The sequence below is a fragment of the Mycobacterium sp. 5-140-3-2 genome, assembly GCF_035666375.1.
Taxonomy (GTDB): domain Bacteria; phylum Actinomycetota; class Actinomycetes; order Mycobacteriales; family Mycobacteriaceae; genus Mycobacterium; species Mycobacterium intracellulare.
This window is the reverse complement of record NZ_CP142025.1, coordinates 676,619-733,771: the sequence shown is the minus strand read 5'-3', so window position 1 is coordinate 733,771 and position 57,153 is coordinate 676,619. Positions and strand designations below refer to the sequence as shown.

Below are 57,153 nucleotides of genomic sequence, written 5' to 3'. Positions count from 1 at the left end.
AGCCGGCGGCGATGGTCTTCGCGATGCGCGACGGTGCCGTGGCGTTGGACACCGATGAGCTGAGCGGGCTGCCCGAATTGGCGCTCGGCGGGCTCGAACCGGGCGACGCCCGCGCGTTGCTGGATTCGGTCATCCTCGGCCGGCTGGACGACCAGGTGCGCGATCGCATCGTGGCGGAAACGCGGGGCAATCCGTTGGCTCTGCTGGAGCTGCCCCGGGGCCTGACCGGCGCGGAGCTGGCGGGCGGCTTCCAGCGCCCGGACGTGCGACCGCTGACGGGACAGATCGAGCAGACATTCCTGCGGCGGATCCGCTCGCTTCCCGACCACACCCAGCGCCTGTTGACGACCGCCGCCGCGGAACCGGTGGGCGACGCCGCGCTATTGCTGCGCGCCGCCGAGCATTTGGGCCTTCCGCCGGACGCGGCGGCCGATGCGGAAGCGGCCGGGTTGATCGACGTGGGGACCCGGGTGCGGTTCCGGCATCCCCTGGTGCGCTCGGCCGCATACCGCACGGCGGACCTGATCGAGCGCCGACGGATCCATCGCGCGCTGGCCGAGGCGACCGACAGGCGAAGTGATCCCGACCGCCGCGCATGGCATCTGGCCATCGCGGCCCACGGCCCGGACGAATCCGTTGCCGCCGCGCTGGAGCGCTCCGCCGACCGCGCCCAGGCCCGGGGCGGCGTCGCCGCCGCGGCCGCCTTCTTGGAACGGGCGACCCAATTGAGCGCCGAGCCGTCCCGCCGGGGAACGCGGGCGCTCGCGGCCGCTCAGGCCAAACGCGACGCGGCAGCCTTCGACGCGGCGGACGAGCTGATCACGGTCGCCGAGGGCGCGTCGCTGGATGAGTTGCAGCAGGCCCGTGCCGCCCGGTTGCGCGCGCAGATCGTCTTCGCCCGAAGCCGCAGCGGTGCCGCCGACGCGCCAACGGTCTCCGACGCCGCCATCGGTTTGCTCGATGCCGCCCGCGGGCTGGAGAGACTTGACGACGCGCATTCCCGCGAAACGTACCTAGAAGCCTTGGGGGCGGCGATGTTCGGCGGCCGGCTCTGCCCGCACGGCGGCATTCACCTGGTCGCCGAAGCGGCCCGCGCCGCGCCGCCCGGACCGCAACCCGCGCGTCCGGTCGACCTTCTGCTGGACGGCATCGCGTTGCGGGCCACGGCCGGGCAAGTCCCGAGCGTGACGGCGCTGCGCGACGCGCTAGCCCGCATCCAGGACGAAGCCGAGCGGGGCGACGATGTGCTGCACTGGTTCTGGCAAGCCTTCCCCGTCGTCCAGGAATCCGCCGTCCACGAGCTGTGGGACGACGAGGTATGGCACCGTCTGGCCACCCACGCCGTTCGGCTCGCGCGCGGCGCGGGCGCACTCGCCGTGTTACCGCACGCCCTGGTCTACCGCGCCGGAGTGCACGTGCAGGCGGGCGAATTCGCGACGGCGTCTCAACTCATCGAGGAGGCCAAGGCGATCTCGGCCGCCACCGGTTATGTCCCGGTCAAATACCACTCGGTCCTGTTGGCCGCGTGGCGCGGCAACGAGGACGTCGCGACCGCCCTGATCGAGCAGGCCGCCGCGGACGGGATGGCAAGGGGCGAAGGGCGAGTCGTCGGATTGACCGGGTATTGCGGCGCCGTCCTCTACAACGGCCTGTGCCGCTATGACGACGCCTTCGCGGCGGCCCGCAGGGCATGCGAATACGAGGACCTGGGCCTGTTCGGATGGTGCCTGATCGAACTCGTCGAAGCCGCCGCGCGAAGCGGCCAAAAGGACGCGGCCCGCGACGCCCTGCGCCAACTGGAAGTCCGGGCGCTCAGCGCCCGAACAGATTGGGCCGACGGCGTTTACCTTCGGTCCAAGGCGCTGCTGGCCTCCGACCGCGACGCGGAGGCCTGCCACCTCGAGGCGATCGACAAGCTCGCGCGGACGCGCATCGCCGTCCAGCTGGCCCGCGCGCACCTGTCCTACGGGGAGTGGCTGCGCCGTTGCAACCGCCGGATCGACGCGCGCTCCCAGTTGGGTACCGCCCACGAGATGTTCACCCGGATGGGTGCCGACGCGTTCGCCGCGCGAGCCCACCGCGAGCTGCTGGCCACCGGCGAGAAAGTGAACAAGCGGTCCGGGAAAACGGGAAACGCCTCCGGCGGCGAGCTGACGGCGCAGGAGGCCCAGATCGCCCGGCTGGCCGGTGAGGGCCTGACCAACCCCGAGATCGCCGCGCAGTTGTTCATCAGCAGCCACACCGTCGAATGGCACCTGCGCAAGGTGTTCGCCAAGCTCGGCATCACCTCCCGCCGGCAACTGCGCGGCTTGGCCAAGGAGTTCGGCCCCCTGAGTTCGGCATGACTACGGACTTTCCAGGGTTCCCCCGGACCGGCGCGCGGGCCATGCTGAAGAGGCCAGTTCGTCGGGAAGCGTGAAAGGCGTGGTCATGAAGGTTTTGGTAATCGGTGGCAGTGGGTTGATCGGATCACAGGTTGTCACCCTGCTCACCGAGCAGGGACACGAAGCCGTCCCGGCGTCACCGAGCACGGGCGTCAACACCGTGACCGGTGAGGGGGTCGCCGAGGCCGTCGCCGGTGTCCAGGCGGTGGTGGACGTCTCCAACTCGCCGTCGTGGGCAGATGACGACGTGCTGAACTTCTTCACCACCTCCACCCGCAACCTCCTCGAGGCGGAGCGGGCCGCGGGCGTGCAGCACCACGTCGCGCTCTCGATCGTGGGAGCCGACCGCGCGGCCGCAAGCGGCTACATGCGGGCCAAGATCGCTCAGGAAAAGGTGATCGTGGAATCCGGAGCCCCCTACACCATCGTGCGGGCCACTCAGTTCTTCGAATTCGTTGCGGGCATTGCGGATTCGATGACCGAGGGTGACACGGTCCGGGCGCCGCATGGGGCGTTCCAGCCGATCGCCGCCGCGGATGTGGCCACGGCCGTCGCCCGCGCCGCGATCGGTGAGCCGGTCAACGGGGTGACCAACATCGCCGGACCCGAAAAGCAGGGCATGGACGACTTCATCCGGACCCGGTTCGCCGCGACCGGCGATGCCCGCCGCGTGGTGACCGACCCGAATGCGCAGTATTACGGCGCGGTCCTCGACGAGCGCATGATCGTTCCCGTCGAGGGCGAAGAAGTGACCATCTACCCCACCCGGTTCGGCGACTGGCTGGCCTCGCAGGCGCCCAGCAACGCCGAGTAACGGCTGGAGGAGGCGGTCCGATGGAGCTGATGGACCACACCGCGGTGATCACCGGCGGGACGGCGGGCATTGGACTGGAATCGGCTCGGCTGTTCGCCAGCGAAGGCGCCACCGTCATCGTCTCGGGCCGCGATCCGGCCAGGGGAGCGCACGCGGTGGAGGTCATCGGCCCGAAGGCACGGTTCATCCAGACCGACATGGCCGATATCGATTCGGTGAATTCGCTTGTGCAGCAGTGCGGTGAGGTCGACATCATCGTCAACAACGCCGGCAGCTTTCCGTCGGCATTGACGGTGGAGCAGGGGATGTCGGCGTTCGAGACGATGTTCGACACCAACGTGCGCGGCGCGTACTTTCTGGTTGCCGGCCTGGTCCCGGGAATGCTCAACCGCGGCCGCGGCAGCATCGTCAACATCACGACCATGGCCGCCTTCAAGGGAATTCCCGGTGCGTCGGGCTACAGCGCCTCCAAGGCCGCGGTGGAATCGCTCACCCGCACCTGGGCCGCCGAATTCGGAGGGGCCGGGGTGCGGGTGAACAGCGTGGCGCCGGGGCCCACCCGCACCCCCGGGGTGGCGGCGGAATGGGGCGACGTCAACGAGGAGCTCGGGCGGGCCCTGCCACTGGGGCGCACCGCCTTCCCGTCCGAGATCGCCGAAGCGGTGCTCTTCCTGAGCTCCCCTCGCTCCAGCTTCATCACCGGCTCGACCCTGCACGTCGACGGCGGCGGCGCCGCGGTTTGACCGCCGCGGCGGTCAACGTCGAGTTGTTGCGGACTTTTCGCCGGCGTTCGCTCTACGGTGGGTAGTTGCGCAACGACGAGGAGCATTCATTGCCCGGGCAACCCACCAGCGACGTAACCTTCGACCGAACCCGGCTCACCAGGCGCGGTTTCATGGCCGCGGGCATCGCCGGCGGGTTGGCGCTGACGGCGTGCAGCCAAACCAAACCCGAGCCGTCGGGCAGTGCCAGGATGGCCGCCGCCGTCGATGCGGCCGAGGCCGCCCGGCCGCACAGCGGCCGGACCGTCACCGCCACCCTGACGTCCCAGCAGGTGCAGATCGACCTGGGCGGACCGGTCGTCCGCACGCTGGCCTTCGGCGATTCCATCCCCGGTCCGGTGCTCCGCGCCAGCATCGGTGACCAAGTCGTGGTGACGGTGAAAAACCGGCTCGATCATCCGACGTCGGTGCATTGGCACGGTATCGCCGTGCGCAACGACATGGACGGCGCCGAGCCCGCCACGCCCAACATCGCGGCCGGCCACGACTTCACTTACCGGTTCTCCGTGCCCAACTCGGGCACCTACTGGGCACATCCGCACACCGGCCTGGACGAGGACACCGGGCTGTACCTGCCGGTCATCGTCGACGACCCGACCGAGGGCAACTACGACGCCGAATGGATTGTCGTCCTCGACGATTGGACCGACGGCGTCGGCAAGAGCCCCCAGCAGCTCTACGGCGATCTGAGCAACCCGAACAAGTCGCCCATGCCCGCCACATCCGAGACGACCCCGACCACCACGCCGGCGAGCGAAGCGAGTACGAGCGAGACCAGCCCGACGACTTCGACGAGCCCGGCGCCCGGCGGGCCCGGGCCCACGGCGGGAAGTGCCGGCAGCAGCGACCTCCTCGGTGGTGGCGCCGGAGACATCACCTACCCCCACTACCTGATCAACGGCCGAATTCCCGCCTCCCCCATGACGTTCAACGCGAAGGCTGGCCAGCGGATACGGATCCGCTTCATCAACGCCGCCTCCGACACCACCTTCCGGGTCGCGCTGGCCGGCCATTCGATGACGGTGACCCACACCGACGGCTACCCCGTGGTGCCCGCTGCGGTCGACGCCCTGCTCATCGGCATGGCCGAACGCTACGACGTCCTGGTGACCGCCGCGGACGGTGTCTTCCCACTGGTCGCCGTCGCGGAGGGCAAAAACGGCCTGGCGCGGGCATTGCTGGCCACGGGGGCGGGCAGCGCGCCCGACCCGCAACTGCAGCCCGGCGAACTCACCAAGCGCGTGGGCACCGTCGAAATGTTCACCGCCACAACACCGGTCAACCTTGGGCGCCCCGACCCGAACCTCAATCTCCCGGTCGTGCTGGGCGGCAACATGATGCAGTACAACTGGACGATCAACGGGCAGCCCTTCGGCAAGACGAGCCCGCTGCGCGTGCAACAGGGCCAGCGGCCCACCATCACCTTCGACAACACCACGACGATGTATCACCCGATTCACCTGCACGGGCACACGTTCCAGGTGATCAAGCCCGACGGCAGCCCGGGCGCCCGCAAGGACACCGTCATCGTGCTGCCCAAACAGAAGCTCGCCGCCGTTCTCGTTGCCGATAACCCCGGCACGTGGCTGATGCACTGCCACAACACCTATCACCAGGTCGCCGGGATGGAGACGCGCCTGGACTACGTCTTCTGACGATTCAGAGGCTGCCCAAGAATTCGGTCAGCAACCGGTTGACCACCGACGATTGCTCGATCTGCGGGCAGTGCCCGGCGTCGTCGACCACCACCGAACGGGCTCCGTCGATCTGCTTGGCGATCTGGGCCGCCCAGCCGCTGGGCAGGAGCTTGTCGTCGCCGCCCTCGACGACAAGCGTTGGCACGCCGATGCGTTCGTAGGCCCGCGCGCTGGACGGGGCGGAGGACGGCGTGGCGCCGGGGCGGCGGAACCTGGCCGCGGCGATGGCCTCCCATGCCCCCGGCGCGGTGCTCGACTCGTGACGGCGCCGCACGTAGTCCTCGTCGTCGGCATAGGCGGGGTCGGAAAACAGGGCTTCGACGATGCGGCGCATGGCCGGCAACGTGGCGTCATAGTTCTGCAGCGCCTCGAAATGCTGGTTCTGCTGGATTTCGCCGCCGCCGCAGATGATCACCAGGCTCCGGACCGGCAGCAGCGGCGTCTCCGACGTGCTGTCGGTGAGCAGGTTGATGGCGCCCATCGAATTGCCGACGAAGTGCGCCGAGCCGACGCCGAGCAATTCGCAAAACCGGGCGACGTGCCGGATCCGCATGCCGCGCCCGTCGACGAAGTCGATCACCTTGGCCGAACTTCCGTACCCCAGCATGTCCGGGGCCAGCACCCGGTAGCGTGCGGCGAGCGCGGAAATGTTGCGTTCCCAACCGAGTTCGGCACTCGCGCCGAACTCACCGCCGTGCAGGAGCACCACCGGCTCGCCCTCGCCGGCTTCCAGGTAACCGGTGGAAAGGCCGTCCACCGACAAGGTTTTGCGCTGAACGTCCATCATTTGATCGCGATCGGGTTGACCGGCGATCCCACTGCCCCAACGACTCTCAGCGGCGGGGCGATGAGCTGGAATTCGTAGACGCCATCGGCTGCGCAGTCCTCGGCCAGCGCGGTGAGATCCCAGTACTCGCCGAACATCATTCCCATGTCGCGCAGGCAGAGCAGATGCAGGGGCAGGAACACGCCCTCTACTCCCGAGACCAGGTCCTCGACCTGGAGGTTGTCGGCCGCGACCGCGGCGGCCTCGTGGTCGTGCAGCCACGAGGCGCAACTCCAGTCCAGTCCGGAGAAGGGTTCGGTCTTGTCCCCGGTCTGCGCGAACCTCGTCCACCAGCCGGTCCGGATCAGCACGATGTCACCGCGTTCGATCCGCACGCCCTGCGCGCGAGCGGCATCGTCTAATTCTTCGGGTGTGATCGGATTCCCCTGCTCGAGAAAGACTTCCGCATTCCGGTGGCGGACCATATCCAGCAGCACGCCTCGCGAAGTAATGCCCTTGCCGTCGACCTTGTCGATTCCGCAATGCACGGCGCCCATGCTGGTCACCGAATCCGCTCGGAAGCCGTTGTAGAGCTGCTCGTCGTAGTAGACGTGCGACAGCGCGTCCCACTGACTTGCCGCCTGTAGCGGCATGATGATCAGGTCGTCGTTGAAGCGGAACGGATTGTCATCACCCAGGTAACTGCTGAGCTGTTGGGCTATTGGGTTGCTCGCCCACCCCGGTCCGTACCGGGCAAGCGTCTTCGCGTCTCCGCCATCGATGGTCATGATATGGACCGGGTTGTGCCGATATTCGAAGGCGCCCTGCGGGCCCGACGCACCGAAGTCCACCCCGAGAGGAAAGACCCTGCCGCGCCGGACCAGGCTTGCGGCCTGGGCGATCTTTTCCTCGGTGATGAAGTTCAGCGTGCCAAGCTCGTCATCGTCACCCCAGCGGCCCCAGTTGCTGACATCGCGCGCAGCCCGGCGAAAGTCGGTCACACTGGCCACGAAGCACGCCCTTCCTCGAGTTCACGAGCTATCGCGGCGCCCACGTTTCCGCCGTCTACCCACACAACCTGACCCGAAATATAACTGGCCGCACGGCTATTCAGGAAGAGCAGCACCGCCGCCTGCTCCGCCGGTTCGGACACGCGTCCCAGCGGCTTGGGGATGTCGTCGAGGAAGCCCTGCCCGTATGCCGTACGAAGCTGGTCCAGGATCGGTGTCTCGGTGACCCCCGGCCCGGTGCAGTTGATACGGATCCCCCTGCCGCCCAGCGGCGTGGCGCTGCGCATGGTGTACAGGATGATGGCTTCCTTGGACAGTTGGTAGCCGTTGCCCAGCGCTTCGCGATGTCGATCGCACCAGTCGATCCCCTCCTGCATGGTCGCCGTGTCGAGCAACGGCGCCACCTCGCGCAGGTGCTCACGATAGGCGGCCGCCGCGAGCGAGGACACGCTGACGATGGACGATCCCGCGGTCATCTTCGGGATGAGCGCCTCGGTGAGATGGCGTAACCCCAAGAAGTTGATCGTGACGATCAACGGCGGGTTGCCCACACCCGAGGAGACCCCGGCGATGTTGAACAGCGCGTCGACCGGCCCGTCGATGGATGCCACCGCGCGATCGATCGACGCGGGATCGGCCAGGTCGATCTCGTGGAAACCGCCGATCCCGAAGTCGGGCCGGCGCTTATCCAGCCCGACGACGTCGGCCCCCAGATCGGTGAGCTGACGCACCACGTATTCCCCGATGCCCGAGGCGCATCCGGTCACCACCGCCCGGCGGCCGTCGTAGCGCCACAGCTCGTCGATTGCTCCCAAGGCTCGCCCCGACATCTTGGTATTGCTCAGGCTCTACTTCTTCTGCTGGTCCTTCGCCCGCTGCGCCGCCTGCACCCGGCCTTCGTTGATCTCCGCCATGGCTTCGGGGATCTCGCTGGCGGTGAACTTACCGCCGCGGCCGGTGGGCAGTCCACCGAACGAGTAATCCTCATCGAACTGCGGTGCGGTCGATTTCGGCCGACGCGCCTCCACCTTTTCGATGACGGGCTCGAGCCGCTTCGCCTTTTCCGCCACGGCCTTCGCGTCGCGCTCGATGAATTCCGGGAGCACCTCCTTGCCCATCAACTCGATGGATTCCATGGTGCCCTCGTGGCTGCGCGGGTTCAGCAGCAGGATGATTTCGTCGACGCCGCTTTCTTCGTAGCCGCGCAGGAATTCGCGCACCGTGGCGGGGGACCCGATCGCGCCGCGGCCCGGCCCGTACGCCAGCGTCGGATCCTTGTCGACCTCTTCGAGATACCGCTGCCACACTCCGGTCCGCCCGGGTGTGTGCACCCCGGTCATGTAGTAGTGCATGATGCCGAACGAGAAGAACCCGCCGCCCTGCCCGAGCCGCTGCAGCGCCTGCTCGTCGGTCTTGGCCACCATCATCGACAGGTCACCGCCGATGGCGAGGATGTTCGGGTTGATCCGCGGGGTGACCGGGACGCCGTTCTCTTCGAACTCCTTGTAGTAGCCGTTGACCCGCTCGGTCAGCGGGCCGGGCCCGGTGTAGGCGAAACTCAAGGCGCCGATGGCCTTTTGGGCCGCCATCTGCACGCTGGCGGGGCGTGTGCAGGCGACCCAGACCGGCGGATGCGGCTTTTGCAGCGGCTTGGGCACGACGTTGCGCGCCGGCATCTGGACGTGCTCGCCGTGGAAGCCGGTGAACGGCTCCTCGATCATGCACCGGATCGAGACCTCGAGGGCCTCCTCCCACTGAGCGCGCTTGTCGGCGGGGTCGATGTTGAATCCTCCGAGTTCGCCGACCGACGACGATTCCCCGGTGCCGAACTCGACGCGGCCGTTGGAGAGCAGGTCGAGGGTGGCGATGCGTTCGGCGACCCGGGCGGGGTGGTTGACCACGGGCGGCAGGTGCATGATGCCGAAGCCGAGGCGAATGTTCCTGGTGCGCTGGCTGGCCGCGGCCAAGAAGATCTCCGGCGCCGTCGAGTGGCAGTACTCCTCGAGGAAGTGGTGCTCGGTCAGCCACACGGTGGAGAAGCCCGCCTTGTCGGCGGCCTCGACCTCGTCGAGGCAGTCCTGCATCATGATGTGCTCGTCGTCGGGCGCCCACGGCCGCGGCAGGGCGAATTCGTAGAACAGCGAGATTTTCATTGCTACCTCCTATGAGTATTAACGGCTCGATTGGCTGCTTGTGCCGCAACGTGTTTCGCCGCGACATAGCCGAAGGTCATCGCGGGGCCGATGGTCGCGCCGGCGCCGGCATAGCTGCGGCCCATCACCGGCGCGGAGGTGTTGCCCACCGCGTAGAGCCCGGGCACCACGCTGTCATCGGCCCGCAGGACGCGGGCGTGCTCGTCGGTGCGCAGGCCGCCGGAAGTCCCTAGGTCCCCGAGTACGATCCGGAACGCGTAGTACGGCGGATCGCCCAGCGGATGCAAGTTCGGGTTGGGCAACGTGTGATCGCCGTAGTAGTTGTCGTACACGCTGTCGCCGCGGTTGAAGTCGTCGTCGTGGCCGTTGCGTGCGAGTTCGTTGAAGCGCCCGGCGGTTTCGGCGAGCTGGACCGCGGGCACGCCGATCTTGGCCGCCATTTCTTCCCACGTCATGGCCTGCTTCACCACACCCGATTCCAGCCAGGCCGGAGGAATCTTGCGCCCGGTCGGTACGGGGGCGAATGGGATCTTCGGTATCGGTAGGTGTCCGCCGACGACGTAGCGGTTGAACGACCGGTGGTCGGTGATGAGCCAGCACGGGATGTGGGTGACGCCGGATCTCTGGCCCTCGATCATGGCGTGGCCGAAATCCATGTACGGGGCCGCTTCGTTGATGAACCGTTTGCCGGCGCCGTTGACGATGAACTGCGCGGGCATCATCCGTTCGTTGAGCATGAATTGCATGCGGCCGTCCGGCCATTGGATCGCAGGGAACCACCAGGCTTCGTCGAGCAGGTCCGTGGCGGCGCCGACCTTTTGCGCCGCGCGGATACCGTCGCCCATCGCCGCCGGGTTGCCGAAGCTCCAGTCCCGGTCCACCTCGGGCAGCAGCTCCTTGCGCCAGCCGAGGTCGTGGTCGAACCCACCCGACGCCAGGATCACACCCAGCCGCGCGCCGATCCGCTTTGACTTGCCGCCGGTTTCCACCACCGCGCCGGTCACCGCTCCGTCGGCGTCGATGAGCAGCTCGACCATCGGGGAGTCCAGCCACAGGGGGATGCCGCGTTCCCTCAGCGCCAGCCGGAGCCGGGCCGCCAGTGACTGCCCGATCGCGGCCATCCGCTCGCCGAACACCCTGGCCCTCACCATCCTCGCGATCAGCTTGAGCAACACGGCTTTGCCGGCCCAGGATTGGCGGATCCTGTAAAAGGTGCGCAACTCCTTGGGGCCCAACCAGATTCCTCTGGGCGCCAGCGCCAGCGGCTGGAGCAGCCGCTGCTCGTCGTCGCCCAGCTTGCGCAGGTCGATCGGCGGCACGTTGATGGTGCTGCCGAGTTCGGAGCCGCCCGGGAGCTCGGGGTAGTAGTCGGCATACCCGGGCTTCCAGACGAATTCGAACCAGCCGGACAGCCGCTCCAGGAATTGGAGCATCTGCGGTGCCGTCTCGACGTATTGGCGAATGCGCGCCTCGCTGACCAGGCCGTCGGTGATCAGCTTGAGATACCCCACCACGCCCTCGGGCTCGGGCGCGTAGCCCTCCCGGCGCTGGGCGGGCGCGCCCGGAACCCAGATGCCGCCGCCGGACAACGCGGTCGAACCCCCGAAGTGCGAGGACTTTTCGACCACCAGGGTGTCGAGTCCGGAGGCCTCGGCGGTCAGGGCCGCCGTCATGCCTCCCCCGCCCGACCCGACGATGAGTACGTCGACAACGTGATCGAAATCGTCCACTGCGTCCGTCATTTCGGAAGTGCCGTTCTGATGGCGAAACCGGCGATCAGCTCGGGGGCGGGCTTGTAAAAGCGTCCCGTGGTTTCGTAGGGTCCCGCGGCCTCCAGCGCCGCGAAAGCCGCTACCCAGGTGCGGATTTCCTGCGCGGAGCTGCCGCCCTCATGGGCCACGAACGCGTTCGACCACTGATCCAGTTCGCTGAGCCATCCGCCGTCGATGATCTCCAGGAATCGGTGGTCCCACGCCGGGTTGAGGGGTTGCAGGTCACTGTCGCCGGCGGCGAAGCTCTTGGCCGCATCGACGACGGCCGCCTGCCGTGCCTGGCGCTGCTCGGAGGTCATCGGTCGCCCGTGCACGATGCGCTCCAGCACGGGTGGGCCCGCGGTGGCCAGCGTCGGCACGGGCGGACTGTGGGAGAGCCCACCCGAGCCCAGCACCAGGACGCGCTTGTCCAGGGTGGCGAGATAGCCACCGACGGCGGCGCCGAGCGCTCGGCAACGGTGCATCGGGCCCAGCGGCACCCCGATCGCGTTGACGAAGATCGGGATCACGGGACGCGAGATGGCGTCGCCGAACAGCTTTTCGAGCGGCTGGACCGTGCCGTGATCCACGTCCATGCTGGCCGACACCGCGATGTCGACACCCGCGTCGAGGATGGCCCGTGCGCAGTCGCCGGCGAGGTCCTCCGGCACGTCCAGTGGGCCGGCGTGGGTGCCGTAGTCCCCGACTCCGGTGGCGCTCATGCCAATACAGAACGGCGGCATCACCTTGTAGAAGAACCCGTTGTAGTGATCCGGCGAAAAGGTGACGACGAGTTCGGGATCGAAATCCTCGACAAATCCTCGCGCCTCGGCGATCGCGCCCTCGATGTCGTCAAGCAGGTCCCGCGACGGCCCCGGAAGACTCAGGAGCGGGCTGTGCGACATACAGCACAGAGCCAGTGCCACTTTGCAAATCACCCCCTTGCGGCGTCAGGGTCAGCGCGTCAAGGAGCGCGGCGCTCAGGTCGGGAGTGCGCTGAGCGATGCAGGCGCCCGCGATGCATCGGTCGGGGCGCAGGAACAACACCGAATCGGAATGGGTGTCGAACCACGCTTTGAGGTCACCACGCCGATCGCCGACGATCACGACGTCGGGGTCATCGTGCCCGGTCCAGTGCAACTGCGTCACCGGCCGCAGCGCAAAGAAGCGCGCGCCCAGCGCTTTCCAGCTTGCGAAGGCGGCTTCGCCGAGGAGTGTGCGGGGGTTGTTGTTCCAGCACAGCACCGCGAACCAGGTGCCCAGCACGTCGTCGAGCAGCACGTCCTGCCGGTCTCGGGTGTCGACTCGCGGCTGGATGAACAGCGTCCCGACCGGCGATTCACTGCGGCCAGACTCGGCGTGCACGACGGCGCCGTGCTCGTAGCGCGGCATGGGCTTGAACCGCATTTCCAGCACATATCGCTTGAGCGACGGCACGATTGACGCCGACCGCACGAGCAGGTCGCGCGCGCCGGCCACCCGTCGGTTGGTCGGCGAGATCACGCGGCCCACCATGGTGGACAGGTCGATCATCGCGCGCGCATGCTTGCGGCGCTCCACGTCGTAGGTGTCCAGCAGCTTGTCGTCAGCGCGGCCGCTCACCACCGCCGCGAGCTTCCAGCCCAGGTTGGCGGCGTCGCGAATCCCGCTGTTGTAGCCCTGCCCCTGCCACACCGGCATCAAGTGCGCGGCGTCGCCGGCCAGCAGCAGCCGGCCCCGGCGGAAAGCGCCGGCGATCCGCGAGTGGTGCGTGTAGACGCGGCGCCGGATCACGTCGACCCGGTCGGGGTGGGGCACCATCCGGGCCAGCATCTGTTGCAGGAAGGCCGGGTCTTCCGCCTGTTCGTCGGTCTCGTCGGCGTGAATCATGAACTCGAAGCGGCGAATACCGTGGGCGATCGAGATCGAGGCGTACGGGCGCTCGGGGTCGGCGCCGACCTCGCTGTTGGGGTGCCCGAGCGGGTCGTTGGCGATGTCGACCACCAGCCACCGCGTCGAGGACGTCGTCCCGTCGAACGACACCCCCATCACGCGGCGGGTCATGCTGCGACCGCCGTCGCACCCGACGACGTACCGTGCCCGCAGTCTCGTTGTGTCGCCGTTGTTCTCGACGCCGCCGCCGAGCTCGACGGTGACCCCGTCGGCGTCTTCCCGGCAGCCCGCCATCGGGCTGCCCCACCGGACCTGGACGTGGTCGAATCGGTCCAGGCCGGCCAGCAGCTCGGCATCGACGAGCGGTTGCACGAACCCATTTCGCTTCGGCCAACCGAAACGCGCGTCGGGCGGGGCCATTTCGGCAAGCACGCGGCGCTTGGCGTCCATGAAGCGCAGGATCTGGTTGGGCACCGTGTGCGGCAGCACCCGGTCGGCAAGGCCGATCGACTGGAAGGTGCGCAGCGCCTCGTCGTCGAGACCGACCCCGCGCGGGTAGTCGATGAGGGTGTCCCGCTCTTCGACCACCACCGCGCGGATCCCTTGCAGGCCAAGGATGTTGGCCAGAGTCAGCCCGACCGGGCCCGCCCCGACGACGAGGACGTCGGTCTCGGTGTCAGGTGTCTCTTGCCCCGGAGTCGCCATCAGCGACCCAGCAGGAAATCGAGATGCAGGCGGTTGAAGGTCTTGGCGTCCTCGTACTGCGGCCAGTGACCGCATCCGGGCATCACCTCGAAGCGCGCGCCGGGGATCATCGACGCGATGCGCCGGCCTTCGCTGACGTCGGCGGTAGGGTCGTCGCTGGTCCACAGCACCAGCGTCGGGGCGATGATCGAGCCGTACTCGGCCGGACCGAGGATGTTGCGTGCCCGAATCTCGGGATCCTGCAACGCCATGATGTCGCGCATGGCGGAGACGAATCCCGGTTGGCGATAGACGCGTTGGCGGCTGGCGACCAGGTCGTCGTAGTCCTGGGACTTGTCGGCCATCAACCATTTGATCCGCGCCTGCACCGTTTCCCAGGTGGGGTCCTCGGCGGCCGCCATGGACAGGGTGATGATCCGCTGCATCACGGCGGGGTCGGCCTGCGAGCCGCCAGCGGTGTTGAGCACCAGGCGGTCGACCACGTCGGGGTGGTCGACGGCGGCGCGCGCGGCCACCCAGCCGCCCAGGGATTCGCCGCTGATGCACGCCCGATCGACACCGATGGTGCGCAGCACGGCCATCAGGTGCTCGACGTAGTGGTGGACCTCCAGTGGGTGGCCCGGCTTGTCGGTGTAGCCGTGACCCAGCATGTCGATCGACCAGGTCCAGAAATGATCCGCATGGGCGGCCAGGTTGCGCACGTAGGCCTCGGCGTGACCGCCGGATCCGTGCAGCAGAATCAGCACCGGCTTGCCGGGGTCCCCGGCCCGCAGGTAGCGGGTCCGTATTCCTCCGGCGTCGAGGTAGCCCTGCTCAAACGCGACGCCCTGGAGATCGCTCCAGATGCTCTCGAACTCCGCCACGGTCCTGTCCGACCTCCAGATCGGGGAAATCTCGTTCTCGTTTTCGACGTACTTCGTGTGCTAATATCGCACACTAATGTGCGTTATATATAGAGCTTCGCTCTCGCTGGAAGGTCTGTCAAGGCTGTGACTGGTTCCGGTACCGGGTCGCAAACCCTGGCCAGGGGCCTCACCGCCCTGCAGATGGTGGCCGATTCCCCCGCCGGGCTCACCGTGCAGCAGCTCGCCGATCAGGTCGGGGTGCACCGCACGATCGCCTACCGGTTGCTGACGACGCTGGCGGAGTTTCGGCTGGTGGCCAAAGGTGAGGACGGGCGTTACCGCCCCGCGGCCGGTCTCGCCGTGCTGGGCGCGTCGTTCGACCGCAACGTGCGCCAGCTGAGTCTGCCGACGTTGCGCGCGCTGGCCGACGACCTCGGCACGACGGTGTCGTTGCTCATCGCCGAGGGCGACCAGCAGGTGGCGATCGCGGTCATCGTGCCCAGCCACGTCGCCTACCAGCTCTCCTTTCACGAGGGCAGTCGGTACCCGCTCGACCGCGGCGCCGCCGGGATCGCCTTGCTCGCGTGCATGCCACCGCGCCCGGGCGAGCGGGAGCTGGTGGCGCGGGCGCGCGAGCGCGGATGGGTGACGACCTACGGCGAGATCGAACCGAATACCTACGGGCTGGCCGTGGGGGTGCGCCGCCCGGCGCCGTCCCCACCGACGTGCATCAACCTCATCTCGCACCGAGAAGACGTGGTGATGCGCGGGAAAGACGCGGTCGTCAAAGCCGCCAAGGAGTTGTCGGAGCTACTGAGCTAGCCGTTGAGCTGAAGGGATAGCAGTCCATGTCATGGGACCACGAGATCGACGTCGTCGTGCTCGGCAGTGGCGGCGCGGGGCTCACCGCCGCACTGACCGCGGTCGTGGCGGGCGCGTCGGTGGAGGTTTACGAAAAGGCCGCGACGGTCGGCGGGACCACCGCCGTGTCGGGCGGCATCGTGTGGATCCCCGCCCATAACCGTTCTCCCGACGGCGAATTGACGCCCGCCGACGCGTTGCAATACCTGCGCGCCCAGTCGCTCGGCTCGATGGACGACGAGCTGGTCGAGACGTTCGTGCGCACGGGTCCGGCGATGCTCGACTTCATCGAGGCGCACAGCGGCCTGCAGTTCGAGATCGCGACCGGCTTCCCCGACTATCGGCCGGAGTTGCCGGGCGGACAACCGACGGGCGGCCGATCGCTGAGCGCGGCCCCGTTCGATCTCGCGCAGCTGGGCGAATGGGCAACGCGGATCACGTCTTTCCCGGCCGACTGGTCCAACGTGGGTTTCGATGCCGAGACCAGGGCACGCCTGCACGCGGCGATCGACGAACGGACCGGCCACCTGTGTGTCGCCGGCACGGCGCTGATCGCGGGTCTGCTGAAGGGCCTGCTGGATGCCGGGGTGACCCCCCATACCAATGCGCGGGCCGAGGAACTCATTGCCGACGGTTCAGAGGTGACCGGGGTGCGCGTCGCCCTGCCGGAACGGACGATCAGAGTTCGCGCGCGACGCGGGGTCATCCTGGGCACCGGCGGCTTCGAGTGGGATCCGGCTCTGACACAAGCCTTTCTGCGCGGCCCCATGCACGGCGCGGTCTCTCCACCCAACAACACCGGCGACGGGCTGCGCATGGCCATGGCCCACGGGGCCGACCTGGCCAACATGGGCGAGGCGTGGTGGGTGCCGATCGTCCAGATCCCGGGCGACACCATCGAAGGCAAGCCACGCAGCCGCAGCGTGCGTCTGGAAAGAACGCGACCGCGCAGCATCATCGTCAATTCCGCGGGGCAGCGCTTCGTCAACGAAGCGTGCGACTACAACTCGATGGCCGGCGCGTTCCATTATCTGGATCCTCGCGGCGGGTACGTCAACGATCGCGGATGGATGGTGTTCGACTCGGTTCATCTGCAGCGCTACGGATTTCTTGGTGTGGAGCCGGGACAGCCCGTCCCGGATTGGTTCTGCGAGTCGGCGGACCTGGCCGAGTTGGCCGCCAAGACCGGCATCGACCCCGGTGGATTGGCTCGCACCGTCGAGAGCTGGAACCGTCACGTGGCCGACGGGGAAGACCCCGACTTCGGGCGTGGTTCCAGCGCCTACGACGGCTACTGGGGTGACGACAGCGCGACGACGCAGGCCGGCAAGACGCTGGGACCGATCGACACCGCCCCGTACTACGCGGTGCCGGTGAGCATCGGTGCGATGGGCACCAAGGGTGGCCCGCGCACCGATCACGACGCCCGCGTCCTGCACGTCGGTGGCGAGCCGATACCGGGGCTTTTCGCCGCCGGCAACGCGATGGGCGGAGTGACCGGGCGAGCCTACGGGGGCGCGGGCGGAACACTGAGTCCGGCAATGGTTTTCGGCTACCGTGCGGGTCACGCGGCCGCGACCGGAAAGTCCGTCGACCTTAAATAGCGTTTTGGCGCCGAAAGTGGGCTCTAGGTACGAAAGCCGCCGCGGGTTCGTTCACAAGCCCCACGCTCGGCGTTACTGGGGGATCGCTCGTCGTAGCCCAGCTCGTCGCTGACCATGCTGCGCGGCGCGTTTACGGGCGGCCGCGGACAACAGTTGTGTCACGAGCGGATGAGGTTCCTCGACGGTGGAGCGACTCTGCGGAACGAACAACGTGGCGATGTAGTACGGGTGGTCCGCTAACTCCAGGACGCGAGCTTCCTCGTGGTCGTCGACTCCGGTGACGCGCAATCCGGCTGCTTCCAGCGCTGGTCGATAGGTTTCATTCAATCCGAAGTTGCAATAGTAATTTTCATAAATCCGTCGCTTCCCATAGCACTGCGCAGCCAGTGATCCAGGCTGGAGGTTGACCGGCATGGTTCGGCCCGCCAGGGAACACGTCAATGAAGAGATGAACAACACCGATCCGTACGGATCGTATTCGGCGTGCTCCGCATCTTTGAAGCCGAGGACATTGCGGGCAAATTCAAGAACGATGTGCTGGTATCCGCCACAGGTACCCAACGTTGGCACATGGTTTTCGCGCCCAAAACGTAAAGCAGCAAGGGCTCCGCGCAAACTGCGGTATGGACTACCGGGAGCACACCACAGCGCATCGGCGGCAACGATCGGCCGGAGGTCGGCTTCCAGCGATTCGGTTGCCAGCCATGTAATCGAGGCGTGCAGACCCAGCAATGTCGCTGAGTGGCTTATCGCCCTGTTGGTCGCGATATGAGGACCATAGGAACTGTCGAAGTCGCCAACCACCGTAATGCTTAACGGCTCGGTCATTGGGGCTCTTTCGTTCGAAGGCCCTCCCAGCGTGGCAGCTTGCCTCGCTACACACCAATCCTTTTTGGTACGAGATTCGAAACGTAACTCACAGTGATGCTGGCACAATTGGTCCGACCTGCGTCATTCTGAGCTGATGGTGGCCTACGACCGGATCGGTGCTACCTATCGCAGCACCCGCCGGCCCGACCCGCGGATCGCTTCGCAGGTGCGCGACGCGCTCGCCACGATGGGCACCGTCGTCAACGTCGGGGCGGGAACCGGTTCATACGAGCCGGGCCAGACCGTCGCCGCGATCGAGCCCAGCATGGTGATGATCGCCCAGCGCCCTCCCGGCTCGGCGCAGTGTGTCCAGGCCGTGGCGGAGGCATTGCCCCTGCGGGACAAGTGCGTTGACGCCGCAATGGCGTTGTTGACCGTGCATCATTGGGGCGATCTCTCCGCCGGGATCGCCGAGCTGCGCCGGGTCAGCCGCCACCGAATCGTGATATTCACCTGGGATCAAGCAGTGATCGACGACTTCTGGTTGCTGCGTGAGTATCTGCCCGACGCCGCTCGCATCAATAAGGCGCTGCACGTACCGATTGAACGACTGGTGGAGCTGCTGGGCGGCGCGCAGGTGCACACCGTACCGATACCGCATGACTGCACCGACGGATTCGGCGCCGCCTTTTGGCGCCGGCCCGAGGCCTACCTCGACGCCACCGTCCGCGCCGGCATCTCGATGCTGGCCTACGCCGATGAAGGCGCCTTGGCCGACGGGCTGGGCCGGCTCGCGGCCGACCTGCGCTCGAGACGATGGCAACGACGACACGCGGAACTCCTTGAACAACAACAGCTCGACGCCGGCTACCGCCTGCTCATCAGCGATTGCGGCTAAGGATCAATAGGAGAGCCTCGGCGGTGCTAGCGGCGGCGATAGCGCAAGCCAAACAGATTTCATGCCAACCAGACTGGTGCCCGCGTGACTGGTGTGACCGACGAAGCGGGTCCACCGGATGGCGCGAGCGCCGTCAGTCCTTCAGCGGCACTTCGACGCAGACGTGCGTGCCCACCGGGACATCGAAAAAGACCGTTGCTCCCCCGGCGGCCTCCACCCTGGCGCGGTGTGACGCCAGGCCGATGTGCCCCTCCCCCAGGCGATGCGTGACGGTCTCGGGGCTGAACCCGACGCCGTCGTCGACCACATGCAAAACGCAGGTCCCATCGGTGATCCCGAGCCTGACCGACGCGTTGCGCGCCGCGGAATGTCGCACGACGTTGGACAGCAACTCACGCACCATCGCGAACACCACGGGATCGATGGCATTGCGCGCCGAATAGTCGATGTCCGTGGCGATCTCGATGCCCGAACGCTCGGCGGTGAACTCCGCAAGCTGCTGGACCGCGGCGCCGAGCCCGACCTGCTCGAGAACCGCCGGATGGAGCTCAAACGTGGCCTGCCGCAACCGTTCCGAGGCCTGCTGCAGTCCGGCCGATGCCCGCACGATGCGCTCATCGCCCGGGAATGCGGTATCCAGTTCGTCCAGCTCTTGGCGCACCGCCAGGATGTCTTGCAGCGGTCCGTCGTGAATGAACTCCGAGATCCGGCGCGCCGCCTCGTCCGAGGCGGTCATCGTCTGGGCAAGCAGTTCCTCCCGTAAGGCGCTCAGCCCGGCCACCGAGCGCGTATGCCGCTCCTCGATCCGCACCACCAGGAAGGCCGCGCAGCACAGGAACGCATAGAGCAGGAACCGAAATCCCGCCTCCGGCAATCGGACCGCGCTCGTCATCACCGGATCTTGCAGCACGGCGATCGCGAACCCGAGCATGGAGAAGATGAGCACCACCGCCGCGCGGCGCGAAGAGACATCGAGCCCCAGCAGGACCGGCAACATGGCCATGATCAGCAGCGGGTAGACCCCGTCGGTGGACAGCAGCTGAAAGACCGTCAGCGCGACGATGTCGATGACGGTGAACGCGAACGGCTCCAGTCGCCCGATCGCTACCAATCGGCCCATCCCGATCCATCGCCGGAAAGGCGCGAAGGCCAACGCCGCGGCGCAGGCCGCGACGCACGCGTACAGGACGATCAGCACGGTTTCTTGCGGCCACTCGTGCCGGTCGGTGCCGATGATCATGGCCGCGACCATCAGTCCCACGACACCGATCCGAAGCACCGAGCCGATTCGATACGAGCGCAATTGATGAATCGTGCGCACCCGTTCCAGTTCCGCGTCACCGGCCCCTGCCACCCGATCACCGTACTCATCAAGGCACGCCGCCTCGGGGCAAACTGAAAAATGACTCATCGGCCGACACAGAAAAGGCGAACGCCGTTGCTTGGCAAACCGCTACACTGTCGGCCATGGTTGGCGCGACTGCCCCCGAAACGGTGCGGGTGGTCGTGGCCGATGACCATCCGCTCTTTCGTGAGGGCGTGGTGCGCGCACTGTCGTCGAGCGGCTCGGTCAACGTCGTCGCCGAGGCGGAAGACGGCTCTGCGGCACTGGAATTGATCAAGGTGCACGAACCCGACGTCGCGCTGCTCGACTACCGGATGCCGGGCATGGACGGCGCGCAAGTGGCGGCGGCAGTGCGAACCCAGGGTTTGGCCACCCGAGTGTTGCTGATCTCGGCGCACGACGAGTCGGCGATCGTGTATCAGGCGCTGCAGCAGGGGGCCGCCGGGTTCGTGCTGAAGGACTCGACGCGCGGCGAGATCGTCAAAGCCGTCCTCGACTGCGCGCAGGGCCGCGACGTCGTGGCCCCCGCACTCGTCGGCGGCCTCGCCGCGGAAATCCGCCAGCGCGCGGAACCGTCGGCGCCCGTGCTGAGTGCGCGAGAGCGCGAGGTGCTCAACCGAATCGCGCGCGGTCAAAGCATCCCGACGATCGCGGGCGAGCTCTACGTGGCCCCGTCGACGGTCAAAACGCATGTGCAGCGCCTCTACGAGAAGCTCGGCGTCAGCGATCGCGCGGCCGCGGTCGCCGAGGCGATGCGACAAGGTCTGCTCAACTAGCCGCCGACCAGGGGTTTGGCGCCCGCTCAGCCTCGGCCCCCACCAACGCTTTTGCGGACGCGATCGCCTCGGCCACCAGGTGGCGGGCGCCGCGTTCCACCTCGTAGAGCCGGTCGGCGTCGACGCCCTCGGCAATCAGCTGCCGTCGCGCAAACACCAGCGGATCCATCGCCACGGGGTGGTTGGTCCGGTAGGTGATCGCCTCGACGAGGGTGGGCCCGCCGCCGGCACTCGCTCGTTGCACCGCTTCGGCGACCGAGGCGCTCACGGCGGCGACGTCCCTGCCGTCGACCGACCGCATGGGCATCCCGTCGGTCTCATAAGCGCGGCGGCGCGCATCGGGCCCGCCACGGATGTTCTCCACGACGAACACCACCGGCAGCCGCCAGGTCACGGCGATCTTTGCGGCCGTGGTGAATTCGACGGAGTGCGCGTCACGACCGCCGACGACACACAGCGTGACCTTGCCTTCGCCGGTCATCCGCTGCGCATTGGCGTCGCCGAGGGCGAACAGGGTCGACTGCCCCAGAACGCTTTCGTTGGCCAGCGCTTGCTTCCAATCGGCAGCGCCGGTTTTGCGCGACGCGCCGCGGGCTTTGCCGATCGTCTCGGCGATGACCGGACCCAGTGGCAGGGCCAGGCCGACGTGCTGGGCGTGCCGGATATGCGGCGCGGTGGCATTGACGATGTCACCGGGGCGAAGCGCCGCAGCCGTGCCGACGGCCACCGCCTCTTGCCCGAATTCCATCCGCACGGCCTCGTCGACCAGGCCGTCGCCGCGTGCCTCTTCCAGCGCCATGTCGAGCAGCCGCAAGACCCACATCCGGCGATACGGCTCCAGCCGGTCGTCGTGCCCAGACACTGTCGGCAGCGCAGCTGTGTGAGTCATGTGCCGGACCTCCTCCGTCTCAAGCGATCTGCTCGACGCTCAACGTAGGACGGTCGCGCGCGGCATACCTCCGCCGATCGGTCCGCAAAGGTGATGAATGCCCGTTCCCCCGATTGGGGGACAAACGGGTCGTCAGTCCGCCTGAGGTGTGCGCGGCGCGAGCAGCCGGTCGGCCGCCGTGTAGGGGTCCTGATCGCCGTCGACGACGGCCTCGGCGAGCCGGTCGAGGTCAGGTTGGGTCCGCAGCCGGGTCTGGGCCAGCGACAGGATCTGTGCACGGGCGCGGGCCAGCCGGCGGGCGCGGCTGTCGGTGCGGCGGTGGTCCTCGATGACGCCCATGAGCTCGTCGATGCCCTCGCCCTTGGCGGCGATCAACGACACGATCGGGGCGCTGGTCTCGGCCCGAAGGTCTCGGACCGTCTGCTTGGCGCCGTCCCGGTCCGCCTTGTTGACCGCCACGATGTCGGCGACCTCCAGCACCCCGGCCTTGGCGGCCTGGACGGCGTCGCCCGCACCGGGATTGAGAATGACGACGGTCGGGTCGGCGACGGCGGCGATCTCGATCTCGGACTGCCCCACCCCGACGGTCTCGAGCAGGACGACGTCGTAGCCGATCGCCCCCACCAGGCGGATGGCCGCCGGAACCGCGGCCGCCAGCCCGCCGAGATGGCCCCGGGTCGCCACCGAGCGGATGAGGACGTCGGAGTCGTTGATATGCGCGGCCATTCGAATGCGATCCCCCAGGAGCGCGCCGCCGCTGAACGGGGACGACGGGTCCACGGCCAGCACCGCCACCCGGCAACCCCGCGCGCGGTAGGCGCCGACCAGGGCGGCGACCGTCGTCGACTTGCCCGCGCCCGGCGGCCCGGTGATGCCGATGACGGGCCCCACGCGCTCGGGCGCGGGGCCGATCGCCGCCAGGACCTCGTCGCGCTGCTCCCCCTCGACGAGGCTGAGCAGCCGTCCCGCCGCGCGGGGAGATCCGTTGCGCGCGCGGTCGATCAGCTCAGCGATGATCATGTACGCATTATGGAGCCGCGACCTCGATCACCGTCGCCGAGCCCATCCCGCCGCCGGCGCACATCGCCGCGACGCCGATCCCGCCGCCGCGGCGGCGCAATTCGTGCACCAGTGTGACGAGCATCCGGGCTCCGGTCGCCGCGACGGGATGCCCCAGCGAGCAGCCACTGCCGCTGACGTTGACCTTTTCGGGGTCAAGGTCGAGGAGCTTGATGGTGGCCACGCACATCGCCGCGAAGGCCTCGTTGATTTCAAACAGGTTCACGTCTGCGACCGAAAGGCCAGCGCGGCCAAGAGCTTTCGGGATCGCCTCGACCGGCGCCAAACCGGTGATCGCCGGGTCGACGCCGACCGACGCCCAGGACCGGATGGTGGCCAGCGCCGGCAGCCCGAGTCGGTCGCTGGCGATCGTCAACGCCGCGGCTCCGTCGTTGGCGCCGCAGGCGTTGCCCGCGGTGATGGAAAAGCCCTCGATTTCGGGGTGCAGCGGCTTGAGCGCGGCCAGCTTCTCCATGCTGGTGTCGCGTCGCGGGTGTTCGTCGACCGAGAACAACCCGTGTGGGGTGTCGATGGGGACGATCTCCTCTTTGAAGCGGCCTTCGTCGATGGCGGCGATGGCGTTGCGGTGCGAGCGCAGCGCCCAGGCGTCCATCTCCTCGCGGGTCACGCCGGCCTTGACGGCGGCGTTCCAGCCGACGGTGATCGACATGTCCATGTTGGGCGCGTCGGGGCGGTCCGGGTGGGTCGGCGGGAACCAGTCGACCCAGTCGCCGTCCACCTGCATCCGGGACCGCGGCGACGTGGATGCCGAGTTCACGCCGCCGGCGATGACGAGTTGGTCCATTCCCGCGCGCACGCTCGCCGCCGCGCTCTGCACGGCCGCCTGGCCCGCCGCGCAGTGGCGATTGTTGGCCAAGCCGGGCACCTGGGTCAGGCCCACGGTGAGGGCCGCGTGGCGCGCCAGCACACCGCCGCCGTAGAGGCCTTCGCCCAGGATCACGTCGTCGACCTGCGCCGGGTCGAGATCCGCTGCCGCTTCGGTGACGACGTGGTGCGCCAGATCGAACGCGCTGGTGTCGCGCAGGGTCCCCTTGCGGGCCGTGCCGATGGGGGTGCGCAGGGCGGACACGATGACGGCTTCAGGCACGGGTCTTCTCCAGTTCGGCCGGTGGGTGCGCGGCGGTGAAAGCCACCCGCGCAATCACGAGAATACTATTCTCTCAACACGAGAGTACGCGTTGCAACAAGCGGCCGAAGGCCGATCAGTTGGTGCGGTCGGACCATCCCGGCGGGAGGCGGTCGGGGCCGGTGTCGATGACGCTCTCGTCGTCGGTTCCGACGTATTCGAACAGGGTGATGTAGGCGAATTCGGGGACTTCGTAGATCGGGTAGGTCGGGCCTTGATCTCGGTAGGCCCGCATCTCATCAAGGTGTTCATTCTGGTAACAGACAGTGCGCTCGCCGTGCACGCGGATCCACTGGGGGAAGAAGATGACGCCGTGGATGCGCCGCTTGGACGGCAGAACGTTGACCGCCACACAGGTTCCGGTGGGTTCGGTCCAGGAGATCTTGAAACTGTCGTCGTCGAGCTGGACGAGGTTGACCTCCTGGCCCTTGACCCAGCGGCCACCGACATGCCCGGAGTGAATGCGGTAGTCGATTGTGGTGGCGTTCTTGACGTACATCTCGTACTGCCATCCGTTGGCGTAGGTGTAGATAAAGCGGTGCCCGACGATTCCCGAAAAGTCTTGCGGTGGAATCGGGTTTGCGACGCTGGTCATTGCCGTTCCTCCTGTGGGTCTCGGCCGTACTGGCTGCCACGGTGATGATCCTGCCAGGGACGCCGCGCCGCTCATACAGCACAGCAGGCTTACACCGATGCGCCCGCCGGCGTGAGCGGTGGCCCTGCGGAAAGCGCGCAGGTCTGCGATGGTGGATAAATGGCTGAGGGAAGGATCGCGGTCCCGGGCGGCGAAGTGTGGTTCGAACGGACCGGAGGCGGCACGGGTCTGCCGCTGCTCGTCATACACGGCGGCCCCGGCCTACCGCACGGCTACCTGCGGTCGCTGGGGCGCTTGGCCACGCAGCGCGAAGTCATCTTCTGGGATCAGCTGGGTTGCGGGAAATCCAAATGCCCGCCAAACCACAAGCTTTGGACGATGGATCGCTCGGTGGCCGAGGTGGACGCCGTGGTGCGGGCCCTGGGGCTGGATCGTTTCCATCTTTTCGGCAATTCCTGGGGTGGGATGTTGGCCCAGCAATACATGCTCGACGCGACCCCCTCGGGCGTCGCCAGCCTCACCATCTCGAACAGCATCGCGTCCATTCCGGAGTTCGCGAAGATGGTGGCGCGCTTGAAGTCCGAGCTGGATCCGGCCACCCAGGCGGCCATCGACCGGCATGAAGCCGCCGGCACCACCTATGCGCCCGAATACCAGGCCGCGATACGCACCTGGAACGAAACCTACCTGTGCCGGGTGCGACCCTGGCCACGTGAGCTCGAGGACGCGTTCAGAGGCATGGGTGCGGAAATCTTCGAGACGATGTTCGGCCCCAGCGATTTTCACATCGTCGGGACGATCCGGGATTGGGACGTGTTCGAGCGCCTGCCCGAAATCTCCTCGCCCACAATGCTGCTCGCGGGCCGCTACGACGAATGCGTGCCGGAACACATGTTTGCGATGCACCAGCGCATAGCGGGCTCCCGGTTCGAGCTGTTCGAGTCCAGCGCCCACATGCCGTTCATCGAAGAGCCGGACAAGTTCGACGCGGTGATGCGTGACTTCCTGCACCGCCACGACGCCTGAGGCCACCGCGGGCCGACAGCCTCAGTTTTTCTTGGCCGCGTTGAATTTCGCGACGTTGGCCCGGAAGTCCTCGGTGACAAAGGACTGGCTCTCGGCCGACAGCGCGTAGTCCAGGCTGGCCAGCACGGCGCGCTCCAGGTGGATGTTGAGCACCCGCTTGGTGCTCTCCACCGCCTGCTGGGGCAGTTCCAGAATCTTTTTCGCACAGGCGATCGCCTCCGAGACCGGGTCGGCCACCACGTGGTTGGCCAGTCCGAGTTCGACGGCGCGCGGCGCCTTGATGCGGGTTCCGGTCAGCGCGAACTCCTTGGCCAGCAGCAGGCTGATGTGCAGCGGCCAGGTCAGCGGGCCGCCGTCGGCGGCCACCAGGCCCACCTGCACGTGCGGGTCGGCCAGATAGGCGTCCTCGGCGATGTACACGATGTCGCTGAGCGCGACCAGGCTGCAGCCCAGCCCGACGGCGGGGCCATTGACGGCCGCCACCACGGGAATTCGGCACCGTGCCATGCCCAGCACGATCTCGCGCCCGTCCCGGATGGTTTTCGCGCGCAGCTCGGCGTCGTTCGCCAGCTCTTCCAGGTAGGTGAAATCGCCGCCGGCCGAGAATGCCCTGCCGGCGCCGGTGATGACCGCGGCGCGGGCGGTGGGGTCGTCGGTCAACCGCTGCCACAGCCGCGCGAGCCCGACGTGCAGGTTGTCGTTGACCGAGTTGAGCGACTCCGGCCGGTTGAGGGTGATGATGCGCAGCGCGCCGTCGGCCTGGACATCGATTTCGGTAGGCATGTCGTACACGTCAGACTCCTTCGATGATCGTGACCCGCTTCACCCGGGCTTCGCCCGCGTTCGCGATCACTCCTACAATCCCAAGATTCGTGAGGCGATGATGTTCTTCTGTATTTGTGATGTCCCGCCCATGACGCTCTGCGCCCGGCTGTACAGGTAGGCGCTGAGCAGATCGGGATCACGCGTGCCCGCGACGGCCAGGGCGGCGTGCCCGACGGATTGTTCCACCCAGGTCATCAGCAGCTTGTCCAGCGAGCCTTCCGAGCCGTGCGAAACCCCGTCGAGCTGTTCGGACAACCGCCGCCGCACGTGATGGGTCAGCATGTCCGACTGGACCGCGGCCCACGCCAGCTCCTCGGGCACATCACCGTCGTTCCGCGACAACAACTCTCGGACGAGCTTGCCGTAGCGGGCGGCGTATCCCAGTGTGGAGGGCTCGCGTTCGTGCCCGACGACGGTCATGGCCACCGCCCAGCCGTCCCCGGGAGCACCGACCATCCGGTCCGCCGGGACCGTGGCATCGTCGAAGAACACCTGGCCGAATTCGTTGGTCACGCCGTTGATCATCTGCAGCGGGCGCTGTTGCACGCCAGGCTGTTTCATCTCCAGGACGAACGCCGACAGGCCGCGGTGACGCTTGGCCGCGGGATCGGTGCGCGCGAGCAGCAGGCACCAGTCGGCCACGTCGGAATAGCTGGTCCAGATCTTGTGCCCGTTCACCACGTACTTGTCGCCCTCGAGGCGGGCGGTGGTGGTCAGCGAGGCCAGATCCGAACCGGCGCCCGGCTCGCTGAAGCCCTGGCACCACCGCTCGCTGCCGTTGATGATGCCGGGCAGGAAGCGCTTGCGCACCTCGTCGTTGGCGTGCTCGCCGATGCCGTACACCAGATAGCCGACGCTGGGCCGCGGCGGTGCGCCCGCACGCACCAGCTCCTCGTCGACGATGACGTCGTAGACCGGCGCCAGGTCCTGCCCGCCCCACTCGCGGGGCCAGGACAGGCCGAAAAAGCCGTTGTCGTACAGGGCGCGATGCCAGTCGGCCATGCGCGCCCAATACTCGTCCCCGGTGCCGGAGAACTCCTTGGCGTGCGCGGAAAGCCAGGTGCGCAGCCGCTCTCGGAAGGCGGCCTCGTCGGGTGAGTCACGAAAGTCCAAGATCGATCTCCTTCAACGCGACCGGCCACAGCTCGGTCGAGGTCAGGGCGCGGCGCAGGTAGACGTGCGCCACGCATTCCCAGGTGTTGCCGATGCCGCCGTGCACCTGAATGGCCGTCTCACAGACGGTTCGGGTGGCGCGCGCGCAATAGACCTTGGCGATCTGGGCGGCCCGAATGGCTTCGGCGGGTGCCAACTCGTCGACGGCCCACGCGGCGTGGCGCAACACGCTGACCGAACCTTCAATCAGCGCAAGGCTTTCGGCCAGCAGATGCGCGATGGCTTGGTACGACCCGATCTGCTTGCCGTATTGTTCGCGGATCTTGGCGTAGTCGCAGGCGACGGCGTGCGCGCCGCGCGCGACGCCGACCAGGTCCGCCGTCGTCGTGACCAGAGCCAGTGCCCGCCACTGCTCGGCAACCTCAGGGGACACCTCGCCCAGCGCCACCGGCGAACCCACGATCGTCGCCTCGGCCCGCGTGAGGTCGACGCCATCGGTCAACGCCTGCACATCGACGGCCGAGACCGCGCCGCCCGAGAGCGCTAACGCACGCCGCGCGCCGCGAGCGTCGATCACCCGATCGTCGACCGCGACCGTTGTCCCCGAGGCGTCTTCCCCGATGTGACGGCCGAGATCGTCGGCAAGCACCGGGCCGAGAAACGGCGTGTCAACCAGACGACGCCCCAATTCCTCTGCCACGATGGCCACTTCGACGCCCGAGGCCCCATCGGAGCGCAACGAGCGCCAGCCCGTGGACTCGATCTGCTTGTCCAGGCGCGTGATTCGGTTCTGGTCGTCGAGATCCTGGACCGTTGCCGGTCCCAGATCGTCGGCCAGCTTGGCGGCGGCGTCGCGCAATTGCTGTTGTTCAGTTGTCAGACGTACATCCATGGCGCTCCTTCAGCACTCGGCGCAGCACCTTGCCCGAGGGCAGGCGGGGAATTTCAGGCACAAACACCACTCGGCCCAGATGTTTATAGGACGCCAACTTCTCGTCCACCAGGGCGGTCAGCTGGGACGCGTCGACGGGCGCGGACGTCGCGACCGCGGCGACGATCGCCTCGCCGTTGGTTCCGTCGGGAATCCCGAACACCGCACAGTCTTTCACCGCCGGATGACCGTGCAACACCGCCTCGATCTCGGCGGGGGCGACCTGGAAGCCGCGGACTTTGATCATCTCCTTGAGGCGGTCGGAGATCCGCAGCCAGCCGCCGGTATCCAGCCACCCGACGTCTCCGGTCCGATACCAGCCATCCCGGATCGCCTCGCCGGTCGCTTCGGCCGGCAGGTAGCCGGCCATGAGCGACGCCGACCGGGCCTGAATCTCACCGACCTCACCGGGGCCGACCGGCTCGCCCGTCTCCAGCGAGACGACCCGCAGGTCCACACCGGGTACCGCGCGACCGACGGTGTCGAGTCGCGCGTCCTCGATCGGATTACAGGCGATGACAGGCAATTCCGTGGTCCCGTAGGCCGGAAGCCAGCTCACGCCGGTGCGCCGGGTCACGGTCTGCGCGACGTTGGCGTTGACCGGTGTGGCTCCCCACATGATGTAGCGCAGCGACGACAGGTCATAGGATTCCAGGCCAGGGTGCGAGGCGATGGCGAGCGCGATGGGTGCGACCGCCATTTCCACTGTGATGCGGTCACTTTCGATGTGGTGCAGCACCCGGTCGATGTCGAACCGGCGGTGCAGCCGCACGCAGGCGCCCGTCTCCCACGCGGTCAGCAGGTTCAGCAGCCCGAGGATGTGTGACGGTGGCGTGGCAACTTGGATCCGGTCATGGTGCGTCAGTTGCAGCGCGTGGCGCCAGTGCCGCACGGCCTCGTCCAGCGAGGCGTGGGTGTGGCGGACGGCCTTGGGCAGGCCGGTGGTGCCGGAGCTGAACACCAGCGCCGCGTCGGCCTCAGCCGGCGGCGCAGGACCGGTGGCCAGGTCGGCCGGTGGGACGGGCTCGTCCAGGTGCAGCATCGGCATCAGGCCGGCCAGCACGGGGTGGTCGCCGACGGCGTGCGCGGGACCCGTCAGCGCGAGCGCGTGGTCGACCTCGTCGCGTTTCCAGGCCGGGCTGATGAGGACGGCCGTGGCGGCCAGCCGCCAGATCGCGAGCACCACGGCGAGGAACTCCGGCCGGTTGGACGCCATGACCGCGACCCGCTGACCTGCTGTGACGCCGTCTTTCGCCAGGGCCGCGGCCCATCCGTCGGCCAACGCGTGGAGTTCGGGCGCGCTGAATCGCCGTTCCTCGAACACGAGCGCCGCCGGCTCGGTCACGTCCCGTCCTTCCCTGACAGACCGGGCTGACCCGACATCCATACAAGTCTTGAGAAGATGCTATCGCTTCGTGAGAATAGTATTCTCTATACTGAAGAATGCAAGTACGGAAGGGGGCGGTCTACGTGACGGTCACCCGGATCATCGAGGAGACCCCACGGGTGACAGATCCGGCCACAAACGGCTCCGGCGCCGGAACCGTGACGATTCATCTCGACCGCAAAAAGGTCTCGGTGCCCAGGGTGCCGGGCGAGACGCTCCTGGAGACCGCGCGGCGCGCCGGGCTGGAGCCGCCATTCAGTTGCGAGGCCGGCAACTGCGGGACGTGCATGGCCAAGCTCGAAGAGGGGCACGCCACCATGCGGGTCAACGACGCTCTCGAACCCGACGAGGTCGAAGAGGGCTACATTCTGACGTGCCAGGGCGTTCCGGATACGGACTCGATCACGGTGCGCTACGAGTAGCAGCCAGGAGAGATTGCGATGGCCAAGGGCATCATCCTCGTGGAAAGTCGGCCCAGCTCGCCCGACCGGGAAGACGAGTACAACACCTGGTACGACGAGGTGCACCTGGGTGAGCTGGTGGCGCTGGACGGATTCGTCTCGGCACGTCGACTGCGACCCGTCGACGGCGACGGCCCCTACATGGCCATCTACGAGATCGAAGGCGACGATCTGCAGGCAATCCTGGACAACATGATCGCCAACGGGCCGCAGCTGCACATGTCCGACGCCCTGCAGCTGGACCCGCCGCCGATTCCACGACTGCTCGAAACCACCACCGAGTGCAGCGGCTGACCGAGCTCGCGTCGCGCACACATGAGGAGCCCATTGATGAAGGCCGATGACCTGATCCTGGTGAGCATTGACGACCACGTGGTCGAACCGCCGGACATGTTCCTGCGCCACGTGCCCGCCAAGTACCGGGACGAGGCACCGATCGTCGTGACCGATGACAAGGGCGTCGACCAGTGGATGTACCAGGGCCGGCCACAGGGCGTGAGCGGACTCAACGCCGTGGTGTCGTGGCCTGCCGAGGAGTGGGGCCGCGACCCCGCCGGCTTCGCCGAGATGCGTCCGGGCGTCTACGACGTCCACGAGCGCGTCCGTGACATGAACCGCAACGGCATCCTCGCGTCGATGTGCTTCCCGACGTTCACCGGCTTTTCGGCCCGGCACCTCAACATGACGCGCGAGGACGTCACCTTAGTGATGGTGTCGGCCTACAACGACTGGCACATCGACGAATGGGCCGGCTCCTACCCGGACCGGTTCATCCCCATCGCGATCCTGCCGACCTGGACTCCAGAGGGCATGTGCGCCGAGATCCGTAGGGTCGCCGCGAAGGGCTGCCGAGCGGTCACCATGCCGGAATTGCCGCATCTGGAAGGACTTCCGAGCTACCACGACGAGGACTACTGGGGGCCGGTGTTTCGCACGTTGTCCGAGGAGAACGTGGTGATGTGTCTGCACATCGGCACCGGCTTCGGGGCGATCAGCATGGCGCCCGACGCCCCGATCGACAACATGATCATCCTGGCCACCCAGGTCTCGGCGATGTGCGCCCAGGACCTGCTGTGGGGCCCGGCGATGCGCAACTACCCCGACCTGAAATTCGCCTTCTCCGAAGGCGGTATCGGCTGGATCCCCTTCTACCTCGACCGCAGCGACCGCCACTACACCAACCAGAAGTGGCTACGCCGCGACTTCGGCGACAAGCTGCCCAGCGACGTCTTCCGCGAGCATTCGCTGGCCTGCTACGTCACCGACAAGACGTCGCTGAAGCTGCGCCATGAGATCGGCATCGACATCATCGCCTGGGAGTGCGACTACCCGCACTCGGACTGCTTCTGGCCCGACGCGCCCGAGCAGGTGCTGGCCGAACTGAACGCCGCCGGCGCCGACTACTCCGACATCGACAAGATCACCTGGGCCAACGCCTGCCGGTTCTTCGGCTGGGACCCGTTCGCCCGCACGCCCCGCGAGCAGGCGACCGTCAAGGCCCTGCGCGCCAAGGCAACCGACGTGGATGTGTCGATCCGGTCGCGTGCCGAGTGGGCGCGGCGCTATCAGGAAAAGCAGCTGGCGACGTCCTGACGCCGAACGTCGACTTGTTGGGCGAAATCGCCGATTTCTGCGCCACAACTCGACGCTCGGGGCATCGTCAGCCCGTTGGCGGGTTGACGAACCACACGTTCTCCTCGCGCAGGCTGCGGCTGCGCCAACCGTCGTCGGTGCGCGTCAGCTCGTGGTGGTAGTAGCCGCCGCAGTAGCTCAACTCCGCCATGCCCGGCAACTGCATGGGGTTGTAGAACATGGCGCGCACCGTCGCGGAATCGCCGTGCAGCGCCAGGATTTCCACGTTGGTGATGTAGTGCATCGACATCGGGATCGCGCCGAAGCCCTGCTCCAGCCATGCGGCCACCTCGTCGGCGGGCCCGCCGCCGCGCCCGCCGACGAGTAGTCGATATGCGCGTCGTCGGTGAAGACCGAGCGGTACAGCTGCCAATCCTTGGCATCAACGGCGCGGGCGTATCTGTTGAGTAGCGCGGCGATTTCGAGTTCGTCGACGACCCGCTGTAGATCCATCGTTGCACCTCATATCCCTTTGCGTCCAACGTCGACTTGTTGCGCGAAATCGGCAATTCTGGCGCCATAACTCGACGTTCGGCGGACGGACCAGCCTTGCGGCAGTTCCACTCCCTCAAAACTTTTGAGCATCTCGGGCCGCGGCGGCGTCATCTGGAGATAAACGTCTATGTGGCGGATGCGGTCATCATCGGTGAACTCATAGACGGTCAGCGAATTGACCACGCTACGGAATTCGCCCACCTCGCTCCGTTCCTCGAGTTCGAGAAACACGCGGCCGCCGGCCTCGGTGATGTGCTTGAAAGAACACTCCCATTCCGACGATGTCGCCCAATTGGTGAGGAATTCGACATAGTCCGGCCACTTCATCACCTCTTTGAACGCACCGATTCGCTCGAATTCGCCCACGGCGACCAGCTCGGCCAGCGGTCTCCAACTGTCCGCCGAGAAGCCCGGTTTCTTCGCTTGGCCGACGAGGCGCTTCGTGGTGGCGCCGTATTGCAGCACCACGTGCGATCGGCCAGTGTACGAGTCGATGACATCCTCGACCGTTGGCAAGGCATTCACGCCCGCACCCCGGCCTTTCGCAGGTAACGTCGCAGGATCCCGATGCGCCCCATGAGAATTCCCCTTTCACCAGCGAGACGTAGCCAGCGCCTTTGCGTCCAACGTCGACTTGTTGCGCGAAATTGCCGATCCTGGCGCAACTACTCGACGCTCGGCAGTTCCGGCGGTGGACGGTACTCGGGTTCGTAGCCGGAGACGTGAATCGGGCTGCCCACCAGACGGAAATCACCCGCTGTCACAACCACTTCCGGGGTGGCCTCGAGGGCCTCGGGCAGGGTCCTGACGGCCGCGGCCGGAACCCCGAGCGGGCGCAGCCGGCGTTCCCACCCGGCCGCGCTGTCGGTCGCCAGCATCGCCGTGACGACGGCGAGCACTTCGTCGCGGCGGGCGACCCGCTCGGCCATCGTCTCGAAACCACCGATGCCTGCCTCCGCGGCGAACGACTTCCAGAACCCGTCATGGGTGATGAACAGCGCCAGATAGCCATCCGCGGTCGGAAACAGCTGAGCCGGAACGTAATACGAGTGCGCCCCGTGGGGGCGCCGCTGCGGCTCCACCCCGCTGTTGAGGTAGGCGGAGGCGTGGTAGTTGAGCTGCGACAACATGACGTCGCGCAGCGACACGTCCACCTGCCCGCCGGTGCCGGAGATGATCTTGGCCAACAGCCCCAACGCCGCCGACATTCCGGTGGAGTTGTCGGCCGACGAGTAGCCGGGCAGCGTCGGCGGACCGTCGGGGTCACCGGTCAGCGCCGCGGTGCCGACGCCGGCCTGCACCACGTAGTCGAACGCAGGGTCGTCGCCGCCGTACAGACCGAAGCCGGTGATCGCCACGCAGACGATCCGCTCGTTGTGCCCTCGCAGCTGCTCGTAGGTGAGCCCCAACCGGCGGATGGCCGACGGCTTCAAGTTCACCAGCAGCGCGTGGGATTCGCCGACCAGGTCGCCCAGGCGCTGTTGTCCCGCATCCGAATTCAAATCCAGGCAGATGCTGGACTTGTTCCGATTGAGGCTGGCGAAGTACGTGGCGCCGACGCTGCGGGAGATCTCGCCGCCGGCGGGCTCGATCTTGGTGACCTCGGCCCCGAGGTCGGCGAGCAACATGGTGGCATACGGGCCGGCCAGCATGGTGCCGACCTCAAGGATGCGGATCCCCGCCAGCGGCCCGGTGTTGCTGGGAGTCAACGCAATTCCGCGGCGAGCGAGGCGATCATTTCGCGGGTACGACGCTTGGACGCGACCAGCTCGTCCCGGCTGTCACCGATGGGCAGCAGCCGCACCGAGAGATCGGTCACGCCGGCATCAGCGAATCGGCGCATCCTGGCCAGAATCTGTTCGGAGTCGCCGGCCGCGCACAGGTCGCCGACGTCGCGGGCATCGCCGCGGTCGAGCAGGCGCTGGTAGTTGGGCGACACCTCGGCCTCCCCCAGGATGCGGTTGGCCCGCTCCTTGGCCTCCTCGACTTGCGAAGGCGCACACAGACATACCGGGATGCCCGCGACGATCCGCGGCGGGGGTCGCCCGGCATCGGCGGCGGCCTTGGTGATCTTCGGCGCGATGTGGTCACCGATCGCGCGCTCGTCGGCCATCCACAACACGGTGCCGTCGGCGAGTTCACCGGCGAGCTGCAGCATCACCGGTCCCAGCGCGGCGACCAGCACCGGCATCGGAACATCGGCCCCGATCGCCAGCGGGTTGTGCACGGTGAACGAATCGTTCTCGACGTCGACCGGTCCCGGCCCGGCGACGGCGGCGTTGAGCACCTGCAGGTAATCGCGGGTGTAGGCGGCCGGCTTCTCGTACGGCAGGCCGAGCATGTCCCGGATGATCCAGTGGTGCGACGGCCCGACACCGAGAGCCAGCCGTCCGCCTGCCACCGCGTGCGTCGAAAGCGCTTGGCGGGCAAGCGCGATCGGATGCTGGGCCTGCAGCGGCACCACCGCGGTACCCAGTTCGATGCGCGAGCTGTGCGCGGCCATCAGCGACACCATGGTCAGGCAGTCGAAGTCGTTGGGCACCTGCGGCATCCACGCGGTGTCCAGCCCCGCGGATTCGGCCCATTCGATATCGGAGGCCAGCTTGTGCACCTTGCGGGCCATGTCGCCACGCTCGGCACCGATCATTACTCCGACGCGCACTGTTCCTCTTTTTCTTCCGAAGCGGGCTCGGGGGTCCCGGTCAGCGCGCGGATGTCGCGCACCAGGTTGTCCAGCGGTGTCCCGGTGGGGAATACGGCCGCGGCCCCGGCGGAGAGCAGTTTGGGGACGTCGGCGTGCGGGATGGTCCCGCCGACGACGACCGAGATGTCGGCGGCGTCGGCGGCGCGCAGCGCCTCGACGGTGCGCGCGGTGAGCGCCAGGTGCGCACCGGACAGGATGCTCAGGCCGACCACGGCGACGTCTTCCTGCACCGCGATCGAGGCGATGTCCTCGATACGCTGGCGGATGCCGGTGTAGATGACCTCGAATCCGGCGTCGCGCAGGGTGCGGGCGACGATCTTGGCGCCGCGGTCGTGTCCGTCCAGGCCGGGTTTGGCAACGAGAACGCGAACGGCCACTTAGAACACCACCGGCTGCTGGAACTCGCCCCACACTGCTTTGAGCGCGGAGACCATCTCCCCGACCGTGCAGTAGGCGTTGGCACAGTCGATCAACTTGTGCATCAGGTTGTCGTCTCCTTCGGCGGAACGCGACAGGGCGGCGAGGCTGGATTTCACTGCGGCCGAATCCCTTTCGGATTTTACCTTGGAGAGCCGCTTGAGCTGAAGATCACGCCCTTCGGCGTCGAGCTCATAGGTGACGACATCGTGTTCGGGTTCCTCGGTCACGAAGCGGTTGACGCCGACGACCGGGCGGTCGCCGGACTCGATGTCCTGGTGGATCTTGAATGCCTCGTCGGCGATCAGGCCCTGTAGGTAACCGTCCTCGATGGCATGGACCATTCCTCCGTGCCGCTCGAGGTCGGACATGATCTCGATGATGCGCTCCTCGGTCGCGTCGGTCAGCGCCTCCACGAAGTACGAGCCGCCCAGCGGGTCGGCCACACTGGCCACGCCGGTTTCGTGCGCGAGGATCTGCTGGGTGCGCAACGCCAGCGTGGTGGTCTCCTCGGTGGGCAGCGCGAATGGTTCGTCCCAGGCCGCCGTGAACATCGACTGGACGCCGCCCAATACGGCGGCCATGGCTTCGTAGGCCACCCGGACGATGTTGTTGTGGGCCTGCGGGGCATACAGCGACGCCCCGCCGCAGACGCAGCCGAAGCGGAACATCGCCGCCTTGTCCTTCGTCGCCCCGTAGCGCTCCCGCACGATCGTCGCCCAACGCCGCCGTCCCGCACGGTATTTGGCGATCTCTTCGAAGAAGTCCCCGTGGGTGTAGAAGAAGAACGAGATCTGCGGCGCGAACTGGTCGATCGTCATGCGGCCGCGTTCCACCACAGTGTCGCAGTAGGTGACGCCGTCGGCGAGGGTGAACGCCATCTCCTGCACGGCGTTGGCCCCGGCGTCGCGGAAATGCGCACCGGCGACCGAGATTGCGTTGAACCTGGGCACCTCGGCGGCGCAGAACTCGATGGTGTCCGCGATCAACCGCAAAGACGGCTCCGGCGGCCAGATCCAGGTCCCGCGCGAGGCGTACTCCTTGAGGATGTCGTTCTGGATGGTCCCGGTGAGCTTCGAGCGCGGGATGCCCTTTTTCTCGGCCGCGGCGACGTAGAAGGCCAGCAGGATCGCCGCCGTGCCGTTGATGGTCATGCTGGTGCTGAGCTTGTCCAGCGGGATGCCATCGAAGAGGATCTCGAAGTCGGCCAGGGTATCCACCGCGACGCCGACCCGGCCGACCTCCTCACCGAACTCTGGGTCGTCGGAGTCGTATCCGCACTGCGTCGGCAGGTCGAGCGCCACCGACAACCCGGTCCCGCCCTGATCCAGCAGGTAGCGGTACCGACGATTGGACTCCTCGGCGGTGCCGAACCCCGAATATTGGCGGAAGGTCCACAGCTTGCCGCGGTAGCCCGACGCGAAGTTGCCGCGAGTGAAGGGAAACTCCCCGGGCTGGGGAGGCTCAGCGCCTCTATCCGCCGGCCCATATACGGGCTGCAGCGGGATGCCGGAGGGAGTGTGGGCCGTATTATCCATCGGTGAATAACGTACTTGCAAAAAAAGAGAATGCCAATACCACATGCTTGACCAGGTCAAAGGAGACGAATGGCTGACAACGTGCTCACCGATCGCACGGTGGTGATCTCCGGCGGGAGCCGCGGGATCGGACTCGCGATTGGCATCGCCGCTGCCAGGCACGGCGCCAACGTGGTGCTGCTGGCCAAGACCGACACACCCCATCCGCGCCTGCCCGGGACGGTGCACACCGCGGCGGCCGACGTCGAGTCCGCCGGCGGCAAGGCGCTGGCCGTCGTGGGCGACGTGCGCCGCGAAGAGGACGTGCAGCGCGTGGTCGACGCGGCCGTGCAGCGGTTCGGCGGCATCGACATCTGCGTCAACAACGCCAGCGCCATCGCCACCGACCCGACGGCCGTGCTGTCGGCCAAGAAATACGACCTCATGCAGGAGATCAACCTGCGCGGCACGTTCCTGCTGACCAAGGCGTGCGTGCCCCACCTCCAGAAGTCGGCCAACCCGCACGTGCTGACCATCTCGCCACCGCTCAACATGAACCCCCGCTGGCTGGGCGCCCACCCGGCCTACACGCTGTCCAAGTACGGGATGACGCTGCTGTCGCTGGGCTGGGCGGCCGAGTTCGCGGACGACGGGATCAGCGTGAACTGCCTGTGGCCGGAGACCTACATCGCCACCGCGGCCGTCACCAACATGGCCGATGGCGACCGGCTGGCCGCGTCGTCGCGCAGCCCGGAGATCATGGGCGACGCCGCCGTCGAGATCGTCTCTCGACCCGCCCGGGAAGCCACGGGCCAGTGCCACATCGACGCCGAGGTGCTGCGATCGGCCGGGGTTGCGGATCTGTCCCGATACGGCGGCGGCGAGCAGCCGATCCCGGACCTATTCCTGGACTGAATACCTAAGCACGGCAGAGGATTTCGCCGTGCGGGATGGCGATCCAGCCGTCTTCGGCGACGGCCCATTCTCGCCAGGCGGCGGAGATCTCCTCGAGCTGCGCCGGGGTGGCCAGCTCAAGGGTCACCAGGTCACTGGCCACGGTCGAATGAAGGATCCGCTCGGCCCACATGCCGCCCCACCATTCGCGCGTCTCGGGTGTGGCGTAGCACCACAGGCTGCCGGTGGGCGTGATGTCGTCGAATCCCGCCTGCTGTGCCCAGGACAGCAGCCGCCGGCCCGCGTCCGGCTCGCCCCGGTTGGCGCGAGCGACGCGTTGGTAGAGCTCGCGCCACAACTCGAGGGCGGGTAGCTGCGGGTACCAGATGAACCCCGCATAGTCGGCGTCGCGGACCGCCACGATGCCGCCCGGCGCGCACACTCGCCGCATCTCACGCAGGGCGCGCACCGGGTCGGCGACGTGCTGTAGCACCTGATGGGCGTGGACGACATCGAATGTGCCGTCGGCAAAGTCGAGGTCGTGCACGTCGGCGGTGCCGAAAGAGACGTTGGACAGGTTGCGTTGTCGGGCTTCGGTGCGGGCCACGCCCAGGACGTCGGCGACTTGGTCGACGGCGGTGACGGGTCCGGGTGCGACGCGCGCGGCGAGGTCAGCGGTGATGGTGCCGGGACCGCAGCCGATGTCCAGCACCGACTGGCCCGGCTTCAGGTGGGGCAGCAGGTAGGCCGCCGAGTCTTCGGCGGCGCGGCGGCGGTGGCTGCGCAGCACCGACTCGTGGTGGCCGTGCGTATAACTGGCCCGGTCGTTCATCTCGCCAGCGTACGTCGACGAGCCACATGATGAAACATGTGTCTCGCTATATGAGACAGCTAGTCGACGGGGACGTTGAGAATCGGGAGGTCGAGACCCGCGCCCGGACCGTCGAAATGCCACCATTCGCCCGAATACACCTTCAGGCCGCCATAGTTCATGGCGTTGCGCAGCGCGGCTCGATTCGCCGTCGCGTCGGCGCTGATGCCCTGCGTGTTGAACGCCGTTGCCCGAGAGGTGAAGTCGTCGAAGTCGGTGCCCATGTCGGCCAGGCACAGCCCACCCGCGTGTAGTCCCGACGTGCAGGGCTGTTGCGGCGTCGTGAACGTCACGTCGACCGAGCGTCCCGACTCATGGCTGCGCGCATATTGGCCAGGTCGTGCCACCCAGGCGGGGTTGGGGACCAGGCTGAACATCTTGACCTGGACGTCATGCGGCCGATAGCAGTCCCAGAAGACCAGGAGGTGGCCCTGCGGTCGCAGCGCGCCGGCCGCGGCGGCGAGCCCGGGGGCCATCGATTGGTGCACAAGGCATCTGGCGTCGGACGGATACAGCTGCGTGTGGGTGAAGTTGTTGGTCGTCGCGTAGCGCAGATCGAGCACGGCGTCGGGAACGACGGTGCGGACGTCGACGAAGCCGGCCGCCCGCGCGGCGTCGCTGACCGGCGGCACGTCGGGGCCCGCCGAGGCGCGAGGGGTGCCCCAGGCCTGGCCGCACCCCAGGATGAGTGCGAAAGCGGCCAGCCTGAGCACCCCTGCGCGACGCATTGGGCCATTGTCCCGGTTGATCGGTCCGCGTCGGGTTATCTGGCCCTCGGGGCGCGCCTCATTCGCGTTCTGCCGTCGCGACGGCGAGCCAGTCGTCGTCCGCGAGCCGGCTTGCGCGCGACGGGTCGTAGCGGCGCAACAGCGCGGGCACGGTCGCGTGGTCGCGCAGCTCGAATCCGTGCGCTGCCAATGTGGCGGTCAGGTCGGCCTCGGTGAAGTCGCTGCGATACGGTTCGCCGCGCCGGGCCACCATCCGGGTGATCCGGCCCGCGCTCTTCCACGGGGTGTCGGCGGTGACGACGCCCGCGGCGATGTGGTCCAGGACGAGGCGACTCCCCGGGGTGCAGAGGCCGGCGAGGTCGGCGAGGGTCGCGTCGATGGCGCCGCGGGTCAGGTAGGGAGTGACGCCGAGCCACACCACGAGGGCGGGCTGGTTGGGGTCGAAGCCGGCGGCCAGTAGTGCTTCGCGCAGCGCGTCCCGTTCCAAATCGCAGGCGACCCAATGGATTCGGCAGCTGTGCCGCGGCGCCAACAGCCGCTCGACGACCGGGCGCTTGTGCGCTTGAGTGGTTGGCGCGTCGACCTCGAAGATCGTCACCGGGGTCCCCGCGCGGCGAAGGCTGGTGGTGTCGAAGCCCGCGCCCAGCAGCACGAGTTGGCCGATCCCCGCGGCGATCGCAGCCTCACATGCGTCGTCGACGTAGCGCACCCGAAGCGCGATGTGGGCGTGCAGGCCTCCCCACAGGTGGTCAAATATCCGAAGAGCGGCGTCGGCGGCGCACCGATGAACCAACATGGCGCGCAATGCGGGGTGTTTGACGAAATGTCGGGAGTACGTGTCCTCCACGAGCCGCCGCCCCGGTGGCCGCAGCGTTTCCGCAGCGCGTTGAAACGCATTGACTTCGGCGGTCCAACTCGCCGCGCGATCGAGGCGCCGAGCGCCCACATCAACCATCGTCTCCCCTTTGCACCAAACACCCGGTGTTGACGCTATCCACCCCACCGGCCCATCGGTAAGGTCCAATTCGATGCCGAATTCGTGGACCAGTCGCGATACCGGAGTGGACCTGCACCTCGAACTTCCCCCGGGTCGGGGCCGGCGTGCGGCGCTCGAAGCCGCTCTGCGACAAGCCATCCGGGGTGGACGCCTCGCCGCGGGCGAGGCGCTGCCGTCCTCGCGTGCCCTCGCCACACAGCTCGGGCTTGCCCGCGGCACCGTCGTCGAGGTCTACACGCAACTGGCGGCCGAGGGATACCTCCGGACCCGTCCAGGCGCGGCCACCCAGGTGGCGGGCGGACCGCACGTTCAGGCACCGATCGAATCGATGCGGGTTACCCAGCGCTACGCGGCCGATTTTCGCCTCGGCCGCCCGGACCTCAGCATGTTCCCGCGCGCCGAATGGTTACGCGCGTTGCGCCGAGTCCTCGAGGCCACCCCCCACGCCGAACTGGGGCCGGCGGACCCGCGCGGGTCACCACGCTTGCGCGCGGCGCTGGCCAACTACCTGGGTCGAGTGCGGGGGGTGCTCACCACCGGCGAGCACATCGTCGTCTGCAGCGGGTTCACCCAGGGGCTCCGCCTGGTGTGCGAGGCGCTGGCCAACGGCGGAGCCCGGTCGATCGCGCTCGAGAATCCCTGCCTGCCCGACCATCGCGCGACGGTGGCGGCGAGCGGGCTCACCGTCGAGCCCCTCGACGTCGACCACGGGGGTGCGCGGCCCGAGGGATTCAATACGGCCGTCGCCGCGGCGGTGCTCACCCCGGCACACCAGGCTCCGCTCGGGGCGACGCTCGACGCCAACCGGCGCACCGAGTTCGCGCACATCGCCGCGACCCGGGGCGCGTATCTGATCGAGGACGACTACGACGGGGAATTTCGTTACGACCGGCACCCCGTGGGCGCGCTGCAGGGCCTGGCGCCCGAACACGTCGTCTACGCCGGCAGCGCCAGCAAGAGCCTGGCGCCCGGCCTCCGCCTCGGCTGGCTCGCGTTACCCGCCGCGTTGGTCGACGGGGTGGTCGAAGCCAAGCGCCGCGCCGATCGCGGAACCGACGTGCTCGCGCAGCTGACATTCGCGGAGTTGATCGAATCCGGAGCGCTCGACCGGCACATCCGGCGGATGCGGCGGCGTTACCGCAACCGCCGCGACGCCCTCGTCGTTACCCTCGGCCGCTGCGCCCCCGGGATGCCGGTGTTGGGCATCTCGGCCGGCCTGCACGCCGTTGTCGCGCTGCCCGAGGGCATTTCGGAGGCCGAGGTGTTGAGCGCGGCGCGCGGACGCGACATCGCCCTCACCGGGCTGACCCGGTTCTGGCACGGCACGGGCCGCCGCAGAGACGGAATCATCATCGGGTACGGGACACCGCCCGAACACGAATACACCACCGCCCTGGCCCGTTTGGGAGAGTTGATGTCCGCCGTCTCGGGCGTCAGTCGGCCGGGATGAAGTCGATGTGCAACTCCGTCAGGCCGCGCAGCAGGAACGTCGGCTCGTAGTGGTACTGACGGCCACTGGGCGATCCGTGCTTGGCCTCGCTGATCCTGAATTTGCGCGTGCGGTCCAGGAGGCGGTTGATGGTGATCTGTCCCTCCACCCGCGCCAGCGGCGCGCCCGCGCACGTGTGAATGCCGCGACCGAATGCGATGTGCTCGCGCACGTTCTTCCGATCGGGCCGGAACTCGTTGGGATTGTCGAACTTTCGCGGATCGCGGTTGGCCGCACCCAGACAGAGCATGAGGACGGTGCCAGCCGGGATGTGCACCCCGCCCAGGGTGGTGGTCTTCCGTGCCAGCCGGAAGTCCACCTTGGTGGGGCTCTGCATGCGCAGTGCCTCCTCGATGAACGTGCCGATCAAGCTTCGATCTGAACGCAGCCGCTCTTGCAGCTCGGGGTCGTCGCCGAGGACCTGCACCGCCGAGCTGAGCAGTTTGGTCACGGTCTCCTGCCCGGCCGCGAACAGGAACGTCGCCGGCCGGACGACCTCCAACAGCGGCGGGACCGAGCCGTCGGGGTACGTGGCGGTGGCCAGGCCGGTCAGCACGTCTTCGCGGGGTCGCCGTCGCCGGTCGGTGATGTAGGCGCTGAACAGGTCGTCGAGGTACTGCAATGGGTTGCTGCCCACCGGTTCGTGATCCAGCGCGCCCACTCGGGCGCCCGGCGCGTTGCCGGCCCCGAGATTGCGGCGGATCTCCGGGCGGTCCTCGTCGGGAACCCCGAGCAGATCGGCGATCGCCAGGGTGGCGAACGGCTTCGCGTACTCGCTGAGGAACTCGCAGTGGCCGTTGGCGATGAACTCGTCGAATTGCCGGTCGGCCAATTGCCAGATGTAGTCCTTGTTTTCCTGCAGACGGCGCGGGGTCAGCAGCCGGCCGAGTAGTGAGCGCGCCTTGTCGTGCTCGGGCGGGTCCATGACGACCATGTGCTCGAAGATCGGGAACTCGTGGCGATGCGCCTCGATCTGCTCACTGATGTCGTCGCCTTCCGGGGTGAACGGCAACGGCGGGAACGGACCACCGATCGCGTTGACCGCGGAAAACGAATCGACGTCTTTGAAGGCCGCCTGCACCTCCTGGTAGCCGGTGACGGCCACGACCCCGTAGTGCGGTTCGCGGAACACCGGTCCCTGGTTGCGCAGGTAATCCCAGTAGTCATAGGGGTCTTGCGCGACGTCGGCGTCGGTGAAGTAGTCGACGTTGGCGAGATCGGTCATGAGTCCAATTCCTTTTCCTGGCACCGGAAAGCGCAGTGCATCACGCTGATGTGTCGCCGGCGACGGCGCTGATGGCCTGGCGCGGACAGGCGGCCACGGCCGCCTCCACGCTGTGGCGCAACGCTTCAGCCGGTTGCTCGTCGCAGGTCGCGACGTCGTCACCCAGCTCGAAAACCTCGGGGGCAATCTCCACGCAGAGGGCATGCGCCTCACACAGGCGCGGATCCACCCGCACATGCATGCGAGCCGTCGTCACCGGCCCTCCAATCCCTTGTTTGCCGCTCCACAAACTGATCGATCGACCAAATTGTTAGGATGCGGTATGCCTACCACGGATCGCGCGGGCCGGTCAAGCAAAGCCGGCGCACCCAACCGCGCGGCGGCGCGCCAACCCAAGCGGAACCCCGACGCCGGCGCGCGCAGCAAGCTGATCGAGGCCACCGCCCGCATCATGCGCGAGGAAGGCTATGCCGCGGCCACCTCCCGGCGGGTCGCCGCCGAGGCCGGCGTCAAGCAGGCACTGGTCTATTACTACTTCCCCACGATGGACGACCTGTTCGTCGAGGTGCTGCGCGCCGGTGCCGAGACCGCGCTGACGCGCATGCGCGCCCTGCTATCCGAGGACGACCCGCTGCGAGCGCTGTGGGCGATGAACAGCGACACGGCGGTGACCGCACTCAACGCCGAGTTCATGGCATTGGCCAACCACCGCAAGGCAATTGGCGCCGAACTCAAGGCCTACGCCGAGCGCGTTCGTGACATCGAGACCGCGGCCGTCACCATGGTGCTACGCGCCAACGGAGTCGATCTCGAGGAATATCCCCCGGTCGCGATCTCGATGCTGATCGCGCAGGTGGCCCGCAGCCTGTGCAACGAGAGCGCCGTCGGCGTCACCCAGGGACACGACGAGCTGCGCGCGTTCGCCGAACGCCAGATGAGCCTGCTGACGGCGCCCGCGGCCGCGTCCACGCCCGGCCGCTAGCACCGGCCGGCGCCACCGCAGCGGCGACAGGACCGTTTCCGCATCCCGGCCACCGAGCGGGCGGTCGGGCACACGTCTGTTGACACTGCGCACGAATGATGCCAACCTTCCTGATCGATCGACAAAGAATTGTCGGCCACGTCTAGGTGAGGTGCAGTCATGGGTGGAAGAGTTGAGGGCAAGGTCGCGTTCATCACCGGGGCGGCTCGCGGCCAGGGCCGCAGCCACGCGGTGCGCCTGGCGCAGGAAGGTGCCGACATCATCGCGGTCGACATCTGCACGCCGATCAGTAGCAGCAGCGAGATCCCGCCGTCGACGCCCGATGACCTGGCCGAGACGGCCGACCTCATCAAGGGCCTGAACCGCCGCATCGTGACCGCCGAGGTCGACGTTCGCGATTACGACGCGCTGAAAGCGGCGGTGGACAGCGGCGTCGAGCAGCTGGGCCGGTTGGACATCATCTGCGCCAACGCCGGAATCGGCAACGGCGGCCAGACTTTGGACAAAACCAGCGAAGATGACTGGCGCGACATGATCGACGTCAACCTTTCCGGCGTCTGGAAAACCGTCAAAGCCGGTGTGCCGCACCTGATTTCCCAGGGCCAGGGCGGCTCGATCATTCTGACCAGCTCGGTCGGCGGCCTCAAGGCCTACCCGCACACCGGTCACTACATCGCCGCCAAGCACGGCGTAGTCGGCCTGATGCGCACCTTCGCCGTCGAACTCGGCGAGCACTTCATTCGGGTGAACTCGGTGCACCCCACCAACGTGAACACGCCCATGTTCATGAACGAGGGGACGATGAAGCTGTTCCGGCCCGACCTGAAGAATCCCGGCCCGGATGACCTCAAGGTGGCCGCGCAGTTCATGCACGTGCTGCCGGTCGGCTGGGTCGAGCCGGTGGACATCAGCAACGCGGTGCTGTTCCTGGCTTCCGACGAATCGCGTTACATCACAGGTCTTCCGGTCACCGTCGATGCCGGGAGCATGCTCAAGTAAGGGCTTCGCCCATCAATGGCGGCCCAGCCCGCCGTGGTCGTCGACCGCCCGCCAGCAGCGCCCACGGGGCCTGCTGGCACTTGGCGACCGTCCATGCAGCCGACGGGTCAAACGATCGATTGGTGATCACCATCGTGGTGGCCAGGGGCGGGATCGAACCGCCGACCTTCCGCTTTTCAGGCGGACGGAATGGCCACTGGCCTGCGGTTTAACGTCGTTCATGCGTCAAATGCGGCGCGCTGAGCGCGTCTGACGCAGGCTGCCCGTCCGACGATCGGACACAAACCGGACACGGTGACAGCACTCCCGACAGGGACCCCTTCATCGCCCTTCACTCAGTGATGCGCGCCGAGGGCTCCCGGGGAGCAGATGCGCGATGCCCAGCATCACGAGGTCGACCGCCCGTCCAACGAGCACGACCGCGGAGCGACCCACTCTTCGGCCGGACACAAGCCGAACGGCCAGCCGGAACACGGACGGAGCCGCGGACGCCGGGAGGCCGCGAGTGCCCGAGGCCGCCAGGGCCGCAGGGCGCGAGAGCGGTAGCGGTCGGTCGGACGGCGGGAGCGGCGTAGGCCGTGTTCCGGCTGGGACCAACGGGCTTGTTATATGTGCCAAAAGTGTCCGCGATGCCGCCGAGGGCGGTGTTGATGCGCAGTTATCGGCGGCAGATGCCCTCGGACTGCGGTTCCCAAGGCCCGAGCTGGTGGCCTCGGCGGCAGCACTCTTTGAACCGGCGGGGCCGTGGGCGCGAGGGCGGGGCCGGCTGGGCGTAGAACCTGAGTCCGGCCGATTTCGGATCACGATCGGCCCCGGTGTAGTCCGACTCGGCTGGACCAACCCGGTGCGTCCGGAAAAGGCATCTGAGCGTGCAGTCAAACGACACCGCCTCGATGTGACGGCAGAGGTTGATCGCATTGAGGCCGGTCGCAACATTCCCGACTCGGCAGCCCGTGCGATCACCGAATGGTCTCGCAAGTCGCGCGCGGCAATGTGTCGCACCTTCGCCGAGCTCGACTACACGCCACTGGTGGAGTGCGACCGTGTCCCTGCAATGGTCACCTTGACCTACCCCGGCGACTGGGAATCTGTAGCACCTGATGGGGCTAGCGTAAAGCGGCATATGATGCTGTGGCGCAAACGTTTTCAACGGGAATGGGGTGAACCGGCCCGCTACATCTGGAAGCTGGAATTTCAACGCCGCGGCGCTCCGCACATTCACCTCTGGATGGCTCCGCCGCATGCGGTAGGCCGATCCGGCGTCAAATTCCGCGACTGGCTCTCGCGCGAATGGGCGGAGATCGTCGGCCATCCGGATCCCGAGCAGCGCGAGCGCCATTTGCTCGCTGGCACGGCCATCGATGTTCGCAACGGATTACGTGCGTGTGACCCGAAACGCCTGGCTATCTACTTCACCAAACACTCATCGCCAAACATCAACGGCGACAAGGAATATCAGCATATCGTGCCCAATTTGTGGCAGCAACCTGGGCGCGGACCCGGCCGATTCTGGGGTGTCTGCGGACTCAAGAAGGCCATTGCGGTTGTAGAGGTAGCTCAGGACGCATACCTGGCTGCGCGCCGGATCGTGCGACGCTGGTCACGTAGCCAAGCGATATACGGCAATCCCGGCAGCAGCTTCCCCACCGCCGTCGTGCCGCGCACGGCCACTCGCCTGGTCCCCCGCGTTGGTCAGTACACGGGCGTCGTGACCTTCCGGAGGGTGCGCCGACGACGAGCCTTCTGCAGCCAAGGAGGCCTCGCGGGCGGATACGCACTAGTGAATGACGGTCCGGCTTTTGCGTCCAACCTAGCTGCCGCAGTGTCGGGGGCGTCACCTAGATAAAGCAGCCGAACTCATCCATTGCCACAATGCGCACTCGGGTTCGTCACGTCATACATTCTTTATTCTGACCGTCGAAAACGCCGGTTTCGCGCCCTAAAATTTCGATCATGGTTACTCCTCCGGTCCTGCTCCGGACGTCATCACAACGCCCACCGGCCTGGCAACGCTGGGTGCTCAACGCGATGTACAACTTCGATCGATACACGATCGATGATTGGCTAGGTCTCATGAGAGATCATCTCCAGCGAACCGAGGGTGCCACCGCGATGCGGACCGCTCGCTACACCATTGATGTCATGCGCCACGTTAGGGCGCTCACGTCGGCGACCGCGAGCCTTGCTTCACACGGCGACCCGGCGGCCCGCTCTGAATTGGCCGACGCCGCTCTCGACTTGAAGAGCGCCCTCGATAGGCTTCATGAAGCGCGCGACCAGCTGCTAAAAGCCGCTGGCGCCGAACGTGTTACTGATGCTGACTGAGGCAATGAGTCTGCTCTTAAGCTGGCCACGAAAGACACGTGGGTCGCTGAGGGTGGATGTCCCCCAACGCCGGTGTGATGCGATGTGCATGACAGCATGATGTATCCCGGTGATTCGGTGCTGCTGCCTTCCGGCTTGTCCGATCGTGGCGAACGCGTGTTCCCGGTCCTGTGGTTGACATCGGGGTGAACACCTACCGTCACGCCGCACTTCGATCGGGTCGTTCACTTCTGTCTCGATGCGTCGCTGGCGCGGATAGCGTTTCGTGCCCTGCGGGCCCGCATACCGACTGGGAATCGACTTTTTGTCGGCGGCAACTGAATACTGACCACTGCGCGGCAAGCTGATCAGTTTTCGCTTGCCGTTGACACTTTTTAGTTGCGCAGTGTGCGCGAGCCCGATCCGGGCTATGCATCGTCGACCGTCTGCCGAGCTAGTTGCCGCCTTGATCGGAATGGCTTATGCCGGACGAGGATTTCCGGGCCGAGGGCCGCGAAGGGGGTGTGTCTGCCGGGCGGCGGTGCGCGGTGAGGAAATCGTCGACTATACGTTCACAATCTCGGCGATCGACTGCGCGCAGCCCGGTGAGTCGAGCGAACGCCACCGGGCCGACGAGTTGGCACAGGATCAGTTCTAGATCGAAGTCGTCGAGGCCGGCTCGGGCTTCAGGGCCTTCTAGGAGGCTGTTGAACGGTTGGCGGTAGTGGTCGATGATCCGTGTTCGGAGCGCGTTGCGATCGTAGGTTTCCTCTGTGCCGTCCGGTGTTGGCCCGAGCGCGACCCAGGCCAGCGTGGTGACGTGCAGCGGCGCTTCTTGAAAGAGGGTCGCCTGTCGGCTCAACAGCTCGATCAGTTGGTCGCGTAATGATCCCGTAGCAGGTGGTGGGGTGACCTGCGGTAGCAGCCGTTCAAATGTGGCGGCCAGCAGTTGGGTGGAGCTGGTGAAGTGCCGATACAGCGTGGTGCGTGCGACCTTGGAGGCTTTGGTGACCGCGTCGATGGTGACGGCTTCGATGCCACCGGCATTGAGGAGTTTAGTCGCCGCATCCAGCAATCGGGTCCGTGACCGAAGGCGGCGTGGGTCGACGTCGTCGTCTTCATCTACCGAGGTTTCGGCGTCACGCTCCACGTAGTCACCGTAAACCCCCCACGAACCTGGCCCGCAGCGAATTGCACCGGGGAAGCCATTCAATCCGTCGAACGATACTAGTAGTATCGTAGCGATACTATGAGTACACTTTGGCGGTGTAGGCCAAGCACCGAAGGAGGATTGGTGATCAGGCAACCGGTCGAGCGGTTCGGGACCCGGGGGAGTCGACGGTGCTGCCCCCAGTCGGCCGGCCGCGTGGCTATCGAAGGATCCAGCTTCTGCCTCGGCGCGGCGACCTCACGGACGAAAGACGTCAAATCCTGATGAATGTGCCGATTTCGCTGACGAAAACCCACCTCTGGAGGCGTGCGGTTCGGGATATCCGGCTGGCCAGTCGCGGTATTGCCAAGCGCACACACCAAGGACGCCCGGTCGACCAGGGCCGCGTTCGTCCACGTCACTATCCCCCTCGCACTTGCTCGTACCTGGACGACGATCTGATGAGTCGGGAAATGCACGATCATGTTCGCGATGAGCCGATCAGGCTGAGTTCCCGGCTGGCATTTCGCCTACGGCGTTCGTGAGCTTGTCAGCAGCCAGCGATGACCCATGCCCAACGTCAAATGATCTGCATACCAATGGATTACGTACTGACGTATCCGAGGTACGGAACCGGCGACAGGACATCGAGGTCGAGCGCCAGGGCCGATCGGTGCCGCCGCAGTGGAATGGGCACGCCTGTCGGTAGCAGTTTCACCGACACCATGAAAGGGTACCGGTAGTACTGTTGCGATACCGTTAGTTTCTTTCAACGTAGCGGAGACGGGGGATGGTAGATACCGGGTGGGTTTCGTCGGGCGTGGCGACCTTGAGTCGGCCGGTCCGGGAACAACTCCGCAAGGTCACCGCTGGTGAGGGCGTTTACAGCGACCGGCTTGCCCGCTTAGCGCGGTTCAGTATCCGGCACAAGGTTCTGGTCATCGCCGCGTGGGTGGTGGCTGCCGGCGTCTTAGCCGTGCTGTTCCCGCAATTGGAGATCGTCGTAAAGCAGCAGTCGGTGAATCTCATCCCTCCTGATGCGCCCTCGCTGCAAACCGTGGACCGGATGGGGATCGCATTCGGCGAGCAGGGATCCAAGACAACCGTCTTCGTCGCGGTAGAGGACCCGACGGGCCTGACTGCGCCGGTGCGTCAGCGTTACAACGCGATGGTTTCGCGGTTGCGTGCCGATTCCAAGCATGTGCGACTGGTTCAGGATCTGTTGGCCGACCCGGTTACTGCCGGTCAGGCGGTGAGCCAGGACGGCAAGGCATGGTATCTGCCGGTCGGGGTGGCGGGCACACTCGGCGATCCGAAGGCGGCAGAATCCGTCCAGGTGGTGCGCGCTATCGCCGCCCAGTCGTTTAACGGTACGTCCACGACGGTTCGCGTAACCGGCCCTCCCGCGACGTTCAGCGATCAAATTGATTCGGCTGAGCAGGATTTGATTGTCATTTCTGTGGTGACCGCGGGGCTGATTGCGCTGATTTTGCTGGTCATCTATAGGTCATTGTTTACCGCGTTGCTGCCACTGGTGGTTATCGGCGTCAGTCTTGGGGTAGGGCGCGGAGTGCTCTCGGGGCTGGGCGAAGCGGGGATGCCGGTGTCGCAATTCACCATCGCGTTCATGACGGCGATTCTGTTGGGCGCCGGCACCGATTATTCGGTGTTTTTGATCAGCCGGTATCACGAGCAACGCCGCCAGGGGGTCTCGCCCGACCTCGCGGTGATCAATGCGACCGCCACCATCGGGCGCGTAATCCTGGCCTCCGCGGCGACTGTGGCGTTTGCATTTTTGGCCATGGTGTTTGCAAAGCTGAGCGTTTTTGGCGCGCTGGGCCCAGCGTGTGCGATAGCCGTCTTCGTCGGAGTCGCGGCCACCGTGACGTTGTTCCCACCGGTGTTGGCGCTGGCCGCTAAACGCGGCATCGGCGAGCCCAAAGCCGACCGCACACGCCGCTACTGGAACTGGATCGCGGTGGCCGTAGTCCGCCGGCCCGGCCCATTGCTGGCCGCCAGCCTGGCTCTCGTGTTAGGGCTAGCTGCTGTGGCGCTGACCATGCGCATGAGCTATGACGACCGTCAAGGCCAGCCGGAAACGACCGCCAGCAACGAGGGTTATCATCTGCTGGACAGGCACTTTCGCAAAGATATCGTTATCACGCAGTTCATGGTCGTCGAATCACCGACCGATATGCGCACCGGTAAAAGCCTGGCCGACCTGGACGAAATGGCGTCTCGCGTGTCGCAATTGCCAGGTGTCACCAAAGTTTCCGGCGTCACCCGGCCTACCGGGGCGCGACTGGACCAGGCACAGCTTTCTTGGCAGAACGGCCAGATCGGCACCAAGATGGCCGATGCCGTCGCCAAAGGAGACGCCCACAAGACCGATCTCACCAAACTCACCGGTGGCGCCGACCAACTCGCGGGCGGCCTGGCGCAACTTGACACCACCCTGCGCACGGCGCTGACTCCGCTGACCGGGATCCTTACCCAAGCCCAGTCCAGCGGGCCACAATTTCAGCGCTTTCGCCAGCTGCTGCAGCAGCTTTCGGCTACCACACCGACCGTCGACCAAGCTATTCGAACCGGGCCCGGGCTACGCCAAGAAGCTCAACAAGCCCAACAAGCGATCGCCACCATCGACCCGCTGGTCGGTGCGCTCAACACCTCCCCCTGGTGTGCCACCACCCCCGAGTGTGCCCAGATCCGCGACCAGGTACGGATCTTGGTGACTTTGCGCGATGGCGGCTTTTTCAGCCAGCTCGCCGACCTCGGCGATTTGTACCAGCCCGATGCCAATAATGCAGGCGGCACCGTGGCAGACCTGCAGCGCACAGTCACTTCGCTGGACAAGGCCTTCGGAGCGCTTGGCGATCCCGCCGACATGGCCGGCAACATCGGCCGCCTTCAAAACGGCATCAGCCAGCTCGCGTCGGGAGCACAAGCCCTAGCCACCGGTGTGCACACCCTCGCCGACAGCAACATCGAAATGTTGTCCGGCATGAGTCAGATCGCCACCCAGCTACAGAATTCCGCGCGATCCAGCGCCGGTTCGGACAACTCCAGCGGCTTCTACCTTCCCGCTAACGCCTTCGAGAATCGCCAGTTCTCCGATGTGGCAAAGCACTTTCTATCCGCTGACGGCAAGACCGCGCGCTTCGCCATCGAATCTAGCTACAACCCCTACAGCAGCGAAGCGATGGATCTCGCGCAGAAGATCACGCACGTTGCCGATGCCGCACGCCCCAACACCTCGCTGGCTCACGCCCGGATATCGATGGCCGGCTTCCCCGCCGTCAATTCCGATATCCAGCGCCTCCTGTCGGCCGACTTTCACCTACTGGCCATCGCCACACTCGTCATCGTCGGGTTGACCCTCGTCGTTCTGCTACGTGCCGTGGTGGCCCCGCTCTACCTGCTCGGTACGGTCGTACTCAACTACGCAGCCGCACTGGGCATCGGCACACTGGTCTTCCAATACGGCCTGGGCAAGCAAATCGCTTGGCCCGTTCCGCTTTTGGCGTTCATCATCCTGGTCGCGGTGGGCGCCGACTACAACATGCTGCTGATCTCGCGGCTACGCGAGGAATCCGCTCACAACATTCGCGTCGGCGTGCTGCGCACGGTCGCGAACACCGGCTCAGTCATCACCTCGGCCGGGCTCATCTTCGCGGCCAGCATGTTCGGCCTTATGGTCGGGTCCGTCGCGATCATGCTCCAAGCCGGACTCATCATCGGCTGCGGCCTACTCCTGGACACCTTCGTGGTCCGCACCCTCACGGTTCCCGCGATCGCCACATTGCTCGGTGAGGCCAGCTGGTGGCCTCAACGGAAGCCCTTGGCCCCGCGCGCCAGAGCACGCTGACGATGACATGTCACCTGAGGGACAACGCAGCGTGACGGGCGTGGACCTTGCGCCCAAAGGGGCGCGGATTACATGACACTTACTCAGGAGCGCATCCACACGCGCGACGGCATCACTCTCGTGGCGGATTGCTACCGGCACCCCACGACTGGTCCCGTGGTGTTGCTCCTCCATGGCGGCGGCCAAAACCGCCACGCCTGGGCCACCACAGCTCGTCGCCTCCACGCCCATGGCTACACCGTCATCGCGTACGACACCCGCGGCCACGGCGACAGCGACTGGGACCCGAGCGGACAATACGACGTCGAAAAGTTCGTCGCCGATCTGCTCTCGGTTCGAGAACACGTCGGCACCGAGAGTCCCCCTGCCCTCGTTGGCGCGTCGCTGGGTGGGCTAACCATCCTGGCAACCCACCTGCTGGCCCCAGCCGGGCTGTGGGCAGCCGTTATTCTCGTCGACATCACCCCGAGGATGGAGTTCCACGGGGCCCGTCGCATCGTGTCGTTCATGGCCGCCCACCCCGACGGCTTCGGCACACTCACCGATGCCGCCGACATCATCGCCGAATACAACCCGCGCCGACCGCGACCCGAAAATCTCGACGGTCTGCACAAAGTTCTGCGCCAACGTAGCGACGGTCGATGGGTCTGGCGCTGGGACCCAGCCTTCATCAGCTCCAACTTCGATGTCCTGCAAGGCGAACTCATGACCGACACCGAGGAGTTCGAGGCGATCAGCGGGTTTCTCGCCGAAGGAGCACGTCGAATCACGGCCCCGACGCTGTTAGTGCGGGGCGCGCTTTCAGACGTCGTCTCCGAGGAAACGGTCAACGAATTCCTCGAACTCGTCCCGCACGCCGAAACAACTGACGTGACGGGCACAGGTCATATGGTTGCCGGCGACGACAACGACGCCTTCACCAGCGCTGTCACCGACTTCCTCGACCGCCGCGTATTTTTGTGAGACGGTCTTTTCCCGTGAAACCCGCGTCGCCTGCTGGGCCCCCAACACTGCGAGACCAGCAAGTGAACCCCCCTAGTACTGTTGGTTTCGCTACGCTACTGTTCGTACCATAACTCAGGAAGCATCTGGGAATGTCGGATTGACGAAGGCGATGTCATGCCCTCCGCAAATACTGGCTCGTTAAGGGACCGACGCCGTGCCGAGTTGCTCTCGCAGATCCAGGGCACCGCGCACCAACTTTTTGCCGAACGTGGATTTGCTGCTGTGACCACTGAGGACATCGCTGCCAGTGCCGGGATATCCATCAGTACTTACTTCCGTTACGCGCCTACGAAGGACGACCTTCTTGTCGCGCCGTTGCGGCAGGCGGTCGCCGAAATCGTTGGTGCCTACGGCGCTCAGCCGTCGGACCAATCGGCAGCCGAGGCGCTGATCGCGTTGTTTGCCGAAACCGCCTGGGACAAAACCAATCCGAACCCGCACTACTGGCAACGAGCCATACTGACCGCCCCCCACCTACTGAGCGAATCGGTACTGATCAGCGACAACGATGACCGCAAGCTCGTCGAACTCGTCGCCACAAGGATGGGCGTCGATGCGGCATCCGACATCCGTCCCTCGCTGCTGGTCCACACGGGTTTGGCCACCGCACAATTCATACTTCGGCGCTGGCTGAGCTCAGACACTGAAACGAAGCCACCGCTGCACGTTCAGTTGAAAGAAGCTTTGAGAGTCACGTTGGCTGGATTCGATTGAAAGTAGACCGCTTTGAACTCGGGGCATACGGTTGGCCGGCTAAACGCAATGTGGCCCCGTCACAGTCTCTACTCTGAAAGAACGTTGGCTCCATCGTGGGCACGCGAGTGCGGATATTCGTCGAATGCGTCCAGAACGCGCACGGCGAAAGCAGGGCTCATCTCAGACTGAACTTCTTCTTTCGCCATCCAACGGACTTCCCGGGCTTCGGCAGTCGGGTGCGTGTCGCCAGCGGCAGGACTGCAGCGGTAGACCAACGCGACAATCCCCTGCTTGAGGTTCTTGTAGACGCCGGTAAGACGTTGCACCGTGACCTTCAATCCAGTTTCCTCGAGGACTTCCCGCCGCACACCATCCTCGAAGGATTCGTCCAGTTCGAGTACGCCACCGGGGGCTTCCCAGTGGCCGTTGTCATCTCGCCGGATCACGAGAATGCGATCATCGCCACGTACGACGATGCCGGCGACACTGACTGAGTGTTTAGGAGTGGTTCCCATCGTTCGGTCTCCATTGTTCGATGCCGTCGGAGGTGACACGGGTTGACTGGCTTCCTAGACTAGTCGTCTAGACATGTAATGGAAGGCTCGCGGGTGCTGCAACTTGGACAAATCGATCGAGGCGATGACAAACCGCCATATCGGCAAATCGCGGGCATACTGCGAGAGGCGATCAGTTCCAATCGGCTCGCACCCGGGGAGCGACTGCCGTCCGAGGCGGAACTGATCGAACATTTCGGTGTAGCGCGCATGACTGTAAGACAAGCGGTGCAGGAGCTTCGTTCCGACGGATTGGTCATCTCACAACACGGCCGCGGGGTGTTCGTCCGCCCGGAACCTCGAATCCGCAGACTAGCGTCTGATCGATTCGCACGACAGCACCGCGCCGAGGGCAAGGCTGCATTTACCGTCGAGGCGGAGAAATCCGATTTCGCGCCGCAGGTGGACAACATCGTTGTGAGCCGAGAGAGGCCGAATTCGTTTGTGGCTGAGCGCCTTCGAGTTTCAGACGGCGATGACATTGTCGTGAGATCGAGGCGTTACCTGGCGAATGGGCGACCCGTCGAGACGGCCGTCTCGTACATTCCGGCGGCATTTGCCGAAGGCACGAGGATCGAGCAGCTGGATACCGGACCCGGTGGTATCTACGCGCGCTTAGAAGAGCACGGTCATGTGCTTGCTCGCTTCACTGAAGAAGTCGCCGCTCGGATGCCCACTCCTGAAGAACGGCGGCAGCTGGAGCTTGACTCAGGAGTTCCGGTGCTTACGGTGTTGCGAACCGCTTACGACACCGATGACGTGGCGGTGGAGGTCTGCGACACCGTGAAGGTGGCCTCCGCCTACCTGCTCGAATACGAGTTCCCGGCCCGCTGAGCGCAAAGTCTCACACGAATCACGCGTCGCCCGTTGCACTCCTCTAGACGACTATGTACCCTCAACTTGTCTAGAGCAGTTCTACGAAAGGTCGACAAAGTGTCTGTGCCGAAGTGGCTCAAGCTGTCCCACCAGCAGGTTTTCCCACACAAAGCGTTCGTGGTGTCAGATGTGACGCCGGTGATCGATTACGAGCGGTCAACGAAAGACAACAAGGTTCAGGCGACTGATCGAGAATCAGGCCTGCCGTTGTGGCAGGTGGAAGTCCTCGACGGTGATCCGGCCGCGAGCAAGCGGGCACGCACCCTGACCGTCAAGTTCGCAACGCCCAAGCAGCCTGTGTGCCCACAGAACACTGCCGGAATGCCTTTTACACCAGTGATTTTCGAAGAGTTGTGCGTGTTGCCGTACGTGGACCGTTCGAGCGAATCCGGCCGCATTGCGTGGTCGTTTCGGGCCTCGAGCATGACCGCGGACACTGGCAAGGCGGGGTCCTCAGCGGCAGACCGGGCGTCAGCATGAGTCCGTACGACCCCGTAGTACCTAGCGATCCGTATTCGATTCCAGATCCCGACGCCGGGACGGACCTCTTTGACCTCACGCACCTACTGACGGTCGGCGCCACATGGCTCACCGCGGTGACCGGCGTGGTCACCCTTTCGCTCGTCGTTTGGAGACTGCGTTCGCCCGCCACATTTGGGCGCTATGTCGCAACCCCTGCGCGGCGGATCCGATGGCTGCTATGGGCGTTGACCTCTTGGCCGCGAGTTGCCAAGGCCTGCGGGCTGTCGACTTCCGAGCGCGTCGCACGTACGGACTCGCAGGGCAAGACCACGACGAAGACAGTCTGGACCCACCCTCGCCTTCTCGGGGTGAGCATCTCCGATCACTGCCTGCACATGACCGTCCGCACACGAACGGGCCAGACAGTCGATGACCTCGAAAACGCGGTCCCCGCGATCCGCGACGCTGTCGGGGCACATTCCGCCCGTTCCACGGTGGTAGCACCCGGGACGGTTCGCATGGAATTTGTTATGCGACAACAGCTGTCGGCCATCAAGACTGCTAGACGGCCAGCCTGCACCGAGGCAACTGCCGTTAAGATTGGCCGACGGGAGAACGGCTCGGCTTGGATTCTCCGCGTCGCTGGCCTCCACACCCTCACTGTCGGGTGCTCAGGAGCGGGCAAGGGCTCCATTTTTTGGGGCATTGCAGGCGGCTTAGGCCCGGCCATCAGGTCAGGAACCGTGCGGCTTTTCGCCGTCGACCTCAAGTACGGGATCGAA

53 protein-coding genes, 1 tRNA gene and 2 pseudogenes (2 of these 56 only partly in view) are annotated in these 57,153 nt (G+C 66.4%); 24 read left to right on the top strand and 32 right to left on the bottom strand.

The annotated features are described in order from the left end of the window. The 4 genes from P6281_RS03725 to P6281_RS03710 form a co-directional block, all read left to right on the top strand. On the top strand, positions 1 to 2,345 hold the 3' portion of the coding sequence (locus P6281_RS03725) for a helix-turn-helix transcriptional regulator (protein WP_324738922.1). Its footprint begins 415 nt before the window's first position; the window shows 2,345 of its 2,760 coding nt (coding positions 416-2,760); its start codon lies off the left edge, out of view; it ends in the stop codon at positions 2,343 to 2,345. A gap of 85 nt (positions 2,346 to 2,430) precedes the next feature. Beyond that, positions 2,431 to 3,198 (top strand): SDR family oxidoreductase, encoded by a 768-nt coding sequence (locus P6281_RS03720; RefSeq protein WP_324738617.1) that lies wholly within the window; start codon positions 2,431 to 2,433, stop codon positions 3,196 to 3,198. Between the two features lie 20 nt (positions 3,199 to 3,218). Then, positions 3,219 to 3,941, top strand: coding sequence for an SDR family NAD(P)-dependent oxidoreductase (locus P6281_RS03715; RefSeq protein ID WP_008253618.1), 723 nt, complete (start codon positions 3,219 to 3,221; stop codon positions 3,939 to 3,941). Between the two features lie 152 nt (positions 3,942 to 4,093). Then, positions 4,094 to 5,635, top strand: coding sequence for a multicopper oxidase family protein (locus P6281_RS03710; protein ID WP_225337265.1), 1,542 nt, complete (start codon positions 4,094 to 4,096; stop codon positions 5,633 to 5,635). A gap of 4 nt (positions 5,636 to 5,639) precedes the next feature. Here P6281_RS03710 and P6281_RS03705 read toward each other — a convergent pair whose 3' ends face one another. Genes P6281_RS03705 through P6281_RS03670 form a run of 8 tightly spaced genes read right to left on the bottom strand, consistent with a single transcriptional unit; the run spans position 5,640 to position 14,797 of the window. Next, positions 5,640 to 6,461: an alpha/beta fold hydrolase gene (locus P6281_RS03705; protein ID WP_014941295.1), complete on the bottom strand. Its 822-nt coding sequence runs from the start codon at positions 6,459 to 6,461 to the stop codon at positions 5,640 to 5,642. Further along, positions 6,461 to 7,453: a cyclase family protein gene (locus tag P6281_RS03700; RefSeq protein WP_036458223.1), complete on the bottom strand. Its 993-nt coding sequence runs from the start codon at positions 7,451 to 7,453 to the stop codon at positions 6,461 to 6,463. Before P6281_RS03700 ends, P6281_RS03705 begins: the two co-directional genes overlap by 1 nt. After that, positions 7,441 to 8,268, bottom strand: coding sequence for a coniferyl-alcohol dehydrogenase (locus tag P6281_RS03695; protein ID WP_085978331.1), 828 nt, complete (start codon positions 8,266 to 8,268; stop codon positions 7,441 to 7,443). The genes P6281_RS03700 and P6281_RS03695 overlap by 13 nt, the downstream gene beginning before the upstream one ends. 33 nt (positions 8,269 to 8,301) lie before the next feature. Continuing rightward, a complete protein-coding gene (locus P6281_RS03690; RefSeq protein WP_014383834.1) occupies positions 8,302 to 9,606 on the bottom strand; it encodes an LLM class flavin-dependent oxidoreductase in 1,305 nt (434 codons plus the stop codon). 2 nt (positions 9,607 to 9,608) lie between these two features. Next, positions 9,609 to 11,336, bottom strand: coding sequence for an FAD-binding protein (locus tag P6281_RS03685; protein WP_014941292.1), 1,728 nt, complete (start codon positions 11,334 to 11,336; stop codon positions 9,609 to 9,611). A gap of 8 nt (positions 11,337 to 11,344) precedes the next feature. Then, the gene (locus P6281_RS03680) at positions 11,345 to 12,262 is read right to left on the bottom strand and encodes a 3-carboxyethylcatechol 2,3-dioxygenase (RefSeq protein ID WP_008253611.1); all 918 of its coding nucleotides are present in this window, start codon (positions 12,260 to 12,262) and stop codon (positions 11,345 to 11,347) included. Continuing rightward, entirely contained in the window at positions 12,210 to 13,934 is a 1,725-nt protein-coding gene (locus tag P6281_RS03675) for a bifunctional 3-(3-hydroxy-phenyl)propionate/3-hydroxycinnamic acid hydroxylase (protein WP_202376911.1), read from the bottom strand. The genes P6281_RS03680 and P6281_RS03675 overlap by 53 nt, the downstream gene beginning before the upstream one ends. Beyond that, positions 13,934 to 14,797, bottom strand: coding sequence for an alpha/beta fold hydrolase (locus P6281_RS03670; RefSeq protein ID WP_008253609.1), 864 nt, complete (start codon positions 14,795 to 14,797; stop codon positions 13,934 to 13,936). Before P6281_RS03670 ends, P6281_RS03675 begins: the two co-directional genes overlap by 1 nt. 126 nt (positions 14,798 to 14,923) lie before the next feature. On the opposite strand from P6281_RS03670, the gene P6281_RS03665 reads away from it, so the two are divergent. Further along, positions 14,924 to 15,601 (top strand): IclR family transcriptional regulator, encoded by a 678-nt coding sequence (locus P6281_RS03665; protein ID WP_008253608.1) that lies wholly within the window; start codon positions 14,924 to 14,926, stop codon positions 15,599 to 15,601. 26 nt (positions 15,602 to 15,627) lie between these two features. Beyond that, positions 15,628 to 17,244: an FAD-dependent oxidoreductase gene (locus tag P6281_RS03660; RefSeq protein WP_008253607.1), complete on the top strand. Its 1,617-nt coding sequence runs from the start codon at positions 15,628 to 15,630 to the stop codon at positions 17,242 to 17,244. A 72-nt stretch (positions 17,245 to 17,316) separates the two neighbouring features. On the opposite strand, the gene P6281_RS03655 is transcribed toward P6281_RS03660, so the two are convergent. Continuing rightward, positions 17,317 to 18,072: a CTP synthase C-terminal region-related (seleno)protein gene (locus tag P6281_RS03655; RefSeq protein ID WP_014710968.1), complete on the bottom strand. Its 756-nt coding sequence runs from the start codon at positions 18,070 to 18,072 to the stop codon at positions 17,317 to 17,319. Positions 18,073 to 18,208: 136 nt separating this feature from the next. Here P6281_RS03655 and P6281_RS03650 point away from each other — a divergent pair, with 136 nt between their 5' ends. Next, positions 18,209 to 18,952 (top strand): class I SAM-dependent methyltransferase, encoded by a 744-nt coding sequence (locus P6281_RS03650; RefSeq protein ID WP_014383831.1) that lies wholly within the window; start codon positions 18,209 to 18,211, stop codon positions 18,950 to 18,952. Between the two features lie 133 nt (positions 18,953 to 19,085). On the opposite strand, the gene P6281_RS03645 is transcribed toward P6281_RS03650, so the two are convergent. After that, positions 19,086 to 20,306, bottom strand: a complete 1,221-nt coding sequence (locus P6281_RS03645; RefSeq protein ID WP_014383830.1) for a sensor histidine kinase — start codon at positions 20,304 to 20,306, stop codon at positions 19,086 to 19,088. 113 nt (positions 20,307 to 20,419) lie between these two features. Between P6281_RS03645 and P6281_RS03640 the strand changes: the two genes are divergently transcribed. Continuing rightward, positions 20,420 to 21,073 (top strand): response regulator, encoded by a 654-nt coding sequence (locus P6281_RS03640; protein ID WP_009954400.1) that lies wholly within the window; start codon positions 20,420 to 20,422, stop codon positions 21,071 to 21,073. Here P6281_RS03640 and P6281_RS03635 read toward each other — a convergent pair. The 4 genes from P6281_RS03635 to P6281_RS03620 form a co-directional block, all read right to left on the bottom strand. Further along, positions 21,066 to 21,962, bottom strand: coding sequence for a thiamine pyrophosphate-dependent enzyme (locus P6281_RS03635; protein ID WP_324738616.1), 897 nt, complete (start codon positions 21,960 to 21,962; stop codon positions 21,066 to 21,068). The genes P6281_RS03640 and P6281_RS03635 overlap by 8 nt on opposite strands. A gap of 132 nt (positions 21,963 to 22,094) precedes the next feature. Next, positions 22,095 to 22,982, bottom strand: coding sequence for a methylmalonyl Co-A mutase-associated GTPase MeaB (gene meaB, locus P6281_RS03630; protein WP_008253597.1), 888 nt, complete (start codon positions 22,980 to 22,982; stop codon positions 22,095 to 22,097). Positions 22,983 to 22,989: 7 nt separating this feature from the next. Continuing rightward, positions 22,990 to 24,129, bottom strand: coding sequence for a thiolase family protein (locus tag P6281_RS03625; RefSeq protein WP_324738615.1), 1,140 nt, complete (start codon positions 24,127 to 24,129; stop codon positions 22,990 to 22,992). A gap of 115 nt (positions 24,130 to 24,244) precedes the next feature. Then, on the bottom strand, positions 24,245 to 24,763 hold the full coding sequence (locus P6281_RS03620) for a phenolic acid decarboxylase (RefSeq protein WP_008253587.1): 519 nt from the start codon (positions 24,761 to 24,763) through the stop codon (positions 24,245 to 24,247). Between the two features lie 159 nt (positions 24,764 to 24,922). Between P6281_RS03620 and P6281_RS03615 the strand changes: the two genes are divergently transcribed. Beyond that, positions 24,923 to 25,789: a proline iminopeptidase-family hydrolase gene (locus P6281_RS03615; protein ID WP_009954402.1), complete on the top strand. Its 867-nt coding sequence runs from the start codon at positions 24,923 to 24,925 to the stop codon at positions 25,787 to 25,789. A gap of 21 nt (positions 25,790 to 25,810) precedes the next feature. Here P6281_RS03615 and P6281_RS03610 read toward each other — a convergent pair whose 3' ends face one another. The 4 genes from P6281_RS03610 to P6281_RS03595 form a co-directional block, all read right to left on the bottom strand. After that, entirely contained in the window at positions 25,811 to 26,581 is a 771-nt protein-coding gene (locus P6281_RS03610) for an enoyl-CoA hydratase/isomerase family protein (RefSeq protein ID WP_008253578.1), read from the bottom strand. 63 nt (positions 26,582 to 26,644) lie between these two features. Beyond that, a complete protein-coding gene (locus tag P6281_RS03605) occupies positions 26,645 to 27,727 on the bottom strand; it encodes an acyl-CoA dehydrogenase family protein (RefSeq protein ID WP_008253577.1) in 1,083 nt (360 codons plus the stop codon). After that, complete coding sequence (locus tag P6281_RS03600) at positions 27,714 to 28,619, bottom strand: acyl-CoA dehydrogenase family protein (RefSeq protein ID WP_008253576.1); 906 nt, start codon at positions 28,617 to 28,619, stop codon at positions 27,714 to 27,716. Before P6281_RS03600 ends, P6281_RS03605 begins: the two co-directional genes overlap by 14 nt. Further along, positions 28,597 to 30,003 (bottom strand): class I adenylate-forming enzyme family protein, encoded by a 1,407-nt coding sequence (locus P6281_RS03595; RefSeq protein WP_008253575.1) that lies wholly within the window; start codon positions 30,001 to 30,003, stop codon positions 28,597 to 28,599. Before P6281_RS03595 ends, P6281_RS03600 begins: the two co-directional genes overlap by 23 nt. Before the next feature lie 125 nt (positions 30,004 to 30,128). Between P6281_RS03595 and P6281_RS03590 the strand changes: the two genes are divergently transcribed. The 3 genes from P6281_RS03590 to P6281_RS03580 are packed head-to-tail and all read left to right on the top strand — an operon-like array spanning position 30,129 to position 32,099. After that, positions 30,129 to 30,467: a 2Fe-2S iron-sulfur cluster-binding protein gene (locus tag P6281_RS03590; protein ID WP_014379137.1), complete on the top strand. Its 339-nt coding sequence runs from the start codon at positions 30,129 to 30,131 to the stop codon at positions 30,465 to 30,467. Between the two features lie 18 nt (positions 30,468 to 30,485). Next, positions 30,486 to 30,800 (top strand): DUF4286 family protein, encoded by a 315-nt coding sequence (locus P6281_RS03585; protein WP_008253567.1) that lies wholly within the window; start codon positions 30,486 to 30,488, stop codon positions 30,798 to 30,800. Positions 30,801 to 30,836: 36 nt separating this feature from the next. Beyond that, positions 30,837 to 32,099, top strand: a complete 1,263-nt coding sequence (locus tag P6281_RS03580; RefSeq protein ID WP_008253565.1) for an amidohydrolase family protein — start codon at positions 30,837 to 30,839, stop codon at positions 32,097 to 32,099. A 67-nt stretch (positions 32,100 to 32,166) separates the two neighbouring features. On the opposite strand, the pseudogene P6281_RS03575 reads toward P6281_RS03580, so the two are convergent. The 6 genes and pseudogenes from P6281_RS03575 to P6281_RS03550 all read right to left on the bottom strand — a co-directional run bounded on the left by P6281_RS03575 (position 32,167) and on the right by P6281_RS03550 (position 37,292). Further along, positions 32,167 to 32,591: pseudogene (locus P6281_RS03575) on the bottom strand (nuclear transport factor 2 family protein). A gap of 93 nt (positions 32,592 to 32,684) precedes the next feature. Beyond that, positions 32,685 to 33,158 (bottom strand): annotated as a pseudogene (locus P6281_RS03570) (hypothetical protein); the annotation flags it as partial. A 140-nt stretch (positions 33,159 to 33,298) separates the two neighbouring features. Then, on the bottom strand, positions 33,299 to 34,342 hold the full coding sequence (locus P6281_RS03565) for a CaiB/BaiF CoA transferase family protein (protein WP_014383826.1): 1,044 nt from the start codon (positions 34,340 to 34,342) through the stop codon (positions 33,299 to 33,301). Further along, positions 34,339 to 35,295 (bottom strand): LLM class F420-dependent oxidoreductase, encoded by a 957-nt coding sequence (locus P6281_RS03560; protein WP_020188702.1) that lies wholly within the window; start codon positions 35,293 to 35,295, stop codon positions 34,339 to 34,341. The genes P6281_RS03565 and P6281_RS03560 overlap by 4 nt, the downstream gene beginning before the upstream one ends. Continuing rightward, entirely contained in the window at positions 35,280 to 35,714 is a 435-nt protein-coding gene (locus tag P6281_RS03555; RefSeq protein ID WP_008253559.1) for a cobalamin B12-binding domain-containing protein, read from the bottom strand. The genes P6281_RS03560 and P6281_RS03555 overlap by 16 nt, the downstream gene beginning before the upstream one ends. Beyond that, positions 35,715 to 37,292: a methylmalonyl-CoA mutase family protein gene (locus P6281_RS03550; RefSeq protein WP_009954414.1), complete on the bottom strand. Its 1,578-nt coding sequence runs from the start codon at positions 37,290 to 37,292 to the stop codon at positions 35,715 to 35,717. It abuts the gene before it with no gap. 69 nt (positions 37,293 to 37,361) lie between these two features. On the opposite strand from P6281_RS03550, the gene P6281_RS03545 reads away from it, so the two are divergent. Next, positions 37,362 to 38,186 carry an SDR family oxidoreductase gene (locus P6281_RS03545; RefSeq protein WP_324738614.1) on the top strand — a complete coding sequence of 275 codons (825 nt, stop codon included), beginning with the start codon at positions 37,362 to 37,364 and terminating at the stop codon, positions 38,184 to 38,186. Positions 38,187 to 38,190: 4 nt separating this feature from the next. On the opposite strand, the gene P6281_RS03540 is transcribed toward P6281_RS03545, so the two are convergent. From P6281_RS03540 to P6281_RS03530, 3 genes are read right to left on the bottom strand one after another with little or no spacing between them, the layout of a single operon-like run. Continuing rightward, on the bottom strand, positions 38,191 to 38,997 hold the full coding sequence (locus P6281_RS03540; RefSeq protein ID WP_202284638.1) for a methyltransferase domain-containing protein: 807 nt from the start codon (positions 38,995 to 38,997) through the stop codon (positions 38,191 to 38,193). Positions 38,998 to 39,056: 59 nt separating this feature from the next. After that, complete coding sequence (locus tag P6281_RS03535) at positions 39,057 to 39,764, bottom strand: M15 family metallopeptidase (protein ID WP_026071469.1); 708 nt, start codon at positions 39,762 to 39,764, stop codon at positions 39,057 to 39,059. Positions 39,765 to 39,822: 58 nt separating this feature from the next. Beyond that, a complete protein-coding gene (locus P6281_RS03530) occupies positions 39,823 to 40,710 on the bottom strand; it encodes a class I SAM-dependent methyltransferase (RefSeq protein WP_020188701.1) in 888 nt (295 codons plus the stop codon). A gap of 115 nt (positions 40,711 to 40,825) precedes the next feature. Between P6281_RS03530 and pdxR the strand changes: the two genes are divergently transcribed. After that, on the top strand, positions 40,826 to 42,211 hold the full coding sequence (gene pdxR / locus P6281_RS03525; RefSeq protein ID WP_014381805.1) for a MocR-like pyridoxine biosynthesis transcription factor PdxR: 1,386 nt from the start codon (positions 40,826 to 40,828) through the stop codon (positions 42,209 to 42,211). Here the strand turns inward: pdxR and P6281_RS03520 are convergent. Further along, on the bottom strand, positions 42,195 to 43,475 hold the full coding sequence (locus tag P6281_RS03520) for a cytochrome P450 (protein ID WP_324738613.1): 1,281 nt from the start codon (positions 43,473 to 43,475) through the stop codon (positions 42,195 to 42,197). The genes pdxR and P6281_RS03520 overlap by 17 nt on opposite strands. A gap of 40 nt (positions 43,476 to 43,515) precedes the next feature. Continuing rightward, positions 43,516 to 43,716: a ferredoxin gene (locus P6281_RS03515; RefSeq protein WP_008253529.1), complete on the bottom strand. Its 201-nt coding sequence runs from the start codon at positions 43,714 to 43,716 to the stop codon at positions 43,516 to 43,518. A 186-nt stretch (positions 43,717 to 43,902) separates the two neighbouring features. On the opposite strand from P6281_RS03515, the gene P6281_RS03510 reads away from it, so the two are divergent. Together P6281_RS03510 and P6281_RS03505 are read left to right on the top strand one after the other, a co-directional pair. Beyond that, a complete protein-coding gene (locus tag P6281_RS03510) occupies positions 43,903 to 44,457 on the top strand; it encodes a TetR/AcrR family transcriptional regulator (protein ID WP_085976839.1) in 555 nt (184 codons plus the stop codon). A 159-nt stretch (positions 44,458 to 44,616) separates the two neighbouring features. Beyond that, positions 44,617 to 45,456, top strand: coding sequence for a mycofactocin-coupled SDR family oxidoreductase (locus P6281_RS03505; RefSeq protein WP_008253525.1), 840 nt, complete (start codon positions 44,617 to 44,619; stop codon positions 45,454 to 45,456). Positions 45,457 to 45,591: 135 nt separating this feature from the next. Here the strand turns inward: P6281_RS03505 and P6281_RS03500 are convergent. Further along, a tRNA-Phe gene (locus tag P6281_RS03500) sits at positions 45,592 to 45,659 on the bottom strand. Between the two features lie 173 nt (positions 45,660 to 45,832). Here P6281_RS03500 and P6281_RS26105 point away from each other — a divergent pair. Both P6281_RS26105 and P6281_RS03490 read left to right on the top strand, forming a co-directional pair. Then, positions 45,833 to 47,302, top strand: a complete 1,470-nt coding sequence (locus P6281_RS26105) for a rolling circle replication-associated protein (RefSeq protein WP_014379125.1) — start codon at positions 45,833 to 45,835, stop codon at positions 47,300 to 47,302. A 107-nt stretch (positions 47,303 to 47,409) separates the two neighbouring features. Then, the gene (locus P6281_RS03490; protein ID WP_044059196.1) at positions 47,410 to 47,781 is read left to right on the top strand and encodes a hypothetical protein; all 372 of its coding nucleotides are present in this window, start codon (positions 47,410 to 47,412) and stop codon (positions 47,779 to 47,781) included. Between the two features lie 433 nt (positions 47,782 to 48,214). Here the strand turns inward: P6281_RS03490 and P6281_RS03485 are convergent, their stop codons facing one another. Next, positions 48,215 to 48,910, bottom strand: coding sequence for a TetR/AcrR family transcriptional regulator (locus P6281_RS03485; protein ID WP_014379124.1), 696 nt, complete (start codon positions 48,908 to 48,910; stop codon positions 48,215 to 48,217). A 790-nt stretch (positions 48,911 to 49,700) separates the two neighbouring features. Between P6281_RS03485 and P6281_RS03480 the strand changes: the two genes are divergently transcribed. From P6281_RS03480 to P6281_RS03470, 3 genes are all read left to right on the top strand, one after another. Then, on the top strand, positions 49,701 to 52,778 hold the full coding sequence (locus tag P6281_RS03480; RefSeq protein ID WP_014379122.1) for an MMPL/RND family transporter: 3,078 nt from the start codon (positions 49,701 to 49,703) through the stop codon (positions 52,776 to 52,778). Positions 52,779 to 52,850: 72 nt separating this feature from the next. Next, on the top strand, positions 52,851 to 53,741 hold the full coding sequence (locus P6281_RS03475) for an alpha/beta fold hydrolase (protein WP_041787016.1): 891 nt from the start codon (positions 52,851 to 52,853) through the stop codon (positions 53,739 to 53,741). A 156-nt stretch (positions 53,742 to 53,897) separates the two neighbouring features. Continuing rightward, entirely contained in the window at positions 53,898 to 54,497 is a 600-nt protein-coding gene (locus P6281_RS03470; RefSeq protein WP_041787015.1) for a TetR family transcriptional regulator, read from the top strand. Between the two features lie 68 nt (positions 54,498 to 54,565). On the opposite strand, the gene P6281_RS03465 is transcribed toward P6281_RS03470, so the two are convergent. After that, positions 54,566 to 54,994 carry an NUDIX hydrolase gene (locus P6281_RS03465; protein WP_041787014.1) on the bottom strand — a complete coding sequence of 143 codons (429 nt, stop codon included), beginning with the start codon at positions 54,992 to 54,994 and terminating at the stop codon, positions 54,566 to 54,568. Positions 54,995 to 55,072: 78 nt separating this feature from the next. On the opposite strand from P6281_RS03465, the gene P6281_RS03460 reads away from it, so the two are divergent. The 3 genes from P6281_RS03460 to P6281_RS03450 all read left to right on the top strand — a co-directional run. Continuing rightward, on the top strand, positions 55,073 to 55,867 hold the full coding sequence (locus tag P6281_RS03460) for a GntR family transcriptional regulator (RefSeq protein WP_014379118.1): 795 nt from the start codon (positions 55,073 to 55,075) through the stop codon (positions 55,865 to 55,867). Positions 55,868 to 55,966: 99 nt separating this feature from the next. Next, positions 55,967 to 56,389 (top strand): hypothetical protein, encoded by a 423-nt coding sequence (locus P6281_RS03455; protein ID WP_041787013.1) that lies wholly within the window; start codon positions 55,967 to 55,969, stop codon positions 56,387 to 56,389. Then, positions 56,386 to 57,153: the 5' portion of a hypothetical protein gene (locus P6281_RS03450; protein ID WP_014379116.1), read on the top strand. Its footprint extends 579 nt past the window's final position; only the first 768 of its 1,347 coding nucleotides appear in the window; its start codon is at positions 56,386 to 56,388; the stop codon falls past the right edge of the window. Before P6281_RS03455 ends, P6281_RS03450 begins: the two co-directional genes overlap by 4 nt.

Coding starts and splice junctions, on each gene's coding strand:
- P6281_RS03720 (WP_324738617.1), top strand. CDS start 2,431: ATGAAGGTTTTGGTAATCGGTGGCAGTGGGTTGATCGGATCACAGGTT.
- P6281_RS03715 (WP_008253618.1), top strand. CDS start 3,219: ATGGAGCTGATGGACCACACCGCGGTGATCACCGGCGGGACGGCGGGC.
- P6281_RS03710 (WP_225337265.1), top strand. CDS start 4,094: ATGGCCGCGGGCATCGCCGGCGGGTTGGCGCTGACGGCGTGCAGCCAA.
- P6281_RS03705 (WP_014941295.1), bottom strand. CDS start 6,461: ATGGACGTTCAGCGCAAAACCTTGTCGGTGGACGGCCTTTCCACCGGT.
- P6281_RS03690 (WP_014383834.1), bottom strand. CDS start 9,606: ATGAAAATCTCGCTGTTCTACGAATTCGCCCTGCCGCGGCCGTGGGCG.
- P6281_RS03680 (WP_008253611.1), bottom strand. CDS start 12,262: ATGTCGCACAGCCCGCTCCTGAGTCTTCCGGGGCCGTCGCGGGACCTG.
- P6281_RS03675 (WP_202376911.1), bottom strand. CDS start 13,934: ATGGCGACTCCGGGGCAAGAGACACCTGACACCGAGACCGACGTCCTC.
- P6281_RS03660 (WP_008253607.1), top strand. CDS start 15,628: ATGTCATGGGACCACGAGATCGACGTCGTCGTGCTCGGCAGTGGCGGC.
- P6281_RS03655 (WP_014710968.1), bottom strand. CDS start 18,072: ATGACCGAGCCGTTAAGCATTACGGTGGTTGGCGACTTCGACAGTTCC.
- P6281_RS03650 (WP_014383831.1), top strand. CDS start 18,209: ATGGTGGCCTACGACCGGATCGGTGCTACCTATCGCAGCACCCGCCGG.
- P6281_RS03640 (WP_009954400.1), top strand. CDS start 20,420: ATGGTTGGCGCGACTGCCCCCGAAACGGTGCGGGTGGTCGTGGCCGAT.
- P6281_RS03635 (WP_324738616.1), bottom strand. CDS start 21,962: ATGACTCACACAGCTGCGCTGCCGACAGTGTCTGGGCACGACGACCGG.
- meaB (WP_008253597.1), bottom strand. CDS start 22,982: ATGATCATCGCTGAGCTGATCGACCGCGCGCGCAACGGATCTCCCCGC.
- P6281_RS03620 (WP_008253587.1), bottom strand. CDS start 24,763: ATGACCAGCGTCGCAAACCCGATTCCACCGCAAGACTTTTCGGGAATC.
- P6281_RS03615 (WP_009954402.1), top strand. CDS start 24,923: ATGGCTGAGGGAAGGATCGCGGTCCCGGGCGGCGAAGTGTGGTTCGAA.
- P6281_RS03600 (WP_008253576.1), bottom strand. CDS start 28,619: ATGGATGTACGTCTGACAACTGAACAACAGCAATTGCGCGACGCCGCC.
- P6281_RS03585 (WP_008253567.1), top strand. CDS start 30,486: ATGGCCAAGGGCATCATCCTCGTGGAAAGTCGGCCCAGCTCGCCCGAC.
- P6281_RS03580 (WP_008253565.1), top strand. CDS start 30,837: ATGAAGGCCGATGACCTGATCCTGGTGAGCATTGACGACCACGTGGTC.
- P6281_RS03550 (WP_009954414.1), bottom strand. CDS start 37,292: ATGGATAATACGGCCCACACTCCCTCCGGCATCCCGCTGCAGCCCGTA.
- P6281_RS03545 (WP_324738614.1), top strand. CDS start 37,362: ATGGCTGACAACGTGCTCACCGATCGCACGGTGGTGATCTCCGGCGGG.
- P6281_RS03540 (WP_202284638.1), bottom strand. CDS start 38,997: ATGAACGACCGGGCCAGTTATACGCACGGCCACCACGAGTCGGTGCTG.
- P6281_RS03535 (WP_026071469.1), bottom strand. CDS start 39,764: ATGCGTCGCGCAGGGGTGCTCAGGCTGGCCGCTTTCGCACTCATCCTG.
- P6281_RS03520 (WP_324738613.1), bottom strand. CDS start 43,475: ATGACCGATCTCGCCAACGTCGACTACTTCACCGACGCCGACGTCGCG.
- P6281_RS03515 (WP_008253529.1), bottom strand. CDS start 43,716: ATGCATGTGCGGGTGGATCCGCGCCTGTGTGAGGCGCATGCCCTCTGC.
- P6281_RS03505 (WP_008253525.1), top strand. CDS start 44,617: ATGGGTGGAAGAGTTGAGGGCAAGGTCGCGTTCATCACCGGGGCGGCT.
- P6281_RS26105 (WP_014379125.1), top strand. CDS start 45,833: ATGCCCAGCATCACGAGGTCGACCGCCCGTCCAACGAGCACGACCGCG.
- P6281_RS03490 (WP_044059196.1), top strand. CDS start 47,410: ATGGTTACTCCTCCGGTCCTGCTCCGGACGTCATCACAACGCCCACCG.
- P6281_RS03480 (WP_014379122.1), top strand. CDS start 49,701: ATGGTAGATACCGGGTGGGTTTCGTCGGGCGTGGCGACCTTGAGTCGG.
- P6281_RS03475 (WP_041787016.1), top strand. CDS start 52,851: ATGACACTTACTCAGGAGCGCATCCACACGCGCGACGGCATCACTCTC.
- P6281_RS03470 (WP_041787015.1), top strand. CDS start 53,898: ATGCCCTCCGCAAATACTGGCTCGTTAAGGGACCGACGCCGTGCCGAG.
- P6281_RS03465 (WP_041787014.1), bottom strand. CDS start 54,994: ATGGGAACCACTCCTAAACACTCAGTCAGTGTCGCCGGCATCGTCGTA.
- P6281_RS03460 (WP_014379118.1), top strand. CDS start 55,073: ATGGAAGGCTCGCGGGTGCTGCAACTTGGACAAATCGATCGAGGCGAT.